At 35.2% G+C, this 57671-nt stretch carries 60 protein-coding genes (1 of these 60 only partly in view); 3 read left to right on the forward strand and 57 right to left on the reverse strand.

Features of this window, described 5'->3' with window-relative positions:
- Positions 1-96: 96 nt before the first annotated feature.
- The 6 genes from QTL86_RS08435 to QTL86_RS08460 all read right to left on the reverse strand — a co-directional run bounded on the left by QTL86_RS08435 (position 97) and on the right by QTL86_RS08460 (position 6070).
- Complete coding sequence (locus QTL86_RS08435) at positions 97-639, reverse strand: ATPase (protein ID WP_127066389.1); 543 nt, start codon at positions 637-639, stop codon at positions 97-99.
- A gap of 1 nt (position 640) precedes the next feature.
- Entirely contained in the window at positions 641-1129 is a 489-nt protein-coding gene (gene coaD, locus QTL86_RS08440) for a pantetheine-phosphate adenylyltransferase (RefSeq protein ID WP_013656808.1), read from the reverse strand.
- Complete coding sequence (rsmD, locus tag QTL86_RS08445) at positions 1122-1676, reverse strand: 16S rRNA (guanine(966)-N(2))-methyltransferase RsmD (protein WP_410496967.1); 555 nt, start codon at positions 1674-1676, stop codon at positions 1122-1124. The genes coaD and rsmD overlap by 8 nt, the downstream gene beginning before the upstream one ends.
- 206 nt (positions 1677-1882) lie before the next feature.
- Positions 1883-3946, reverse strand: coding sequence for an ATP-dependent DNA helicase RecG (gene recG, locus QTL86_RS08450; RefSeq protein ID WP_410496968.1), 2064 nt, complete (start codon positions 3944-3946; stop codon positions 1883-1885).
- A 71-nt stretch (positions 3947-4017) separates the two neighbouring features.
- The gene (locus tag QTL86_RS08455; protein ID WP_410496969.1) at positions 4018-5667 is read right to left on the reverse strand and encodes a DAK2 domain-containing protein; all 1650 of its coding nucleotides are present in this window, start codon (positions 5665-5667) and stop codon (positions 4018-4020) included.
- Positions 5668-5710: 43 nt separating this feature from the next.
- Positions 5711-6070: an Asp23/Gls24 family envelope stress response protein gene (locus tag QTL86_RS08460; RefSeq protein WP_013656804.1), complete on the reverse strand. Its 360-nt coding sequence runs from the start codon at positions 6068-6070 to the stop codon at positions 5711-5713.
- A 217-nt stretch (positions 6071-6287) separates the two neighbouring features.
- Between QTL86_RS08460 and rpmB the strand changes: the two genes are divergently transcribed.
- A complete protein-coding gene (rpmB, locus tag QTL86_RS08465; protein ID WP_013656803.1) occupies positions 6288-6473 on the forward strand; it encodes a 50S ribosomal protein L28 in 186 nt (61 codons plus the stop codon).
- 91 nt (positions 6474-6564) lie between these two features.
- On the opposite strand, the gene QTL86_RS08470 is transcribed toward rpmB, so the two are convergent.
- The 15 genes from QTL86_RS08470 to QTL86_RS08540 all read right to left on the reverse strand — a co-directional run bounded on the left by QTL86_RS08470 (position 6565) and on the right by QTL86_RS08540 (position 20767).
- The gene (locus QTL86_RS08470; protein ID WP_013656802.1) at positions 6565-7197 is read right to left on the reverse strand and encodes a thiamine diphosphokinase; all 633 of its coding nucleotides are present in this window, start codon (positions 7195-7197) and stop codon (positions 6565-6567) included.
- Between the two features lie 5 nt (positions 7198-7202).
- Entirely contained in the window at positions 7203-7865 is a 663-nt protein-coding gene (rpe, locus tag QTL86_RS08475; RefSeq protein ID WP_410496970.1) for a ribulose-phosphate 3-epimerase, read from the reverse strand.
- 1 nt (position 7866) lies between these two features.
- A complete protein-coding gene (rsgA, locus tag QTL86_RS08480) occupies positions 7867-8763 on the reverse strand; it encodes a ribosome small subunit-dependent GTPase A (protein ID WP_410496971.1) in 897 nt (298 codons plus the stop codon).
- Positions 8764-10851: a Stk1 family PASTA domain-containing Ser/Thr kinase gene (gene pknB, locus QTL86_RS08485; RefSeq protein WP_410496972.1), complete on the reverse strand. Its 2088-nt coding sequence runs from the start codon at positions 10849-10851 to the stop codon at positions 8764-8766.
- A gap of 13 nt (positions 10852-10864) precedes the next feature.
- Complete coding sequence (locus QTL86_RS08490) at positions 10865-11662, reverse strand: Stp1/IreP family PP2C-type Ser/Thr phosphatase (protein ID WP_127066385.1); 798 nt, start codon at positions 11660-11662, stop codon at positions 10865-10867.
- The gene (gene rlmN, locus QTL86_RS08495; RefSeq protein WP_410496973.1) at positions 11610-12647 is read right to left on the reverse strand and encodes a 23S rRNA (adenine(2503)-C(2))-methyltransferase RlmN; all 1038 of its coding nucleotides are present in this window, start codon (positions 12645-12647) and stop codon (positions 11610-11612) included. The genes QTL86_RS08490 and rlmN overlap by 53 nt, the downstream gene beginning before the upstream one ends.
- A 2-nt stretch (positions 12648-12649) precedes the next feature.
- Positions 12650-13987, reverse strand: a complete 1338-nt coding sequence (gene rsmB / locus QTL86_RS08500) for a 16S rRNA (cytosine(967)-C(5))-methyltransferase RsmB (protein ID WP_410496974.1) — start codon at positions 13985-13987, stop codon at positions 12650-12652.
- A 145-nt stretch (positions 13988-14132) separates the two neighbouring features.
- Complete coding sequence (locus tag QTL86_RS08505; protein WP_127066382.1) at positions 14133-14828, reverse strand: zinc metallopeptidase; 696 nt, start codon at positions 14826-14828, stop codon at positions 14133-14135.
- A gap of 18 nt (positions 14829-14846) precedes the next feature.
- On the reverse strand, positions 14847-15782 hold the full coding sequence (gene fmt / locus QTL86_RS08510; RefSeq protein WP_127066381.1) for a methionyl-tRNA formyltransferase: 936 nt from the start codon (positions 15780-15782) through the stop codon (positions 14847-14849).
- A gap of 24 nt (positions 15783-15806) precedes the next feature.
- The gene (def, locus tag QTL86_RS08515; protein ID WP_127066380.1) at positions 15807-16265 is read right to left on the reverse strand and encodes a peptide deformylase; all 459 of its coding nucleotides are present in this window, start codon (positions 16263-16265) and stop codon (positions 15807-15809) included.
- A gap of 15 nt (positions 16266-16280) precedes the next feature.
- The gene (gene priA, locus QTL86_RS08520) at positions 16281-18539 is read right to left on the reverse strand and encodes a primosomal protein N' (protein WP_410496975.1); all 2259 of its coding nucleotides are present in this window, start codon (positions 18537-18539) and stop codon (positions 16281-16283) included.
- A gap of 94 nt (positions 18540-18633) precedes the next feature.
- Positions 18634-18972, reverse strand: a complete 339-nt coding sequence (gene rpoZ, locus QTL86_RS08525) for a DNA-directed RNA polymerase subunit omega (protein ID WP_410496976.1) — start codon at positions 18970-18972, stop codon at positions 18634-18636.
- A gap of 11 nt (positions 18973-18983) precedes the next feature.
- Positions 18984-19586: a guanylate kinase gene (gene gmk / locus QTL86_RS08530; protein ID WP_127066377.1), complete on the reverse strand. Its 603-nt coding sequence runs from the start codon at positions 19584-19586 to the stop codon at positions 18984-18986.
- An 18-nt stretch (positions 19587-19604) separates the two neighbouring features.
- Entirely contained in the window at positions 19605-19850 is a 246-nt protein-coding gene (locus QTL86_RS08535) for a DUF370 domain-containing protein (RefSeq protein WP_013656789.1), read from the reverse strand.
- 8 nt (positions 19851-19858) lie between these two features.
- Positions 19859-20767 carry a YicC/YloC family endoribonuclease gene (locus QTL86_RS08540; RefSeq protein WP_083801245.1) on the reverse strand — a complete coding sequence of 303 codons (909 nt, stop codon included), beginning with the start codon at positions 20765-20767 and terminating at the stop codon, positions 19859-19861.
- A 98-nt stretch (positions 20768-20865) separates the two neighbouring features.
- Between QTL86_RS08540 and QTL86_RS08545 the strand changes: the two genes are divergently transcribed.
- On the forward strand, positions 20866-22626 hold the full coding sequence (locus tag QTL86_RS08545; RefSeq protein WP_013656787.1) for an NFACT family protein: 1761 nt from the start codon (positions 20866-20868) through the stop codon (positions 22624-22626).
- Between the two features lie 225 nt (positions 22627-22851).
- The gene (locus QTL86_RS08550) at positions 22852-24240 is read left to right on the forward strand and encodes a citrate/2-methylcitrate synthase (protein WP_127066374.1); all 1389 of its coding nucleotides are present in this window, start codon (positions 22852-22854) and stop codon (positions 24238-24240) included.
- 236 nt (positions 24241-24476) lie between these two features.
- Here the strand turns inward: QTL86_RS08550 and QTL86_RS08555 are convergent, their stop codons facing one another.
- The 36 genes from QTL86_RS08555 to QTL86_RS08730 form a co-directional block, all read right to left on the reverse strand.
- Positions 24477-28022, reverse strand: coding sequence for a cellulase family glycosylhydrolase (locus QTL86_RS08555; protein ID WP_410496977.1), 3546 nt, complete (start codon positions 28020-28022; stop codon positions 24477-24479).
- Between the two features lie 269 nt (positions 28023-28291).
- On the reverse strand, positions 28292-28600 hold the full coding sequence (locus QTL86_RS08560) for a hypothetical protein (RefSeq protein WP_410496978.1): 309 nt from the start codon (positions 28598-28600) through the stop codon (positions 28292-28294).
- Between the two features lie 214 nt (positions 28601-28814).
- Positions 28815-29381 (reverse strand): flavin reductase family protein, encoded by a 567-nt coding sequence (locus QTL86_RS08565; RefSeq protein ID WP_410496979.1) that lies wholly within the window; start codon positions 29379-29381, stop codon positions 28815-28817.
- A 199-nt stretch (positions 29382-29580) separates the two neighbouring features.
- Positions 29581-29967 (reverse strand): hypothetical protein, encoded by a 387-nt coding sequence (locus QTL86_RS08570; protein ID WP_127066370.1) that lies wholly within the window; start codon positions 29965-29967, stop codon positions 29581-29583.
- Positions 29968-30055: 88 nt separating this feature from the next.
- On the reverse strand, positions 30056-30571 hold the full coding sequence (locus QTL86_RS08575) for a GNAT family N-acetyltransferase (RefSeq protein WP_013656780.1): 516 nt from the start codon (positions 30569-30571) through the stop codon (positions 30056-30058).
- A gap of 353 nt (positions 30572-30924) precedes the next feature.
- Positions 30925-31251, reverse strand: a complete 327-nt coding sequence (locus QTL86_RS08580; RefSeq protein ID WP_410496980.1) for a site-specific integrase — start codon at positions 31249-31251, stop codon at positions 30925-30927.
- Between the two features lie 173 nt (positions 31252-31424).
- The gene (spo0A, locus tag QTL86_RS08585; protein WP_013656777.1) at positions 31425-32252 is read right to left on the reverse strand and encodes a sporulation transcription factor Spo0A; all 828 of its coding nucleotides are present in this window, start codon (positions 32250-32252) and stop codon (positions 31425-31427) included.
- A gap of 117 nt (positions 32253-32369) precedes the next feature.
- Positions 32370-33656, reverse strand: a complete 1287-nt coding sequence (gene spoIVB / locus QTL86_RS08590) for a SpoIVB peptidase (protein WP_127066367.1) — start codon at positions 33654-33656, stop codon at positions 32370-32372.
- 215 nt (positions 33657-33871) lie between these two features.
- Entirely contained in the window at positions 33872-35560 is a 1689-nt protein-coding gene (gene recN / locus QTL86_RS08595) for a DNA repair protein RecN (RefSeq protein WP_013656775.1), read from the reverse strand.
- Positions 35561-35578: 18 nt separating this feature from the next.
- Positions 35579-36031, reverse strand: coding sequence for an arginine repressor (gene argR, locus QTL86_RS08600; protein WP_041713592.1), 453 nt, complete (start codon positions 36029-36031; stop codon positions 35579-35581).
- An 8-nt stretch (positions 36032-36039) separates the two neighbouring features.
- Entirely contained in the window at positions 36040-36897 is an 858-nt protein-coding gene (locus QTL86_RS08605; protein ID WP_190283305.1) for an NAD(+)/NADH kinase, read from the reverse strand.
- Between the two features lie 13 nt (positions 36898-36910).
- A complete protein-coding gene (locus QTL86_RS08610) occupies positions 36911-37798 on the reverse strand; it encodes a TlyA family RNA methyltransferase (RefSeq protein WP_243118586.1) in 888 nt (295 codons plus the stop codon).
- Positions 37799-37822: 24 nt separating this feature from the next.
- Positions 37823-39685, reverse strand: coding sequence for a 1-deoxy-D-xylulose-5-phosphate synthase (gene dxs, locus QTL86_RS08615; RefSeq protein WP_127066365.1), 1863 nt, complete (start codon positions 39683-39685; stop codon positions 37823-37825).
- Between the two features lie 105 nt (positions 39686-39790).
- A complete protein-coding gene (locus QTL86_RS08620; protein ID WP_013656770.1) occupies positions 39791-40366 on the reverse strand; it encodes a hypothetical protein in 576 nt (191 codons plus the stop codon).
- A 719-nt stretch (positions 40367-41085) separates the two neighbouring features.
- The gene (locus QTL86_RS08625; protein ID WP_013656769.1) at positions 41086-41532 is read right to left on the reverse strand and encodes a divergent PAP2 family protein; all 447 of its coding nucleotides are present in this window, start codon (positions 41530-41532) and stop codon (positions 41086-41088) included.
- A gap of 10 nt (positions 41533-41542) precedes the next feature.
- Positions 41543-42418: a polyprenyl synthetase family protein gene (locus QTL86_RS08630; RefSeq protein WP_013656768.1), complete on the reverse strand. Its 876-nt coding sequence runs from the start codon at positions 42416-42418 to the stop codon at positions 41543-41545.
- Positions 42418-42642 carry an exodeoxyribonuclease VII small subunit gene (xseB, locus tag QTL86_RS08635; protein WP_013656767.1) on the reverse strand — a complete coding sequence of 75 codons (225 nt, stop codon included), beginning with the start codon at positions 42640-42642 and terminating at the stop codon, positions 42418-42420. Before xseB ends, QTL86_RS08630 begins: the two co-directional genes overlap by 1 nt.
- Positions 42614-43843, reverse strand: coding sequence for an exodeoxyribonuclease VII large subunit (gene xseA / locus QTL86_RS08640; protein WP_013656766.1), 1230 nt, complete (start codon positions 43841-43843; stop codon positions 42614-42616). The genes xseB and xseA overlap by 29 nt, the downstream gene beginning before the upstream one ends.
- A 3-nt stretch (positions 43844-43846) precedes the next feature.
- A complete protein-coding gene (nusB, locus tag QTL86_RS08645; RefSeq protein WP_013656765.1) occupies positions 43847-44266 on the reverse strand; it encodes a transcription antitermination factor NusB in 420 nt (139 codons plus the stop codon).
- A gap of 59 nt (positions 44267-44325) precedes the next feature.
- Positions 44326-44709 carry an Asp23/Gls24 family envelope stress response protein gene (locus QTL86_RS08650; protein WP_013656764.1) on the reverse strand — a complete coding sequence of 128 codons (384 nt, stop codon included), beginning with the start codon at positions 44707-44709 and terminating at the stop codon, positions 44326-44328.
- 195 nt (positions 44710-44904) lie between these two features.
- Positions 44905-45663, reverse strand: coding sequence for a SpoIIIAH-like family protein (locus QTL86_RS08655; RefSeq protein WP_190283304.1), 759 nt, complete (start codon positions 45661-45663; stop codon positions 44905-44907).
- A 10-nt stretch (positions 45664-45673) separates the two neighbouring features.
- Positions 45674-46228 (reverse strand): hypothetical protein, encoded by a 555-nt coding sequence (locus QTL86_RS08660; RefSeq protein ID WP_127066362.1) that lies wholly within the window; start codon positions 46226-46228, stop codon positions 45674-45676.
- A gap of 12 nt (positions 46229-46240) precedes the next feature.
- Positions 46241-46795: a stage III sporulation protein AF gene (locus QTL86_RS08665; protein WP_127066361.1), complete on the reverse strand. Its 555-nt coding sequence runs from the start codon at positions 46793-46795 to the stop codon at positions 46241-46243.
- 10 nt (positions 46796-46805) lie between these two features.
- Positions 46806-47975 (reverse strand): stage III sporulation protein AE, encoded by a 1170-nt coding sequence (locus QTL86_RS08670; protein ID WP_013656760.1) that lies wholly within the window; start codon positions 47973-47975, stop codon positions 46806-46808.
- Positions 47976-47992: 17 nt separating this feature from the next.
- Entirely contained in the window at positions 47993-48385 is a 393-nt protein-coding gene (gene spoIIIAD, locus QTL86_RS08675) for a stage III sporulation protein AD (protein ID WP_013656759.1), read from the reverse strand.
- 12 nt (positions 48386-48397) lie between these two features.
- Positions 48398-48592: a stage III sporulation AC/AD family protein gene (locus QTL86_RS08680; RefSeq protein ID WP_013656758.1), complete on the reverse strand. Its 195-nt coding sequence runs from the start codon at positions 48590-48592 to the stop codon at positions 48398-48400.
- 10 nt (positions 48593-48602) lie between these two features.
- The gene (locus tag QTL86_RS08685; protein WP_127066359.1) at positions 48603-49121 is read right to left on the reverse strand and encodes a stage III sporulation protein AB; all 519 of its coding nucleotides are present in this window, start codon (positions 49119-49121) and stop codon (positions 48603-48605) included.
- 10 nt (positions 49122-49131) lie between these two features.
- Entirely contained in the window at positions 49132-50076 is a 945-nt protein-coding gene (spoIIIAA, locus tag QTL86_RS08690) for a stage III sporulation protein AA (protein ID WP_127066358.1), read from the reverse strand.
- A gap of 128 nt (positions 50077-50204) precedes the next feature.
- The gene (gene efp / locus QTL86_RS08695; protein WP_013656755.1) at positions 50205-50762 is read right to left on the reverse strand and encodes an elongation factor P; all 558 of its coding nucleotides are present in this window, start codon (positions 50760-50762) and stop codon (positions 50205-50207) included.
- Between the two features lie 73 nt (positions 50763-50835).
- Complete coding sequence (locus tag QTL86_RS08700) at positions 50836-51918, reverse strand: M24 family metallopeptidase (protein WP_410496981.1); 1083 nt, start codon at positions 51916-51918, stop codon at positions 50836-50838.
- Between the two features lie 54 nt (positions 51919-51972).
- Positions 51973-52509, reverse strand: coding sequence for a shikimate kinase (locus QTL86_RS08705; RefSeq protein WP_127066356.1), 537 nt, complete (start codon positions 52507-52509; stop codon positions 51973-51975).
- A 42-nt stretch (positions 52510-52551) separates the two neighbouring features.
- Positions 52552-52962: a type IV pilin protein gene (locus QTL86_RS08710; protein ID WP_127066355.1), complete on the reverse strand. Its 411-nt coding sequence runs from the start codon at positions 52960-52962 to the stop codon at positions 52552-52554.
- A 21-nt stretch (positions 52963-52983) separates the two neighbouring features.
- Entirely contained in the window at positions 52984-53418 is a 435-nt protein-coding gene (locus QTL86_RS08715) for a Tfp pilus assembly protein FimT/FimU (protein WP_127066354.1), read from the reverse strand.
- 55 nt (positions 53419-53473) lie between these two features.
- Positions 53474-53986 carry a YqeG family HAD IIIA-type phosphatase gene (locus QTL86_RS08720; RefSeq protein ID WP_127066353.1) on the reverse strand — a complete coding sequence of 171 codons (513 nt, stop codon included), beginning with the start codon at positions 53984-53986 and terminating at the stop codon, positions 53474-53476.
- Between the two features lie 43 nt (positions 53987-54029).
- Positions 54030-55508 (reverse strand): hypothetical protein, encoded by a 1479-nt coding sequence (locus tag QTL86_RS08725; RefSeq protein ID WP_127066352.1) that lies wholly within the window; start codon positions 55506-55508, stop codon positions 54030-54032.
- Positions 55509-55531: 23 nt separating this feature from the next.
- Positions 55532-57671, reverse strand: the 3' portion of a protein-coding gene (locus QTL86_RS08730) for a hypothetical protein (protein WP_127066351.1). Its footprint extends 548 nt past the window's final position; only the last 2140 of its 2688 coding nucleotides appear in the window; the start codon falls outside the window, past its right edge; the stop codon is at positions 55532-55534.

Here is a 57671-nt window from a genome sequence, read left to right on the forward strand (position 1 = left end):
CGTAGCTTCTTATCAATCCTTATTTTATTATTATGTGATGAAATCAAAAAAAAATAACACCATAGGTGCTATTTTTCTCATTTTATTTTAAGCGCATTATTCTGCTTCTTTATCTAATTGAATACCCATTTCTTTAAGTTCTTGTCTATTATCATATACTTGACGAAGCATATCTGTAATATAAGCTTCAAAATTTTGTACCTCGTCATGAACAGCTTCTAATGTATTTTTGAGATGTTGTTCCATATCACGACAAGTATCTTGTGCATATTCAATAGACCCTCTATGAATTTGTTTTGCATCCTCTTTTGCAGTTTCTACAATAGAAGTTGCACGCTCTCTTGCGAACTGAGTAATTTCATTTCTTTCAATCATCGCTTGTGCTTGTTCTCTAGCTTCTTCTACAATAAGGTGTGCTTCTTTTTGTGCTTCTGAAAGAATTTTATTCCTTTCTTCTACAATCCACACTGATTGTTGTACTTCTGTAGGCAGTTTTAATCTAATCTCTCTTACTAGCTCAATCATAGCATCCTTATCAATGGAAATCTTTCCAGATAAAAAGCTGGTTTTGCCTTCATCAATTAAGTCTTCTAGTTGGTCTAATAAAAGTGCGATTTCACCACATCTTGCATTTTCCACTTTATCTACCCCTCATCTTATTTATTTTTAACTTATCGGCTACAGCTGGTGGTACAAAAGCTTCATATTCGCCACCAAAACAAACAATTTCTCTTACAGCAGTGGAACTCATATAAGCATGCTCTGGTGCTGTCATTAAAAAGACTGTTTCTAGACCCTTTAATAAGCTACTATTTATTTGTGCCATATTCATCTCTTGCTCAAAATCTGAGCCATTGCGAAGTCCCCTAATAATCACTCTAGCTTGTTTTTGATGAGCAAAATCTACTAATAAACCTGAAAAGCTATCAATTTTTACATTTTCTAAATGTTTAGTCGCTTCCTTCATAACAGCTATTCGCTCTTCAACAGATAATAGTCCTGTACCTTTTTTAGGATTAAGGAGTACTGCCACAATGAGTTCATCTACTATTTTAGCTGCTCTTGTAATAATATCTAGATGTCCATTAGTCATTGGATCAAAACTTCCTGGATAAATCCCTCTATTCACTGCCCATATCCCTTCTTATAAAACTAAGTGTAGTTGTTTTATACTGCTTTTCTTTCCATAATACCAAATTTTGAGGTAACTTTACAATAGTCTTTGTACTTCTTTCGAGAATAATGTAGCCGTCTTCCTTTAAAAATTTCTTTTTAGCTAATATTTCTAGAACAGTTTGTATATTTTCCAAGGCATACGGTGGATCCATAAAGATAATATCAAATTGTTCTCCTTCTAATCTTTTTAATGCTTCAAATACATCAGACGCCACTACTTTAGCTTCGGCCTTTAAACGCGCCTTTTCTAAATTCTGTTCGATACAGGCTAAAGCTTTAGTATCTTTTTCTACAAGAACAGCTCGTTTACCACCACGGCTTAAGGCCTCTATGGCCATGGCACCGCTGCCACTAAATAAATCTAAGAACTCACACTCTGGTATATCAAAAGCAATCATATTAAATAAAGTTTCTTTAATTCTATCTGTTGTAGGTCTTGTATTCATCCCCTCTGGTGCTTCAAGATGTGTGCCTCTACAACGCCCACTTATTACTCTCACAATGTATCCTCCTTTTTAAGGCAATTAATAGTAAAAAATAAAGAATGGAGAATTGTTAATTAAAACATTTCTCAGGATTAGTACTTATTATTTTTATGTCAAAATTTCTCACTAGTCTTTCTAATGGCTCATTCTTAATTGCTTTTTAGTTTTTCACTATTCATTATTACTTCTTTATTGCCTTTTAATTCTTCATTGCTCTTCAATTATAAAGCATTATGCAATGATTGTTCGTTTAACCTTGCTTGAATCTCCTGCAGCAATTGATTATTCTGGGTTTCGCCTAAATTTGGATCTATTGCTAATAGATTTTTCACACACCCTTGTACTTCACCTAGCACTTTAGCATCCGTATAAAGATTGGCAATTTTCATTTCTGGAAGGCCATGTTGCTTCGTCCCAAAAAATTCTCCTGGTCCTCTAAGTTTAAGATCCGTTTCTGCAATAACAAAGCCATCTGTACTCTCTTCCATAATTTTGAGCCTTTTTTTCGTCACTTTATTTTTTGAATCACTTACTAAAACGCAATAAGATTGATGTTTGCCACGACCTACCCGTCCACGTAATTGGTGCAGTTGAGCAAGTCCAAACCTTTCTGCATTTTCAATTAAGATAATCGTTGCATTTGGCACATTAACCCCTACTTCAATAACGGTAGTAGACACAAGAATTTTAGTCTCTGCTCTTGCAAACTGTGCCATAATCTCATTTTTTTCTTTTGGCTTCATCTTACCATGTAAATAAGCTATAGGAATATGAGGAAACACCTGTGTTTTTAAATACTCTGTATACTCTATTACATTTTTAAGCTCACTAGTCTTTTCACTTTCTTCTACCATAGGACAAATAATATAACATTGTCTACCTGCTTCGATTTGCTTTTCTATAAAGCGATAAATCCGTGGATGATAAGCTGAATCTACAGCATTCGTACGAATAGGTTGCCTTCCTGGTGGCAACTCATCAATAATGGAGATATCCATATCCCCATATAAAATAAGTGCTAAAGTCCTAGGAATAGGTGTAGCTGTCATAACCATTACATCTGGCAAATGACCTTTCTCTGTTAATTTTAAACGCTGCCTTACTCCAAAACGATGTTGTTCATCGGTAATCACTAATCCTAGGTTTGGTATTTCCACATTATCTTCAATCAAGGCATGGGTTCCCACTACAATCTGGATTTCATTGGTTTTAATAGCCGCTAACAATTCTCTTTTTTGTTTAGCTGTGGTAGAGCCTGTTAAAAGACCAACTTGTATACCAAATGGCTCCATAATTCCTTTGATGAATTCATAGTGCTGCACAACTAATACCTCAGTCGGAGCCATAAGTGCACCTTGGAAGCCATCTTTAACAACTAAAAATAAACTGATGGCTGCAATAACCGTTTTCCCTGAGCCTACATCTCCTTGTACTAAACGATTCATTGCATAAGGACTTTTCATATCGCCTACAATCTCACGCATCACCCTTTTCTGTGCACCAGTCAGCTCAAATGGTAAAGAAGCCATAAAAGCTTTTAATTCTGATGTTACATCATGAGCAATTCCCATGAGCTTAGTGGCAAAGTCCGCTTTTAATTGATATAAGGAAAGCTGCAGCATAAAAAGCTCCTCAAATACAAGGCGTTTTCTTGCTTCAAAAAAATGCTCTGAATCCTTTGGAAAGTGAATCCCCCTTAAGGCTTCCTCTTTACTTACAAGATGATATTGCTTAATAATGCGTTCTGGAAGAGGATCTTTGACTTCTGGTAGCACCTCATTTAAACAGTGTTCTATTAAACCCCTAATCACTTTTTGTGATAACTTCTGCGTTGTAGGATAAATAGGGGTAATTTTAGCTACTGTCCCTAATTTTGAGGGATCAGCTACCTTTTGATATTCAGGAGAATCCATTTCTAATTGACCATACTTATGTTTGATTTTCCCATAAAGTAAATATTTTTCACCCATAACAAAGTTGTTACGCATATAAGCTTGTCCAAAAAAAGTAACCATAATGCTACTTGTCTCATCTTTCACTCGAAAACTGACTAAAATCTTATTCCCTTTCTTAGCAATTTGTGGCTTACTACATACCGTTACCAGCACATTTTGCGGTTCATCTAATTCACATGCAGCAAGAGGCGTAATTTGTCTACGGTCCTCATATTCTCTAGGATAGTGTTCTATCATATCCTTCAAGGTATAAATCCCTAATTTTCTAAGTTTATCTCCTACTTTGTCTCCTACCCCTTTAAGTTCATTAATGGAATCACTTAAAAGCACCCTTCCTCCTCCTTTCCACATAAAAAAGGCAAATCCACACACATTGTATGGAATTGCCTATGAGTTTATGCTTATTCTGCAGAAATCATAAAGTAATATACAGGTTGGTTCCCATGGTAAAGTTCAACGTCTGCATCTTCAAAAATAGCTTCTGCATCTTTTTGATAATCTTTAGCCACTTCTTCTGTGATTTCTTCGCCGTAATACACAGTAATAACTTCAGCATCTTCTTTCATTTTTTTAAGCAATTCATTGAAAGTTACTTTTAAATCTTTGTGATGTACTACAATACGTCCTTCTAACATCCCTAGGTATTCACCATCTATAATATTTTCACCTTCTAAAGTTGTATCTCTTACAGCAATGGTAATCTGAGCTGTCTGTACACCTGATACAGCTTCCTTCATATCTTCCATTAACTCTTCAACATCTCCATCATGGCCATCCTTGGCAATCATAGCTGCAATACCTTGAGGCATAGTTGTTGTTGGTAGTACAAAAACTTTTGTTTCTTCATCTATAGCTGCTGCTTGCTCTGCAGCTAAAATAATATTTTTATTATTAGGTAGCACAACTACTTTTTCAGCATGACATGCTTTAACCGCTTTTAAAATATCTTCTGTACTAGGATTCATGGTTTGACCACCCTCAATCACTTGGTCAACCCCTAAGCTTTTCATAATTTCTGCAATACCACTACCTGCAGCAATAGAAACAAAACCTAGGTCTTTCTTAGGTTCGCTACTTGCTTCTTCACCTTCATTAAAAATAGAAGAATGTTGCTCTCTCATATTCTCAATTTTTAAGTTATGAAGTGCACCAAATTCAAGTGCTTTTTGAAGAGCTAGTCCCGGATTATCTGTGTGTACATGTACCTTTACATATTCCTCATCCGATACGACTACAATACTATCACCAATACTTTCAAGGTACGCTTTAAAACTTTCTTCTTCATATTTAGAACCTTGGTTTTTAGTTGCAATAAATTCTGTACAATAACCAAAGGTAATATCTTCTGTATTAAAATTCTTAAGTGCCGCAAATGCTGCTTCGTTTGGCGCTACTGTCGGTTTTTTAATTTCAATTTGAAGGTTTTCAATAATAACACGGGCTGCACCTTCTAATATGCATAGTAATCCTTGTCCACCTGCATCTACAACACCAGCTTCTTTTAAAACTGGAAGCATATCTGGTGTTTTATTAAGTGTTTCATAACCATGTTGAAGCACACTTTCAATAAACACATTCATATCTGCTGTTTCAAGGCTCATCTCAAGAGCTTTAATTGCAATCTCTCTTGCTACAGTTAAGATTGTTCCTTCTTTAGGTTTCATAACTGCTTTATAAGCTGTATCTACTCCTTTTTGGAAAGCATTAGCAAGTACTACAGTATCAATTTCTTCTCCATTCTCTGTAGCTTCCGTAATACTTTTTGAAAAGCCTCTAATAAGCTGAGATAAAATAACACCTGAGTTTCCTCTAGCTCCTCTTAAAGAACCTGTTGCTGCTGCCTTAGCAATAGAGCTATAATCTACTTTAGTAGCAGCTTCTACTTCCTTTGCAGCCGCTAAGATTGTTAATGACATATTAGTTCCTGTATCACCATCTGGCACTGGAAAGACATTCATTTCATTAACCATCTGCTTCTTTTCATCTAGTAGCTGAGCTCCTGCAATAAACATTGCTTGAAGCTGAGCTGCATCTATTTTTCTAACTTCCACTTTATATGCCTCCTCAAACCCATCAAGGTTCTTATACAAACTATTATTCTTTATCTACTCTTACACCCTCAATGAAGATACGAATACTTTCGACTTCAATACCAAGTGCATCTTTTACTTTGTATTTTACTGTACTCATTAGGTTATCTGCTACAGCAGAAATCTTAGTACCGTATTCGACTATAACATGAAAGTCAATATTGGCTTTATTTTCATTTAAACGCACGGCTATCCCTTTAGTTAAGCTTTCACCCTTTAATAGATGTACAATGCCGTCTTTTACGTTTCTAGCGGCCATGCCAACAACGCCATAACACTCCATAGCTGTTACACCACTAATCTGTGCAATAACTTCTTCGTTGATTATTATATGACCATATTCATTTGAAAAATTACTTGGCATAAATAGACCTCCTCATCTAGTCCATACTCATTTCAATTTAATTAAATTTTTTATCATTATATCACATCATTGTCAAATAAAAAAGCCTTTATACATCCAAATCATCGGAAAGTGAATTTTTCCAAAAAATTAAACGTCCTACTACTTGCAATATGTCCTATTATCTGTTACAATAACCCTTGTTATGTCACGGATTTAAGACAAGGAGGTGTTCAAATTGGCAAAATGCGAAATTTGTTCAAAAGACGTACATTTTGGTATTAAAGTGAGCCACTCTCATAGAAGATCTAACAAAATGTGGAAGTCTAATGTTAGAAAAGTTAGAGTTAACCAAAACGGAGCTGTTAAAACTATGAATGTTTGTACACGTTGCTTACGTTCAAACTTAGTAGCACGTGCGTAGTTACAAGCTTGCTATAAATAAAGCGATTACCTTTCGGTAATCGCTTTTATTTTTATCATATTTCTAAAATCTATTCTCTATGACTTAAATTTTAATCATTTGCTTTAATGACTATCAAAACACCTTTTTTCATTGTTACTTCTGCTACCTGACCTAGTAAATAGTTGCTAATTCCAAGACTTGTCCCTATAGGTATAGTAGCATTGTGAAGCGCATAGGCCAGTCCTGTTGTTGTCACCCCTTCTACATCACCCGCAAAAGGAATAAGACTTACCAAATCTCCTTTTTCCCCTTTAATGATGCACTGATGCATCGCTAAAGATACACTATTATTGGGATTTAACAAACGTCCACTTATTCCTCTTTTTAATAGAGGGTATAAAAGATGAATATTAGCTAGGCTATGATCTAATCTACTTCCTAACCCACCATATATATCCACTTCTTTTGCACCCATTTCAATAGCTTGCTGAACTGCAATTTCTGTATCTGTTTCATCTTTTTCGGGTTTAAAACGCAACACACGAATGCCCTGACTCTCAAAATAAGTTAAGTCCTCTTCACTTCCACTGTCAAAATCTCCGACTATTAAATCTGGTGTGATCCCTAATGCTCTAGCATGACATATACCACGATCTGCACAAATAACTCGGTCATAGTGGCTTTCCTCTTGACAAAAACTATAGTCTCCATATTCTCCATTTGTTAAAATAAGTACTTTCATAGGGCTTAGCAGCTTTCAAAAAGTTTTACAAAAGCCTTTGCATTTGCCGTAGCTGCTTTACCATCAAATACAGATGAACCAGCCACCAGTACATTAGCACCTGCTTTAATAATTGCCTCTGCATTATCCATTGTTACACCACCATCTACCTCAATAAGTAAATCCAAGCGATTATGTTTTTGTGCTAGAGCTTTAACTTGCATCAATTTCTCTAGTGAATAAGGAATAAATTTTTGACCACCAAAGCCTGGGTTAACGGACATAATCAGCACTAAATCAATATCCTCTATGATGGGTTCTAATAAACTTACAGGTGTTCCTGGATTAAGTGAAATCCCAGCTTTCATTCCTAAATCACGAATACGTTGAACAACTCTATGAATATGATGAGTTGCTTCAAGATGAACTGTTAATATATCTGCACCTGCCACCTTAAAATCTTCTAAATAACGTTCTGGTGCCTCAATCATTAAATGGACATCCATTACTCCCTTAATATGAGGGCGAATACTTTTAGCTACAGGTGCACCTAATGAAATATTAGGAACGAAAGCACCATCCATAACATCCACATGGATATAAGTAGCGCCTCCCTCTTGTACACTCTCTATCTCCTTCTGCAAATTAGCAAAATCCGCTGCAAGTATTGAAGGACTCAAATGAATCACATTACCATCTCCTTATCTCTTTTAATTGTTTGTAGTACGCTGCATATGCTTCATAGCGCTCCTCATATATTTCTCCCTTTTCTAAAGCTTTAATGACCTCACATCCCGGTTCATGTAAATGGGTACATCCTCTAAACTTACATGAGCCTAAGAAAGCATCAAACTCTGGAAAATAGTATTGAAGCTGATCCGCTTCCATACCCTCTAATTGTAATGAAGTAAATCCTGGTGTATCTAGTACAAAGCCACCTTCACTTAATGGGATAAGCTCTACATGTCTTGTGGTATGTTTACCTCTTTTTATCTTATCACTTACCTCTCCTGTTTCTAATTTCAAATTCTCTTCTATAGTATTAATAAGTGTAGATTTTCCAACACCTGATGGTCCTGCGAAAACAGTTGTTTTATTCTGTAGCTTAGGCATCAGAAGTTCTGTGTTAATTTTCATTTTCGCTGATAAACAAATCACTTCATAGCCTATTTTAGTGTAGCGTTCTACAAGCTCAGCATATTCATTTTCATTACCTTCGTCTATTTTATTCAGTAATATATAAGGGACGATGTCTTCTTTTTCAATGTGTAGCAAAAAGCGATCCAAAAGATCTATGTGAAGCTGAGGATAACTCACTGAAAATACTACCATGGCCTGTTCTACATTAGCCACGGCTGGTCTAATTAAACTGTTTTTTCGCTCTAGAATTTCTTCTATAGTTCCCTCTAAATAACGATCATTTGAATTTTCTTCCTTTTTCAAGCTAATAAGCACATTATCTCCTATGACGGGGATAATGTTTTTATTTCTGAATTTACCTCTTGCTTTACATTCATAGATAGTCTTATTAGCTTCTACATAGTAAAAGCCTGCTATACCTTTAATAATCGTACCTTCTAGTCTCATTTACTGCACCTCATTAAAATCAATCGGGTCTTCATATTTAGGCTCACCATCAATCGTTACAGATAGGATACCTTTACCTGAACCTTTTAAAGAAAGCTGTATAGGAAATTGATCCTTTGTCACAACACCATCGAAAACCGGATCTGAACCACTAGCTAAAGTAAGCACTGCTACCACATGATAACTTTCCTTATCCTCCTCTATTTGTACAGGAAGTGACAATGCATATGTTTTTGTTACCTCTGTTGGTGCTGTAGGCTGATTGGGATCAGTAGTTGGTGTTGGTTCTGGGCTTGGTGTTGGTTCTGGAGATGGTTCAGGCGTAGCTGGACCTGTACTTACGATAACATTGATACTGCTGCCTTCTTCAACTTCTGTACCTACAGGTAGGGCTTGATCAATAATTAGTCCTTCTGCTACAGTCTCACTACTTTGTGTTTTTTCATTACCTAATTTAAGATTCGACTGTGATAAAATACTTCTTGCTTCCTCCGGTGTTCTTCCTTTAACATCTGGAACAGTTGTCATTTGAATCTTCTTGTCTGGACCTGAACTAACGTACAAAACAATAGGATCTCCTGATGCAACCATACTACCACCCACTGGTGTTTGACTAATAACTTTGCCAATTTCAACGATTTCATCTGCTTGTGGTCTAATGTCTACCGCACTAATATCTAAGCCTAACTCTTTTATTTTAGCTAGTACATCTCTTTGGTCTTCTCCTGTAAAATCAAGTAATTCTACAGTTTCACCTTCTGGTAGAGCTTGATTATCATCTGGAGCTAACTCTACTTCTACTATAGACTTTTTCTTAGCTTTTTCACCTGATGATGGCTTTTGATTAATAACCACTCCTACTTCATCACTACCTACTGCAATTTTAATTTGTAGATTACGCTCTTTAAGAAGCTGTGTTGCTTCTTCAAGAGTCTTTCCTTCTAAATCTGGTACAGAAACCATATTCATATTTTTGCCTAAAGAAGGAATCCAAAAAATACATGCTAAGGAAATAGCCACTACCAGAGCTAATGTGGCGAAAACACCACCTGCTCCCACTAGTATTTTATATAACTTTGAAACCTCTTCATCCTCTTCTTCATCTTGCAAAAAACTGGTTTCTTCTTCGTAAATACTAGACTCTTTTTCAGAAGGCTCTTGGTCTGCCTCTACCTCTTTGCTTTGCTCTCTTAACAGCTGGGTATCCGCTGGTGACAACAAAATAGTTTTTTCTGTAATTTCTACGCCTTTAATTTCATAGTTAGGATTTTGTAATATTCCTTTCATGTCATAAAGCATCTCATCTGCATTTTGATAACGATCCATTTGACCTTTGCTTGTTGCTTTTAAAATAAGTTGCTCCAAATTTTTAGGAATAGCCTTATTGAATTCTGATGGTCTAGGAATTTCTTCGTTAATGTGCTTGAGCGCTATAGAAATATGTGAATCTGCTTCAAAAGGCAGCTTCTTAGTAGCTAATTCAAAAAGGACAATACCACAAGAATAAAGATCACTACTCTCATTAACATACTTACCTTTAGCTTGTTCAGGTGAAAAATAATGAACAGAACCAATGGCATTACCGGTGGCAACAATAGTAGATGAATCTACAGCTTTAGCTATTCCAAAATCTGTTACCTTTAATACACCTTCATTGGTTAATAAAATATTCTGTGGTTTAATATCACGATGAATAATTTTCTTGCTATGGGCATGCTTTAACGCTGATACCATTTGCACGCCTAACTCTAATACGGTTTTAGCTGGAAATGGTCCTTTTTCCGCAATGACTTCTTTTAACGTTTTCCCTTCAACATATTCCATAACAATATAATGTAAATCCTTATCACTACCTACATCATAGATACCTACAATATTAGGATGTGAAAGGCTAGCTGCTGAAAGTGCTTCTTTTCTAAATTTCGCTACAAACTCTTCATCTTGTACGAACTCTTCTCTTAACTCTTTAATAGCGACATAGCGTTGTAATCTATTGTCCTTTGCTTTATAAACAATAGACATTCCACCTGCACCAATTTTTTCAATGATTTCATAACGTTCTCCCAATAGGGTCCCTGGCGTTAACATGTTTTTTCACCTCTTATTTTTTCACAATAATTACTGCTATATTATCCATTCCGCCTTTTGCGTTTGCTTTTTCTATGAGTGAATCAACGATTTCTTCCGCTTCCCCGCTACTGCGACGTACACACTCATGAATTTCCTCGTTTGATAACATAGATGTTAATCCATCTGAACAAAGTAACATATACTGAACTTTACTTAGATCAAACATCACTGTATCAATTTTGACTTTTGCATATGTACCAACTGCGCGAGTAATGATGTGTCGTTGTGGATGTGCCCTTGTCTCATTTTCAGAAATATAACCTTGCTCTAACATTTCTTGTACTAAAGAATGATCTGTTGTGGCTTGAAAAATACTACCTTCATTCATTAAATAAAGTCTTGTGTCACCTACATGAGCTAAATAGACAATATCTTCTATGACAGTTGCTACCGTCATTGTTGTTCCCATGCCATTATAGGCTTCATCTTGCTTTGACTTTTCATAAATAACATGATTAGCATTTCTTATTCCTAGTTTCAGTAAAATAGTTACATCTTCTCGGGTCTTTATATCAATATGCTTATGTGCTTCTAAATACTCACAAAAAGATGAAATAGCTAATCCACTTGCAATACTTCCTGCTTTGTGTCCACCCATTCCATCTGCCACAATATATAAATTAGGCAGAATACCAATAGGTGAATTAGAAACGAAGATGGCATCTTCGTTTCGCACTCTTTTTCTACCAATGTCTACCTTGCCAATAGCTTGCATGCTATTCACCTCGCTTTTTAAGATACCTACGTCGTAGTTGTCCACAAGCTGCATCTATATCAGCGCCTAATGTTCTACGTAATGTTGTAGGCACACTGTACTGCTCTAAAACACCTTTAAACCTTTCAATACTTGAAGCTTTACTACTTTTATAACTTCTTTCATCTATTTGATTAACAGGAATGAGATTAACGTGACAAAGCATCCCTTTTAAAAGGCCACCTAAACGTCTGGCATCTTCTTCCTTATCATTTTCGCCTTCAATTAATGCGTATTCAAATGTAACTCTTCGGTTGGTTTTTTCAATGAAATAGTGACAAGCTGCCAATACCTCTTCTAAGCTGTATTTTCTAGCAATAGGCATGATTGCTTGGCGCCTCTCATCTGTTGTGGCATGAAGAGAAAGTGCCAAATTAATTTGAAGTTTCTCTTCTGCTAAGGCTTTTATTTCTGGTACAAGACCACAGGTGGATACAGTGATATGACGTTGCCCAATATTTTGTCCTGATGGATGATTAATAAGCTCCACAAATCTTAAGGTTACCCCTAATTCTTCTAAGGGTTCTCCACTTCCCATAATAACAATATTGGATACGCGTTCATTTGTATCTTTGGAAATGGCATAAATTTGTCCTACCATCTCTGCTGGTAAAAGATTTCTAACACGTCCTTCTACAGTAGATGCACAAAACTTGCATCCCATACGACATCCTACCTGAGAAGAAATACATACGGAATTACCATGTTTATAACGCATTAAAACACTTTCTATTATATGTGAATCTGATAACTCAAACAAGTATTTTATTGTCCCATCTATTTCTGAACAAAGCTTTTCTACGATTCTAAGGGGCTGGATAGGATAATTTCCCTTGAGTTTATCTCTAAGCTTCAATGGTAAATTATTCATTTCATCATAATCCCAAACCATCTTTTTGTGGAACCACTCAAAAAGCTGCTTTGCCCTAAATTTACTTTCTCCATAAGCCAGTATTATTTCTTCTAACTCTGCTATGGTATGATTTAAAATTTCATTCATACTTAAACTCCTTTTTTAAAACTAGCAATGAAAAAGCCATCTGTCCCAGCCATATGAGGTAAAATTTGAATCATACCTTTTTCTTTAATGGCTTTCTTTAGCGGGTTAGGTATAGTATCTACTATATTTTCTAATTCTAAACCTAACGCTTTGATATAGCTTACCATTCCTTCATTTTCTTCATGAGAAATAGTACACGTACTATAAACCAATCGCCCTCCTGGCTTGAGATAGCTTATAGCTGCCAAAGCTAACTTTTTCTGTAAGGCTACAATCTCAAGCAGCCCTTCTTTTGATTTATGTGTTCTTATATCTGGTTTACGCTTCATAATACCTAACCCAGAGCATGGTGCATCTAATAAGACTTTATCGAAAGCTTCCACGTAACATTCATTCTTTAGTGTACCGTCTTGCAAAGTTGGCTCAATAATGGTTATCCCCATACGCTTGGCATTCTTCTTGATTAATTCTAACTTATGTGGATGGATATCACAACTTACAATACGCCCTTCATTCGCCATAAGCTCTGCCATATGAATGGATTTACCTCCTGGGGCGCTACACATATCCAAGATGCAATCACCCTTTTGGGGCGCCATAACATGTGCTACAAGCATAGCACTTTCATCTTGTACTGTCCATTCGCCTTTTTTAAAAGAGGGACTATTTTGAAGGTTATCTACGCCTTTAAGATAAAAGGCTTCCTCTAAAAAAGCGCCTTCTTTTAACTGAATGCCCTCTACTTTAAGGGTCTCTTCAAATTCTAGCTTATTTGTTTTTAGCGTATTATAACGTACACATACCTCAGCTCTCTCATTAAGTGCTTCACAAATAGATTTTACCTCTTCCTCTTTATAAACCTTAAGCCAATCTTCTATCATCCATTCTGGAATGGCATAATGAATACTCATTGCCAATACTAAATTTTTTGTTTCATCTGGATAAGTAATTTGTTCTCTTTGACGATCTATATTTCTAAGAAGACCATTCACAAATCCTGATAGGTTTTGGAACTTTCTTTTTTTAACAATCTTTACTGCTTCATTAATAATTGCCGAAGTAGGTACTTTATCGAGATATAACATTTGATACAAACTCATACGCATTACATTTCTAATGAGGGGTTTCATCCGATGCACAGGTGTTTTTGAAAACTGATTAAGAATATAATCTAGCTTAATCTGGTACTTTAGTGTTCCATAAACGACTTCTGTGACAAAGCCTTTATCCTTTGCATCTATATCTTGAAGGGCACGTTTCAACACTAGCTGTGCATAACTAGCTTCTTTTTCTATTTCTATTAATAAGTCTACGATTTGCTCGCGTACCGTTTTATTCATACCTAAAACCTCTCTTTTACTTATGCTTATTATTTCATACTATAATGTACCACTAATTCTAACATTTAACCATCCTTTTAGCAAAAAGTGGTCATCAACCCAAAAAGAGAGTGCCTCCTCCTTCGAGTTAAAGCACTCCCCATTTTTAATCATTATTGCGGTTACTAATCATAATTAAACGAATCAAAGATAAAATAGATGCCATGGCTGCTGCCACATAGGTTAATGCTGCTGCATCTAATACTTTTTTTGCACCCACTAATTCCTCTGGTGCCAGAATGCCACTTGATTCTAACGTAGCTAATGCCCTCTTAGAAGCATTAAATTCTACCGGTAATGTAACAATGGCAAATACTGTCGTAATAGCAAACAACCAAATACCTATATCTACTAAGAATGGCATACTTCCAAAGAATAAACCAATAAATACCAGTGGCATAGATATACGACTCGCAAAATTAGCAACTGGATAAATAGTATGTCTAAAGCGTAAAAAAGCATAATCGTTAGCATCTTGAATAGCATGACCTGCTTCATGGGCAGCTACCCCTAATGCAGCTATGGAATCCATGCTATAAACACTTTCAGAAAGTGCCAATGTCTTGTTAACAGGATCATAAAAATCTGTCATTGATCCACGTACAGGTTGAATAGAAATATTAATATTGTTCATTGCTAAAATACGTCTTGCTGCTTCTTCTCCTGTATATCCTGAAAGGGTCCGCTTTCTAGAATAAACATTAAAAGTATTTTGTACCTTTAAACTAGCATAAAGGGGTATAATCATCATAGCTAAAGTAATCCATAAAATTTGAGAATTACCTCCATAACTGTAGAGCATACGCTTCACTCCTTCAACTTATATACCTAGTATCACCCCTATATCAAGCGTATTCCCCTTAATATATTCGGAAACTGGCATACGTTTTTTATTAGGCATTTGAATTTCCTGAATGCATAGGCTTCCATCTAAAGTTTTAACAAAAATCCCCTCTTTACTTACTTCTAAAATGGTCCCTGGCGCACCTTCTCCTTGTTTCAGCGTTTTCACTGCTTTCCAGATTTTCATTACCTCACCTTTATAGTAAGTATAACCACCTGGCCAAGGATTAAGTCCTCTAACTAAGGCATCGATGCTACTTGTAGAAGCTTGCCATTTAATCTCACCTAAACTTTTTTGAATAAGTGCCGCATAAGTAGCTTCACTTTCTTCTTGCCTTTGTCTTTCTTTACCACCGGCAATAATCATAGGCATAGCTTCTTTAAGAGCCTCTGCTCCTACTATTTTCATTTTATCATGAAGTGAAGCATAAGTATCTGCTTCATCAATCACTATCTCTTTCTTAAGCAGCATATCCCCTGTATCCATGCCTTTATCCATGTACATAATCGTAACACCTGTGATTGGCTCTTCGTTAATAATAGACCATTGAATAGGTGCAGCTCCTCTATACTTAGGAAGTAATGAGCCATGAATATTAATACAACCATATTTAGGGATATTTAATATACTTTCAGGTAAAATCTGTCCAAATGCTACTACTACAATAACATCCGGATTTAAAGATTGTATGTGGTTGTAAAATGCTTCATCCCCTCTTATCTTCTCTGGTTGCAAAACTGATAGCCCATGTGCAAGAGCTACTTCTTTTACAGGTGGCATGCTTTCCTTCTTTCCTCTACCCTTTGGCTTATCAGGTTGTGTCACTACAGCACTCACCGTATATTTTTCATCAATTAACATTTCTAAAGTTGGTACTGCAAAATCTGGTGTACCCATAAATACAACGTTCATAACCTTTTCCTCTTTTCCTACCTGTTACTCTACTTCGAATAAATCGCCTTCTACTAAGTCAACGAATAATTTGCCCTCTAAATGATCAAATTCATGAAGCATTGCTCTTGCCATAAATTCTTTTCCTTCTATCTCAAACACATTCCCATTTCGATCTTGCGCACGCATTTTTACATAGTTAGGGCGTCTTACTGTTCCGTATCTTTTAGGTACACTTAAACATCCTTCTTCCCCTAATTGTTCGCCTTCAACTGCAAGAATTTCAGGGTTAACAAACTCTACTGGACCTTCTCCAATATCTACAATAAAGGCTCGTTTAAGTAGGCCTACTTGAGGTGCTGCAATGCCTACACCTTCAGCAAGATACATTGTTTCTTTCATATCATCTAATAAGGTCCATAAACTTTCATCAAAACTTTTTACAGGTTTTGATATCTTTCTTAAAACTTCTTCTTTTTCTGTTCTAATTGTTCTAATTGCCATAATTGCCTCCTTAATTTATAACATGGCCAGTGGGTCTACATCCCATTGTATTTTCGTGCCACTTACTTTTTCTTTATTATAAAACTTTTCTAAGCAAAATTTACCGTAAATTAATAATTTTTCTCTTTCTTCTCCTATAATAAGTAATCGCCACCGATATTCATCACCTATTTTGCTAATAACGGCGCTAGTAGGTCCAATCACCCTAAAGTGACTTTGTCCTTTTTGACTGTAATAACGATAATATTGACTTAGGAGTTGAACAGTACGAATGACTTCCCCTTCATCTAGACCTGAGACTAATAGTGAGAAAATATGGGTATAGGGTGGATATCCTAACATCTCTCTATTAGCTAATTCCTGCTCATAAAAAGCTTCTTGGGCATTGTTTCTAATCACTTCCATCACTAAATGATTTGGATTATAGGTTTGAATAACAACACGTCCTTTTTCTTTTCCTCTCCCTGCTCTTCCCATAGCTTGAGTAAGGAGTTGATAAGTACGCTCATTACTTCTAAAATCTTGCATAAAAAGAGATAAATCAGCTGATAAAACTCCTACTAGCGTAACCGCAGGAAAATCATGCCCTTTAGCAATCATTTGTGTGCCAATAAGTAATCTTACTTCCTTTTTTCTAAAAGCAGATAAGATTTTTTGATGTCCTTCTTTACCTGTGGTAGTGTCCATATCCATCCTAGCCACACCATAATTTCCAAAGCACTCCTTTAAGTAAGCTTCTACCTTCTCTGTGCCACTTCCCATAAAACGAATATATTTACTTCCACATTCAGGACAAACCTCCGGTACATCACTGGTTTTACCACAATAGTGACATTGCAATATCTGCTGGGAAGCATGATAGGTCATAGATACATCACAATGATCACATTTAATCACATGTCCACAACTTCTACAATTAATAAAAGTAGAATAGCCTCTTCTATTAAGTAATAACATAACTTGACCATCAGCTTCAAGTGCATCCTTAATGGCTTCAAATAAAGTATGACTTAACACCGAATTATTTCCTTTTTGTATCTCTAGGCGCATATCTACAATATCCACCTCAGGTAACACGGCTTCACCTATTCGCTTATTCAAAGTAAGCAAACTATATTCACCACTTCGTGCTGCAGCATAACTTTCGATACTAGGTGTAGCAGTAGCCAGTAAAACTTGCCCCTTATTTTGCATCATGCGTTTCTTTGCAATATCGATGGCATGATATTTAGGCGTTGTTTCAGATTTATAGCTACTCTCATGTGCCTCATCCACTACAATAAGTTTAAGATTATCAAGAGGCATAAATACAGCACTTCTAGGTCCTATTATAATAGATACCTCATTATTTTTAGCTCTCATGTAAAGTCTTTGACGTTCTTTGGCACTCATTCTACTATGGCTTAATGCAACTCGGTTACCAAAGCGTTCTTTAAATCGAAATAAGGTTTGGTCTGTTAATGCAATCTCCGGTACCAACACTAAAGCAGTTCCTCCATGCATAAGAACCTCTCTAATAGCATGTAAGAAAACTTCCGTCTTCCCACTTCCTGTAACACCTTCTAGTAAAATGGTACGATATACATTTGCTTCATTTAAAGCCTTTAAATATTGCACTGCTTGCTCTTGTTGATCATTTAAAGTTTTAAAACGCATTTCACAAATAGGATCTGGACGATAAACAACTTTTTCTTCCTCTATATAAATACATCCATTTTTTTCTAGTGTTTTTAAAGAAGAAGCGCTTACCTCAGGTAAAGCCAATAACTCCTTTTGATTGATGTCAGTATGCTCTCTTAAGTAATCAATTAACCATTTTTGCTTTGCAAAAGTTTGCTTATGAGCATTGGCATTACAATAAGCTTTAAGTTTAATACGATCCTCTACAAGTCTTACCTTCTTTTCACTCATTTCCTCTACTGCAATAGGCTCTTCTTTTAAACCTGGTGGCAAAACAACATCTATTGCGGCTGCATAGCTCGTTGCATAATAATCTACAATAAAGCTTATGAGTTCTAACTGCTTATTATCTAAAATCGGTTTTTCGTCAATTAGAACCACTACTTTTTTTAGACGATACCCTGTTTCTTGAACCTCATTCATAAGCTTAACCACATAACCTAGTTGTAAGTGATTATATCTACCAAAAGGTACTTTTACACGTTGCCCTACTTGGATGCGTGAACTTATTTCAGGTGCTACCTCATAAGTAAAAGGACGGTCGATCTCATTCACTGTTGCAAACTGAATAATAATTTGTGCATAGCAAGGCATCTTCTTTCACTTCTTCCTCTATCAATAGTTGTTCTTTCATCTATACTTAAGAAGTCTGCCAACAATTGTTGACAGACTTCTTAAGTCTTTTTCCTTAGTTACTTTCTTCTACTTCTTCTGTCTCTTCTACTGGTGGATGAAATTCTCTCATACGCATTTTGCCTTCATAAATTTCATCAACTGCAATAGAAATAGGTTTCTTAGATTTTAACATTTCATTAAGTCTAGCAGCTTCTTTAATCTTTTCTGGGTCAATGATTCTTTCACCTGTTTTGTCTGCTTCTTTAGTGGCTGCTGCTTGCTCATTAATCACATCAATAATATTTCTAGCTCTTTTTGAAGCAGCAATAACAATAGAATAACGACTTGTAAGCTTTGAAGTACCTTCTTTATTAAGCTTTTGCATGATTTGGGTATAAGATGGTTGTAACATTTTAAATCCTCCTAGTTATGAATAATTTCTTCTATTTCTGCTGCGTAATGACAGCTTCTTAACTTTTCCGCACCTACAATACGATTAATGTCTTCTATAGCCTCAACCAAACGGTCATTTACTACAATATAATCATACGTTGTATAAAGCGCAAGTTCTTCTTTGGCACGTTTTAATCTTTGATCAATTATATTTCTTTCCTCTGTTCCTCTTCCAACTAAACGACTTTCAAGTTCTGCTAATGAAGGTGGAATAACAAAGATAAAAATAGCATCAGGGTAAATTTCCTTAATTTGCTGTGCTCCCTGTACTTCTATTTCTAGTATAACATCTTTTCCTTTTTTTACACTTTCCTCAATAAAAGCCTTAGGTGTACCATAATAGTTATCACAAAAACAAGCATATTCTAAAAGCTCATCTTGTGCAATCATTTTTTCAAACGCTTCTTTTGTCTTAAAGAAATAGTGTACACCTTCTTCTTCCCCTTGTCTAGGCTGACGTGTTGTAGCGGAAATAGAAAGTAAAAATTGCTCATTTTTAATCAGTTCCTTTACAATTGTCCCTTTTCCTGACCCTGATGGTCCTGATAAAACGATTTTTAATCCTTCTTTCATTGCCGTACTCCTTTTTCTTTATTCTTTAGGACTTCCCAATCTACTTGCCATGGTCTCTGGTTGAAGAGCCGACAAGATGACCTGATGATTATCTGTAATAATCACTCCTCTTGTTTTGCGCCCTTGGGTCGCATCTATAAGCTGTGACTCTTCTCTTGCTTTTGTAATTAATCTTTTAATAGGTGCTGACTCAGCTGTAACAATCGCTACAATACGCTCAACTGCTACAATGTTTCCATAACCGATATTAATAAATTGACTCATCTTGTCACCTACTCTAAATTCTGAACTTGTTCTCTCATTTTCTCGATTTCAGTTTTAAGCGCTACTACTACCTTTGTAATCTCATAATCATTAGCTTTTGAGCCAATAGTATTAGCTTCCCTATTCATTTCCTGCATAAGGAAATCAAGCTTACGTCCTACAATGCCGCCTTCTTTTAAAATACTTTCTAATTGACCGAAGTGACTACCCAATCGTGTTACTTCTTCGTCAATAGCACATTTATCCGCAAAAACAGCTACTTCCATTGCCAAACGACTTTCATCTATGTTCATGCCATCACCTAAAAGCTGTTCTAACCTGCTTTGTAAACGTTGACGATAACACTCAACTACCAAAGGGCTACGCTGATTGATTTCAGCTAAAAGTACTTTTAAACCTTCATTTTTACATAAAATATCTTGCTGAAGTACAGTCCCTTCCTTACCTCTCATTTCAAGAAATGTTTGAAGCGCGCCTTTAAGTGCTTTCTCTATCGTTTCACTTACTGCTTCTAAATTACCTGCTTGTTTTTGAATGGTTATAAGATCATTTACTCCCAGTAAATCAGAAAGTTTTAAGTCATCTTCTAGATGAAAAGTTGCACCTAACTGACGTATTCCCCCGAGGTAAGCTTGCCCTAAAGCTTCATTTACTGTTACTTCAAGATCCTCCTTAGCTGAAGAATGACACATAATACTAACTTCTATCTTACCTCTAGCTACTTCATTTTTAATGACATTACGTACATTTTCCTCTAGATGCATGAGCATACGAGGCATACGAATATTAAGGTCTAAATAACGATGGTTAACAGCGGAAATTTCAACACTTACTTTTCTTGCGTTTTCTTCTACTTCACATCTGCCATAGCCTGTCATACTATAAATCATGCATTTTCCCACTTTCTTTTTCAGCATTGTTTCTTAGACATTTGCTTTTTATTATAACACACCTTCCTTTTATTTTCAAAAAAATTATGATATACTTTCTCCTATAATTAAAGGAGGCAACAAATATGGCATTAGATGGTCTCGTTTTAGCTAATATTGTACATGAATTAAAAGATGTACTTATTGGTGGACGCATTGATAAAATATATCAAATTGAAAAAGAAGATATCCTTTTTACTATTAGAAATAATGGAAATGTTTATAAATTACTTTTAACAGCAAATAGCAACTATCCTCGCGTACATCTTTCTACCCTTGCAAAAAATCCTTCCCAAGATCCCCCTATGTTTTGTATGCTCCTACGTAAACATCTAGGTGGTGGGAGATTACTCGATATTGTTCAACCTGATTTAGAACGTATTGTAGAATTTCATATTGAGGCTACTAATGAGCTTGGAGATAAGGAAACTAAAAAACTTATTATTGAAATTATGGGGAGACACAGTAATATCATCTTGACTAAGGAAGATCATCTCATTTTGGATAGTATTAAACATATATCAAATGACAAAAGTAGTGTTAGAGAAATCCTTCCTAATCGTGTTTATCAAAGACCTCCGAGTCAAGATAAACTTAACCCACTTCATATTTCAGAAGCAAACTTTATAGAAAAACTTAAAACCAGTGATTTGCCCTTATTTAAAAGTCTTTATATGAACTTTAATGGGCTTAGTCCTATGATTTGCCATGAAATCTGTCATACAGCTGGCGTAGATGATGAAGCTTCTACACATACAACTTCACATGAGCATTACACAAAGCTTTTTACAAGCTTCGTCAATATTTTGGAACCCATTGACTCAGGGCATTTTAGACCCACCCTATATCAAAACACTTCAGAAATACCTGAAGATTTCTATTGTTTACCGGTGTCCCTTTATAAGGAGCTAGAAGCTAAAGCTTATCCTAGCATGAGTGAACTATTAGAATACTACTTCTTTGAAAAAAGTACACGATTTAATGTAGCTCAAAAAACAGCCGATATCAAAAAGCTTATTCATACTTTTATAGACCGTAGCGTTCGAAAAAAGGCTATTCAAGAAAAAGCTTTAGAAGAATGTACGCATAAAGAGCTTTATAAAATTTATGGTGAACTCCTAACAGCTTATGCGCATCAAATTCCAGCAGAAGCCGATAGCTTTACTACTTTAAATTATTATACTGAACCTTACGAAGAGATTACTATTCCTCTTGAAATAAATAAAACAGCTATTCAAAATGCTCAAGCTTATTTTAAACTCTATAATAAAGCTAAACGTACAGAAATAGCTGCTACAGAGCAACTTATTAGTATCGAAGAGGATCTTCAGTATTTAGCTTCTGTTCTGCTTTCTCTAGATTTACTAGAGACCAAAGAAGATATTGCAGAACTTAGAACAGAGCTAGTACAGATGGGCTATTTAAAAAAGAAAAAAAATACTAAGAAAGAAAATCGTTCAAAGAAAAGCTTACCTTACCTACATTTTAAATCTTCTAAAGGTCATGATATTTACGTAGGAAAAAACAACTATCAAAATGATGAGCTCACAATGAAATTTGCGAAAACAAATGATCTATGGCTTCATATTAAGGATGGCCCAGGCTCCCATGTTATCGTGAAGTACTTAGAAAGTAGCCCGATAGATGATGAAGTCATCTTAGAAGCTGCTACTTTAGCTGCTTACTATAGCAGCGGTAAAATGTCTAGTCATGTCCCTATTGACTATACATTCCGTAAAAATGTAAAAAAGGTACCTAATGCAAAGCCTGGAATGGTCATTTATACACAATTTAAAACGCTATACGTTACTCCTACAGAGGCTTTTATCAAAAAACTTTTACCTTAAAATAGTTAGCTTTATAAAAGGACTTCTTGACTCACTATCTAGAGTTAAAAAGTCCTTTTCTTCATTTTATCGACATTTCAAAGGTTTAAGATTTATTAATTATCTAATTTTATATCATTAACCATTATTTTGTATATTTTGCTGAATTATTGATTAATTGCAGTTTATATGGTAAATTAATCATATTAGTTTAATATATTGAAATATGTAGATAAAGGAAAGGTGATGCGAATGCAAGAAAACAAAGAACTTAGAGAGCAATTAAAAACTTTAACTGAAATGTGTGAAATGAGTAGTATAATTGATCCTGAATTATTTAGTAAATACTCCGTCAAAAGAGGTCTTCGCGATTTAGATGGACGTGGTGTACTTGTAGGACTTACTGAAATTGGTGAAGTACATTCCTATATCGTAGATGATAATGAGATGATTCCTGTTCCAGGTCAATTACGCTATCGCGGTATTAATGTAGAACAAATTACTAAGGGATATCTAAAAGATAAACGATTTGGTTTTGAAGAAACCACCTATCTTTTACTTTTTGGTCATCTTCCTAACGAAGAAGAACTTAAAAGTTTCGAAAGTCTCTTAGGTAGTTATCGTGATCTACCTGATAACTTCTTTAATGATATGATTCTAAAGGCCCCTACTAAGGATATTATGAATTCTTTAGCACGTAGTGTTCTAGCTCTATATAGCTACGATGATGAAGCTGACAATACCTCAACTTATAATGTTCTTAGACAATGCTTGTCTTTAATTTCACGTTTTCCAACGCTCGCTGTCTATGGCTACCAAGCATATGCCCATTCTCATCTTGGTCAAAGCCTTTACGTTCATTCACCTAAACCAGAACTAAGCACTGCAGAAAATATTCTTCATATGCTTAGACCAGATTGTAAATACACTCATCTTGAAGCTACTCTTTTAGACCTAGCCCTCATTTTACATGCTGAACATGGTGGTGGTAACAACTCATCCTTTACCACTCACTTAGTAACTTCTTCTGGAACAGACACCTATTCTGTTATGGCTGCTGCCCTTGGCTCTCTTAAAGGACCAAAACATGGTGGCGCTAATATCAAGGTTGTACATATGTTCGAGGACATGAAGACGCAAATTAAAGACTGGACAGATGACGCTGCTATTGAAGATTATCTTGGTAAATTACTTAATAAACAGGCCTTTGATAAAGCAGGTCTTATTTACGGCATTGGTCATGCTGTGTATTCTATTTCGGATCCACGTGCTATTATTCTAAAAGAATATGCAGAAAAACTAGCACATGAAAAAGGATTAGATGATGAATACCACTTCTATACTAAAATTGAAGCCTTAGCCCCTCAAGTCATTGCGCGTGAACGCAAAATGTATAAGGGCGTCAGCGCTAACGTAGATTTCTACTCCGGATTCGTTTATAATATGTTAGGCTTGCCTCTTGAACTTTACACTCCTATCTTTGCCATTGCACGTATTTCTGGCTGGAGTGCTCACCGTATCGAAGAACTTGTTAATAGAGGTAAAATTATCCGTCCTGCTTATAAAAGTGTTGCAAAGCATACGGAATATATTCCTCTCCATGAACGTTCCGATATAGAAGAAGCTGCTAAATAGTCATCTCTATCTAAAAGGGAATACTACTAACTCGTATTTAACTAGTTGGCAGTATTCCCTTTTGTTATACAATGACCTAAATATTCTACTGCTATAACATTAATAGCTCATGTTTTGAATCTAATCTTTCTCAGCTTATACCTTCTTTCTATTGACCTACTCATTATTATCCCTAAAAGTATAAAAAAGTCATGCACCTAGATAATAAGCACATGACCTTTTTATACTACCTTAGATTAATAACTAAGTTGTATCATCTCAAAGGAATGAGGTTCTGCTGACATATCAGCTACTGTTGCAGTAAAGCCAAGGCTAATCGTTTCCCCTGGTGCAATACTTGCATTGTATCCTTTATTTTTCACGCAATAACTTATTCCTTGACCTTTACTAACTTCACCATTCCACAGCTGAGTAATCTCTCCATCAAATTCAAATACCACTTGCCAATCTTCTATATTTGTACTTGATTGATTGGTTATTTTAATTTCTCCTGTCATTTGATTATCCCAACTATTCGTTTTATTAAATACTATTTCATAATGAGCTATCTCACTTATCTTTTGTGTACTTAATACATGGTATTTACTTGGCTCACTTACACTTTCTTTTCCTTCTGCTACAAAACCTATTTTTACACTTTCTCCTGCTATTAAATCCTGATTCCATCCTGAGTTTTTGATAACATAACGGTTTCCTTCATGGCTTTCAATAGTAGCATTCCATATAGTCGTTATTTCACCAGGATACTCAAAACTTATAATCCAATTATGAAGGGTTTCACTGCTTATATTGGTTAAAATCAATTCGCCATTTGATCCATCTTGCCATTTTCCATTAAAAGTTATTTCTCCTTTAATAGGGCTTTGAATAATCATTACTTTTGTCACCTTTAGTGCAGCACCTGTATCACCTACATACATCATATTAAGGCATGGTAAATCCTCATTATATTCGTTATAATTAGGCATCTGCGCACTATACGCTGCAATCATATCTTCATAGTCAAAATAAGCAACGCCATCTTTCACTTCATTAGGTGCAATCTTCACCCAGTTAGGTCCACCTGACCAACTTTGTAATATTAATTCTGGAGCATTCTGGCTTTCATAAGTCACGGCGATTTGACTATTATCTATTAAATCGCTCAACATAAAATCTGTATCAGGTTTAAAATTCAAAGCTTGTCCCCACGTCCCATTAGATGTTGCCTTTCCTTTAAAAATCACTAATGGATTAAATTCTTCATCAGTTGCTGGGTTATTATATCCTTCAAATATAGCATCTACAATCTCTGGAAATACCCATTCGAGTGTTCTTCTATTAAAAATTCCCATAGCATCATTACTATAAGCTCTCCATGCACCGTTATCCCACCAAATACATGGCACGCCATATTTAGCAGCGATACTTACATAGTCTTTAGCATGTGCCACACGAGCTTCTAGATTATCTTTATTAGTTGAGGCAAATTCACCCATTACAACAGGTATCCCCTTTTGAATAAATGTCTTATCCACTAAGCTAAATATATTTTCAAGAGCACGTTTATCTTGTGTACTCCATGTCGTTTGACTTGTTTCTGATGTATCCATAGCAAAACTATAAGGTGAATACGCATGTACTGAAACTGCTAAATGATCATCTCCCTCTGGTATTTTTATTGCTGCAATACATTTAGAATCTGAGGAAGCTGCATATCCTGGAAGCATCACTAATCTTTCTTTATTGTTACCACCACTTTTTCTAATTGTTTCTATACAAGCAGCATTATAAGCATTAACGACCTCATATGCTTCTTCATATCCTGTCCAATTATCTCCATCCCGTGGCTCGTTCATGGTCTCAAATATTAAATAATCTCCATAATCCTTGAAACGTTCTGCAATCTGCTCCCATAGTCTCTTATATCCTTCAGTGCCCTTTTCTTGATTTTCTACATTAGCAACATTCCAGCCATAACTATGATGAATATTAATAATGGCATACATATCATTTGCAAGTGCATAATTAACAACAGTTTCTACACGATCCATGAATTCAGGATCAATAGTATAGTTTTCCCCTAAACTATCATCCCAACTAATAGGAATTCTAAGGGTTTTAAAGCCTGCTTTTGCTACTGCATCAATCATTTTCTTAGTAGTTTTTGGATTTCCCCAAGCTGTTTCTCCACCTAGAGATTCTAATGTATTTCCTAAATTCCATCCCATACCCATTTCTTCTACTAACTCAGTTGCTGTTAAATTTCTCATTTCCGTAGGATGTGTATAGTCAGGATCAAATTCTGGTCCATCATCTTCTTTAACTACCTTTGCATAATCCGTTAAGGTTAGTTTTACACTCATATCTGTAATAGCATTTAAATGACTTAAAAAATCAGTATCTAAATATTCTTTCAGCACAATAAAAGTAGCATTCCCCTGAATTCCCCAAGCTACTTCTTCAGCTAAATACTTCTCACTGTAGCTAGCTGGTTCAGGATGAATAATGACATCATTATACCCCTCAGCTTTAATAATCATTTCATCAATCGTTACGCCAACTATACTGCTCTCTCCACCTTTAATGCCTGCGTCTCCAAATTGGAAACCAAATACAGCTCCTTCATTAGACAAAGTAAATATACTTGAACCATCTGCAGCTATTGGAGAAAAGTGCAATTCTTGTTCTTCATTAAACTTCAAATTCGTACTAGCCGGTGCCATCCACTCCCAATTACCACCTTGATTCTGGGCATAAAACTGACAAAACACAGTCGTTTCTTCACCTTGCTCATAACTTGGTACTGTTACTTCTCCTTCTTTTTTAAGAACAATTTTTTTTACAACAAGTGGTGAACCTGTGTCCCCAATATGTATAACATTTAAATAGGGAAAAGCTTCATTATACTGTGCATAATCTTCTGTTCCTGCAGCATAAGCAGCTAAATAATCTTTATAACTAAAATAAGCCACCCCATTTGAAACTTTTGTTGGTGCTACCTTTGCCCAACTTGCTCCACCAGACCAACTTGCAAGTATAAGCTCTGGTTCTCTTTCACCTTCATAGGTTACAGCAATTTGTGTACCTAGTACTAACTGACTTACTTTAAAGTCTGTGCCTGCATTAAGAGAAACAGCTTGTCCCCAACTACCATCAGAACTAGCTTCGCCTTCGAAAAATATGACTTCATCAGTTGGTTCTTCTATCTCCTCTGTTTGTTTCGCTGTATAACTATAGCTATTTAAGGTGACTGTTGTTTGAATAGAGGTAATAGCCTGAAGATGTGCTAAAAAATCTTCTCCTAAATAGTCTTTTAAAGCTATTGTTGTTGCATTATCTGTAATACCCCATTCTACTTCTTTCGCTAAATAACTTTCATTAAATGTTTTTGGTTCTAAATCGATCACTAAATCCTCATATCCTGTTGCTTTGATTGTAATTGTATCAATTGAAATATCTACCTTACTACTATCTCCTACCTTTAAAGCACCATCTCCAAATTGTACTCCAAAAGCTGCAGTATCTGTTGCTGAAGAAAAAATACTTTCACCTTGTTCATCAATTGTACTTAAATCCAAAGTGATTGCTTCTCCTAGTACAAGATTTTCACTAGCAGTAGACATCCATTCCCAACTACCCTCTTGATTTTGAGCATAAAACTGGAAAAATACAGAGCTCCTTTCTCCTAGGTTAAGCGCATTGAGAGTCATTGCATTACCTGACACTATACTGCACATCATTACTAAAGAAGTCAACATAGCTGTCAATTTAGTGTATAAACTTTTCTTGTGCTTTTTCATAAAATTCCTCCTATCTATTTTGAATACTATTGTAAATTCATAGCCCCTAGTATTCAATAACAGATGATTTTATTGAGGGTTTTTATGACATATCCTGCTTTTTATAGCTTTATTTGAAAATATAACTTAAATCTTAATTCTAAATCAAGAACAAACCATATCATTTTTACTCGAAACTCCTTGAACATAAAAAATCTCCTCTGATTTTGGATTTTATCCCATTCAATAAATCAGAAGAGCTAATACATCGATATATGAGGTGACTTAATTTAACATCGTTCTATATTGTCCATTACTCCACTCATGTTCATCCATTCAATATAAAAAAACACTATTTTTATAAGTGAGTCCTCAACTTTAATTACCTTACTACTAAGACAACTTGTATTTCCTTTTACTATTTCCGTAGCCTCTTTAGTAATACCTTGAAGCATACTACTTGCCACAGTATTTGCCTGCTTCTCTTCTTCCTTGGCATAAATCTCTTGAAAAACACCAACTAAACCTATTAACCCATCATTCTGTACCGCTCCTAAATAATGATATTCTTCATCATAAATCTTAACCTTATTAACCATACCCTCAGCATTCTCTGAATAGGTACTCTCTAAAATATTGGAGTCTGCTTTTAGGGTATAGTCTAGTACCTCTTTTCCTACTTCTTCTACGCAAAGCTACCTTGCTTCATGGTAATATGGTATTTCTTTTTATTCTGTTTTCCAGCTCCATCATAAGCTAACTTTATTATTTCATACATCCCTATATTACTACATAACATCTTTTGTTAAATTCCTATTTTAAATGTTGTTGCCACTCACCCATCTCTCCTAATTTTTCTCCTATTGAAAAATAATTGTAAGGTGCATAAATAGCAGGTTTTAATTTCGTTAAATCGATTTTTTTCATATCCATATTTTCATATTCTTTATCAATCTGAATATTTTCTATTTCAGCCAAAAATAGATGAGCACCGTCAAGTTCAATTACTTTGTTTACTTTACATTCATATGTCCAATGGCATTCGTTAATCACAGGAACCTCTACGTATTCTCCCCATTTATAGCCATAAGACAAATCATTTTTTTCTTTTTCTTCGCCGGTTGTAGTACCAAAATAATCAGCAATCCAAAGATTATCCTCAGTAATCATATTGGCTGAAAATTTCTTCTCACGAAGTATATTTGTCTTAGTTAGTTTACTTCCACCTATGGTCATCATTAAGTGTGGTGTTTTATCAAAAGAAAATCCTAACCAAGTAATAATGCAAAAATTAGGTGTACCATTCTCGTTTTTTGATCCTATTATGTACATTGGTTGTGGGCTAAATACCCAATCAGGTTTAATATTCATCTTTTCCATAATAAACTCCATTTAATCAAATTCAAATTTATAAGTCTATAAATATCTAATTTTCTCTTAAAAATCTCCTTAACATTTAACTGAACAAATCATGCTTTAATCCTATATTACCAATCTGCAAGTTACACACTCTACAAAGCACAGTTAAATTATCAATTCATCCTATTAACTTCAAAATTAATAAATAAATTGAAATTTACTAATGTAAAACTCGTTCCCACTCATTTGTTTCACTATTTTTCTGTAGCATCATTTGAAATTTTCCTCCAGATCGATTAAAGTAAATTGCATCACATTCCGGAAAAAGATTCATTGTAATCCTATTTCCACCAGAAGGAGTGTTTCTCCCTCTATTTGATGAATAGAAAGTCAAATACAAACAGCTTCTATCTTGCTTTGTCGAATATCTTCCAATGTATCCCATTGAACTAGCAACTCCGACTTCCATGTCTATTTGGGTTCCATCATCTGCCACTGTATACTCTCCCAAAAATACATCTGTCCTTTGGATAAAACTACTAATGACCAAATAAATTACCACCAATGCAGTAATCACTGTAAGAGATATAGTAACTTTCCTCTTCATTCAAAACCCTCCAATTTCTGATTTATCAATCCACCACACTACTATCACCAATCTGCAGTTACACACCCTACAAAATACATTAATATTATCAATTTAAATTACTCTTTTTAATTCTTACATAATATTTGTTTTCATCTTCGTGATGAATATAGCCACCATTATTTAACATTACATGTAATGATGCTGGATTATCTTTATTTACTCTTAAATAAATTTCATCTTCCGGAATAATTTTTTTCGCTACCTGTAAGGCCAAACGAAGCCCCTCTGTGCAGTATCCCTTTCCCCTATACTTATCGCTAATATAATATCCTATATGACCAGCTCCTCTTCTCAATGTCTCACATAAATAATGGCGTATGCGAAATTGACCAATAATTTCACCTTTATTCCAAAGGAATAGATAAGTCTCTGGAACGTATCCTATTGGTAGATTGTCTCCTCTTGAGTAAGCAATCATTGTTTTCAATGCCTTTTCTTTAAATTCTTCCTGCAAAATGCCACTCCATTCATTGGTAAATCCATTCTCATCTACAGGTATGTCTCGAACAAACAAGTACTCATTTTCTATATCTTCAAAGTTTGCCTCTTTCAAATACAACATTCTCAATCACTCCTATAAATTCTAGCAAATTTTCACTAGTAATGCCCTTCCACTTACACCAACATCTCTCACAATAAGGATGTTCTTTTACTATTCTATTTCTTAATTTCTGCCAAACGTATGATGAGTAAAATTTACGTTTCTCAGGTGAAATATTTGTGTTAAATTTAATGCCATTTCTACAAGTACGCGTTTTGTTATATTCAATTGTCTTACCACATTTACTGTATATTTTTTTCATATGTATCCTTATTCTAAATATTATAACAAGTATATTTAATATTTCCAATATTTTTATATTTACCCATAAAAATTACTCCCAACATTTCTGTTAAGGACTCATCTTGGGAGTGTTAATGACTTACATCTATATCTTGTAAATTCATTTCATTTGAAAAATAAACCATTCTATCTTTTCTACCTTTTGTATTTTGTGCTGGAAGGAAGCTAACTCTTTTCACTAAATCAATGTCCTCCGTTTTAATAAAAAGACATTCTGAAATTCTCATTCCTGTATCCATTAATAGATTAGTTATTACATAATCTCTATATTCTACATACTTGGATAAATCAAATAACCTTAAGCTCTGCTCATAGGACTTAATGGTTTTTACTGATAGCCCCTTTGTTTTACAATATACTAAATAGTCTTCAATCTGAAAGAAAAACTCATTAAACATGCAAAAATCCTCCTAATTTATGGCAATCGTTCTAACCAATAAATTAAAAGGATTTATAGCTTTTATCTTAAGAAATTTATAGGGGTAAAACCCCAAAAATCAGCAAATAGTGCAATAAACATATGAAAATGTAACTATTTGCGAATCAATGCAAACCCTTGCTCCCCAAAGTTTTAACCCACCTGCATCTCTAATCTTAGCCTATCAGCGATAAGTGCAATAAATTCGCTATTAGTGGGTTTGCCTTTGCCGTTGTTTACTGTATAACCAAAGAGTTTATCAATGGTATCCATTTTACCACGGCTCCATGCTACTTCGATTGCATGACGAATCGCACGTTCTACACGACTTGGTGTCGTATTGTATTGTTTTGCAATATTAGGATATAGTTGCTTGGTAATAGAATTAAGAATTTCCATATCATTAATAACCATAATGATAGCATCTCTTAAATATTGATAGCCTTTAATATGTGCTGGTACACCAATTTCATGAATAACGCTGGTTACCTCTGTTTCTAGACTATGTGCTGTTGGCATGCCTTTTGATTTTGGAAGAAGCTGTCTTGAAGATGTTAATGTTGAAGTACTGTTTTTGCTAGCATTGCTACTAGATAATGCCATATTCTTAAGTTGACGAATACGATTAACTAAAGTCTCCATATCAAAAGGTTTAACAATATAATACTCTGCACCTAGAGCAAGTGCCCTCTCTGTAATTTTATCTTGTCCTACTGCTGAAAGCATGACAAATAATGGTCTTTTCTCAAGCTGCATAGAATCAACACGTTCTAATACACCAATTCCATCCAAATATGGCATAATAACATCTAAGATAACAATATCTGGTACCACCTCTTGAATCAACTTACAAGCTTCTTCTCCGTTGCCTGCTACATTTACAACTTCCATATCTTCTTGTCTATTGATAAATTCCATTAAGATATCAGAAAAATCTTTGTTGTCATCTGCTATCAATATTTTCATTTTTTGATCGAACAAAAGAAATCCCCCCAAACAATTATTTTTTTAATCTTGCGACTAAATGTATTATATTAAATATTTCCAAAAATTGCAATACCATTTTTTGTAATTTTTATTTTTATTTTACATATATTTCTATCTTTTTTCATTATTAAGCATATTCTCAATAAAAATTCCATAGCCTCTTGTAGGGTCTTGAATAAATACATGAGTCACTGCACCGATTAACTTTCCATCTTGTAAAATAGGACTTCCACTCATTCCTTGAACAATACCACTTGTTAGCTTTAAGAGCTCTTCATCTACAATCTTAATAACCATGCTTTTAGATGGCTCATTGCTGTATTTAGAAACCTTCTGAACTTCTACTTCATATTCTTTGACACCTGTGCCAGTTAAGTCAACTAAGATACTTGCTCTTCCTTCATGTACTTCATCTTGAAAAGCAATAGGTATAGCCTCACACACTTGCTTATTAAGCAGATTTTGTTTAACCTTACCATAAATCCCTAATGCACTATTTTGATCAATCTGGCCAATGATACTTTCTTTTTCATAGTCAATTACACCACTAATCTCTCCTGGTGTTCCCTTTTGTCCTTTTTTAATATGAGTAATCGATGCTTCCATCACTTCTCCATTTTTAACAGGAATTAAACGGTGCGTATCTGCATCTGTTATGCCATGTCCTAAAGCGCCAAAAGCACCAGTTTTAGGATGGATATACGTAATGGTTCCTATTCCTTGAGTACTATCTTTAATCCAAAGTCCAATTTTATATGTTTCTTCTGATTCTGAATAAATTGGCTCTATCTCAACCTCTTTCTCCGCTCCTTTTCTCATTAATTTCAGTTGTACTGGTCCTTCTTTATTCTCTTCTATATAATTTCTTAAATCCTCCTTTGTTTCTAACGCCTTTCCATTACAAGCTACAATTAAATCTCCTGTCTCAATAACACCTTTACAAGGTGAAACTTGCTCACCCTTAGCTTCAAATTCTCCTACACCTAATACTAAAATACCTGCTGTATTGACCTTAATGCCTACCACTTGACCACAAGGAATAAGCTCCTCATAGGGAATTGCTTCTACAGCTACAGTCTTAAGTGGAATGATTCCCAAAAAAGAGAGGGTAACATCTGCTCGTCCCTCATTCATCATAGTGACATATAACGGCTTATTTAAATCTACTGCTCCTCTTTCAACTAATCCATTTTTCGTATCTTTTATGATTAAACTGCCACCTTGCATAATATTGGCTTTTAAAGGAACATCGAAATTGAAAAGATGTTCTTCTCCTGCTATCATTCGAATTTCAGAGGGTAAATAAAAATAGGAGACAATTAAAGGTGTGCTTAACAAAAGGATTATCCCAGCTAAGACACCTATCCATAATATCGTTTTTCTCTTTTTATGTTTCATTTTTCCACTTCCTATGTTTTTTCGCTCTTACTCATAAAATATCCTTTTTTCAGGTCATTTATACAGTTAAACTATTTTTCATAGAAATTTGTTTTGAAAATGTAAAGCAAAAGTAGGATGTACAAAAATCCTAAAAGATTTTTATACATCCTACTTATTAGCTCCATCTAATCTATCTATTCATTTAATACTATCTATTTTGAAAGTTAAGCATTTTAAGCCAAATGCTCTTTATAAAGCGTGGCACGTGTTTTAATCTCTACTGCACTCTTAAGTGTACTTTCTGTTACAATGCCACCCATTAATCTACATAATTCCTCATGTATAGCAGTTTCCTTAAGTTCTTCTAAATGAGTAGTTGTACTAGCTTCTGATACCTGTTTTTCAATAAGAAAATGAATATCTCCCATAGCTGCAATCTGTGGTAAATGCGTAATACAAAGCACCTGTCTTGCTTTAGCAATAACAGCTAACTTTTCTGCTACTTTCTGAGCTGCAACTCCACTAATACCTGTATCAATTTCATCAAAAATAACGGTATTAATTGTATCTCCTAATACAAGTACTGTTTTAATCGCCAACATTACCCTAGAAATCTCTCCTCCTGATGCAATCTTAGATAAAGGATGTAAATCCTCACCTAGGTTCGTTCGGATTAAAAATTCAACATCATTTTGACCATAACTATTAAAGGTATCAAGATCATTAATAGCGACTTCAAATTTAGCATACGGCATTTGAAGATCATGAAGATGATTATCTATGGCGACTTCTATCTTACTTGCTATAGTACGCCTTTCCTTAGAAAGCTCTGCTCCTAGACGCTTTAATTCTTTTTCTAAAGAAGCTAATTCTTTTTCTAGGTTCTCTTTATTATGTTCACCAGCTTCTAATTCAGCTAATTCCTTTTCACATTCTGCTTTGTAAGCTAAAATCTCTTCAACAGAACTACCATATTTTTGTTTTAAACGATAAATTAAATCTAATCTATTTTGAGTTTCTAATAAAAGCTCTGGAGAATACTCTACTTGATCTGCAAAGCGTCTCATCTGATAAGTCGCATCTTGAAGTTCTGCCTGAATAGATAGAAATTGATCATATAGGGTTTTAATTTCTGTTGTAATATCACTAATATCTTGAAGTGCGTGAATAGCTTGTCCTAACAGTAAAGTAGCACTCGTTTCAGTCTCTCCATCTAAAAAATCATAAGATTTTTGACATTGCATCATAATTTTTTCGGCATGAGATAAAATGTCATATTGCTCTTTTAGATTTTCCTCTTCATCTTTTTTTAGCTTAGCACTTCCTATTTCATTAATTTGAAAAGACAGCATATCTTTTAATTGTAGTTTTTTACGATCATTATCTCCTATTTTTTGAATATCTGCTTTTACACTTTGCCAACGTTCGTAACATCTTCTATAAGCTTCCTTTTTTTGTGAAAAATCTTTCTCACCAAAGCTGTCTAAAAGACGAATATGACTAGCAATATCTAAAAGAGATTGGGGTTCATGCTGACCATGGACATCTATAAGTAAACTAGAAAGTTCCTTAACCATTTGTCTTGTTGCTACACTACCATTCACTTTATAAATCGTACGTCCAGACTGATAAATCACACGTTCTAATATAATTTCATTCGCTTCAACAGAAATTTCATGTTGTTTTAAGTATTCTATACCCATGCCTATTTGGTCTTCAAAACAAAGAGTAACACTTGCCATGTCTTCCCCTTTTCTGATGATCTGCTTTGAGCTACGATTGCCAATTGCAAATTGAATTGAATCGATAAGCATAGACTTTCCAGCGCCTGTTTCTCCTGTAAAGATATTTAGTTTAGGATCAAGATTAAGCTCTACTTCTTCTATAAGCGCTATGTTAGTGGCTTTTATATAAGTTAACATATTCGATTCCTCCTTGACTTAAGAATTCAGAATCTCTTTAAATTGATCAATAACAGCTTTGATATGATCTTCATGTTTTACTACACAAAAAATCGTATCATCTCCTGCTAATGTTCCTATAATTTCTTCCATATTAAAGGCATCTACAGCTGCTGCAACAGCATTGCCCATACCTACCAAGGTACGAATAACAATGGTATTACCTGCATAGTCAATACTCACAAAAGCATCTTTAAAAACACGAATCACTTTTTCTGATACTTGTTGCTCTACATTAGAAAGCGCTACATATTTTTGTCCACCTGCTTTTGTCGCCACTTTTGTTAATTTTAGTTCTCTAATATCTCTTGAAACAGTAGCTTGTGTAATATTAAAACCTTCATTTTTCAAAGCTTCTGCTAAATCCTCTTGTGTCTCAATTTCCGACTTCTGAATTAAGCTTAAAATTTTTGACTGTCTTTGTTCTTTCATTCCCATACCTATCTTCTCCTCTCTACGATTTTCTCTCGTAATATATCAAAAAATTTACGTTCAGACAATTTGATGAGCTTAGTGACTTGTGTTGCTCTTTCAATGTGCACCACATGTTGCGGTGTTAAGTACATTTTCAGCCTACCATCGATGCTAAGTGCCATATCCTTCGCTTCCTCTAATGTTGCAATCTGAATTGTATCATGATCCGAAAGAATAATAGATTTAGCATATAGGGTATGTGGACAGATAGGGGTTACCACATAAGTATTAGCATGAGGTACTAGAATTGGTCCCCCAGCAGAAAGATTATAAGCAGTAGAGCCTGTAGGTGATGATACAATCATACCGTCAGCAGGATAAATATCACACAATTCGTTATTAATACGAATTTCAAACTCCACTAAACGCGCAAAACTTCCTCTTGTTACATTAATATCGTTTAAAGCATGAAAAACATATTTTTCATCCTCTGGGCTTATAATAGTTGCTTTAAGCATCATACGCTCTTCTATTTCGTAAACCCCTTCTAAGAGCTTTTGCAATGACACTTCTATTTCTTGCGGTTCTATGTCTGCTAAAAATCCAAGACGTCCTAGGTTTACCCCTACAATAGGTATGTCTTTTATACTGGCAGCTTCTGCTACGCTTAAAATAGTACCATCTCCACCAATAACAATTAAGCTATCACAAATTTCATAAAGCTCCTTTTCACTTACAGCAATTGTATGTGCTTGTATATGCTCTGCTATATCCGGTGTTGTATATGCTGATAAATTATTTTTATTAAACCATGTTGCAATACGCTCCGTTACTTTTAAATCAGTATCCTTTAACCTATTAGGAATAATGCCTATATGCTTCATCCTATCCCCCCATTTATAAGCATTCATGCGATGCTTGTACTGTCTTCTTAATAATCCCTTCCTGATCTATTAATAAATCTTCACCTTGCTTTTTTAGGTGAATGAGATATTCGATATTACCTTCCGGTCCCTTAATAGGTGAAAAATCAAGACCTCTTATACCAAACCCAAGACTTTTACTATAGTTCCATACATGATGAATGACTTCTTCATGTACTTTAGCTTTTCGAACAACACCATGCTTTTCTACCTGTTCTCTGCCTGCTTCAAACTGAGGTTTTATGAGTGCCACAATTTCTGCTTCATCTTGCAATAAAGCTGTAATAGGTTCCAAAACTTTCGTTAATGAAATAAAGGAAACATCAATTGAACAAAAATCCACTTTTTCCTCTAAGCGCTCTCTAGTGAGATAACGAATATTCGTTTTCTCCATGCAAATGACTCTAGGGTCTTGTCTAAGCTTCCATGCAAACTGACCATAACCCACATCTACAGAATACACCTTTACAGCACCATTTTGTAACATACAATCTGTAAAGCCTCCTGTAGAAGCACCTACATCCATACATACTTTGCCTTCTAGAAGAAGATTAAAGCTTGTCATGGCCTTTTCTAACTTAAATCCACCTCGGCTCACGTATTTCATCTTTTCTCTCACTTCTATAGTACTGCTACGTTTAACTTTAAGACCAGGTTTATCTTCTCTTTGACCATTAACAAAAACGACACCTGCCATGATATAAGCTTTAGCACGTTCTCTTGACTCAGCTAGTTGTCTTTCTGCAATAAGTACATCTAATCTTTCCTTACTGTCTAAAAGCTTTTGGTCAATGACTACCTCTACAGTCTCAGCACTTAATGCTTCTTCTAGTGCTTTTTGTTCTCTTTCTTTTCCTTCCATCTATCTGCTCTCTTTCCCTTGTCATCATTTTAAATCATTTAAAATACGCTCACTAATTCCTTTGGCATCTAACTTTTCTCTTTCAAACAAAGCACTAACCTTACCATGAGGTACTAAACCACTTTCATGTGCAAAGCAGTGTCCCTTCATAGCTTTACTTGATAAAGCAAGTGTTGCAAATACTTTTTCACCAAAACCACCTTGTATTATACCATCTTCAAGTGTAAAGAGATAGTCATAGTCTTCAGCTAAAGCAACTATTTCTTCTTTTGGAAGTGGCTGAATGCAAGGTGCTTCTATAACTGCCAGCTCTACTCCTTGCATACTTAGTAGCTCTTTTACTTGTAAAGCGACTTCTACCATACGCCCTACAGCTAAGATAGCCATATTATTGCCTGCTTTTAAAGTTTTAAAACCAGTTGACGTATAATCATTAAAATACACTTGTTCTATGCAATTGCCACCTCTTGGATAACGAATAGCAACTGGCCCTTTAACATTTAAAGCGTATTTCATAGCTGCTGCCATTTCTCCTGGTGCCTTAGGCGCCAAAATAGTCATATTGGGCATACTGCTTAAAAATGCCATATCATAAAGACCATGATGCGTAGGTCCATCTTCACCTACTAATCCAGCTCTATCTACAGCAAAAATAACCGGTAAATTTTGAAGACAAACATCATGAAGAATTTGGTCATAAGCGCGCTGTAAAAATGAGGAGTACACAGCTACTACTGGCTTGTAACCTTCTGTTGCTAACCCTGCCGCAAAGGTGACAGCATGTTGCTCCGCAATACCCACGTCAAAGAAACGCTTTGGGTAAACCTTTGCAAAAGGTAATAAGCCTGTTCCCTCTGGCATAGCCGCTGTGATACCCACTAGCTTTTCTTCTTGATGTGCTAAATCCACCATAGCCTCACCAAAAGCTTCTGAAAATGTATAGTCTCCTGTTTTGCTAGCACCTTCACCGGTAGCAATACAAAACGGACCTACCCCATGATAGTGGCTAGGTTTACGTTCAGCAGCCAAATAACCTTTTCCTTTTTTTGTTTTCACATGAATCAGTAATGGCCCTTTCATTGCTTTTGCATTTTCAAATAAATCTATAAGTTCAGGTAACTTTTGCCCATCAACTGGACCAATATAAGTAAAACCTAATTGCTCAAATAGTGTATTTTGCATGACAAAGCTTTTCACACTTTCTTTAGTACGCTTAATAGTACTTACCATATGCTCACCTACTAAAGGTACCTTATGAAGAACATCTTCTACATCTTCTTTTGCCTTTAAATAGTCTTGACTTGAACGTAATTTATTAAGATACTTGCCAATTCCTCCCACATTTTTAGAAATGGACATTTCATTATCATTTAAAATGACAATTAAATTTGTATTTCCTCTACCTGCATTATTAAGTGCTTCAAAAGCCATCCCCCCTGTTAAAGCACCATCTCCAATAACAGCAACAACTTTATAATCCTCACCTTTTAAATCTCTGGCTTTGGCCATACCTAACGCTGCTGAAATAGAAGTTGAACTATGTCCTGTTTCAAATACGTCATGTGGACTTTCAACACGTTTTGGAAAGCCACTCATGCCATCTAATTGACGTAAAGTCCTAAAACCTTTTCTTCTTCCTGTTAAAAGCTTATGTACATAAGCTTGATGTCCTACATCCCAAATCAACTTATCTTTAGGAGATTCAAATACATAGTGAAGTGCAATAGTAAGTTCTACCACTCCTAAATTAGAGGCTAAATGTCCTCCTGTTTGAGAAAGTGATTGAATTAAAAAGCTTCGTATATCTTGAGCTAATTCTCCTAATTCATCTGTATTTAATTTTTTTACATCTTCTGGACTATGAATAGTCTTTAATGTGTCTAACATTCATTTTGCCTCTTTCTTTACGAAATCCTATCTGATTTTTTTTCATTAAATATACCCATTAAGCTTGTTTATTTAATAAAAAAGACAATCCAAGCAGATTGCCATTTACTTCTTTGTTCTTTTAAATAACTGTTTTGTATAGTACATTACAACGCCAGTATAATACACAATATATCTAGCTCTTGCAATAGCAAATCCTTTACCTAATGCTTTTCCCCCAACAGTAAGTGCTGCTACAAAGCCACTCATGGCAATAGATAACAAAATGGATTTAATGCCAAAACCTTTTTCAATTGCTAGTACAATAGCTGTTGCTGTACTGCCGGAAATAATACCAGCTATATCACCAATGACATCATTGAATAGATTGGCTACCATAGGTGCATTACGAATTAAAGTAATACTTTCTTTGGCTCCTTTTACTTTAGAAGCTGCCATAGAATGAAAGGTCGTTTCATCTACTGCTACTACAGCATTACCAATTCCATCAAAAAAAATGCCAATAATAATAATCCCTATGAGCATCAAAAATGCTATTAAAAGAGGTACGTCTGCTAATAAAACCTCAAATATATAACTAAACAACATCGCAATAGTAAATGTCATACCAATGATAAGTGCTAAAGTCTTTTTGCTTTGCTGACGTACTTTTACCATTTTAAATTTAATCTTCTTAGGCATTAAAACTGCTCCTTCATGGTCGACTCATCACCCACTTCTCAAAAATTGAGATGATAGTGTTTGTAAATTTTGTGGCATATAGTCTAGCAGGTTTTCCCAAGTCTCTACTCTTTTGTCGCCAAATGAGCGATTTCCCTTTAAAAAGACTTCTAAGCCTAGGGCTTAGCGCCAGATCGCCTTAAAAACCACACTGTAATCCAAACACTACCTTTTACAAACGGTCTAGGAGTTTTCCTCAAACAATCTATAATGTTCCTATCCTCTTTTGCGAATCAGGTTTCTATCCACAATCTAGGAAAGTTCTTCGGCCAAAGAACCCCCTAGTAAATGGATGTCCCCCTTCCTTCACTCAAGGAAGGCTACTCTGCCCACAGCTAACACCGCATGGCAGGTTTCATCCTAAGTCATACATTATCCCCATAGGGATAAGCACAAGCATAGGTCTCCACGGTAAGCGGGTCAACGCCCATATGCCCTTATGGATCGCCCACAAACCTTAACCCCCAGTATCAGCCCACAACGGGGCGTTACAAGCCAACACCAGGAACTTCATCGATATGCCCTTAAACGGATTTTTAGGCCCGTCTTCAAAACACAACAGATTGACTAGAATACCGCATCTCATTTTTTGAAAAGCGCGTCATCAGTCGCTTTCACTCATTATAACAACGTATACTTTATTTTTCAATCTTATTTCCATTTCATTTCCAAAGCATATTTTACATAAACGATAAAATGGCTATAACAAAACCTAATACGCCACCTGCTACTACTTGAAGCGGCGTATGTCCTAATATTTCTTTTAAACGTTCTTCTGGATTTAAATCTGGATTTTCAAGTACTTCGATAATTTGATTAATAACAGCTGCTTGTTTGCCGGCTTCTAAACGTACGTTTGCTGCATCATACATAACCACAAAGCTAACCACAGCTGCAATAGCGAAGTACGTGCTATCATATCCCCATACTTGTCCTGCACTTATGGCCAAACTCATCACAAAAGCACTATGAGAACTAGGCATTCCGCCTGAAGCCCAAAGCTTACTCCAGTCTAAACGATGTTCTTGTAATAAAGTAATAATAACCTTAAATAGCTGTGCAATAAACCAACTTACAATAGCCACCCACAAAATTTTGTTCTGCAAAAGCTGTTCAATAGGATTCATGTATCCACCCTCAATTTCTTCTCATTATAAGTTGCTGTGCTAAATCCTTTAGTAATTGGGTATCTCCATCTATTTGATCTAGAAGTCCAATTGCTTTTGTGGTTAACTCTTCTGCAATCTCATAACACTTTTCTATGGTATAAAAATTCAAGTACGTATTTTTGTGATTTTTTTCATCACTATTAATAGGTTTACCAAGTTCCTCTATTGTAGAAGTTTGATCTAAGATATCATCTACAATTTGAAAAACTTTACCTATGTATTTACCATACGCCTCTAACAAACTCACTTCTCTAGGTGAACCTCCTCCTAAAATAGCCCCCATTTTTGTGGCAGCCGAAATCAGTGCACCTGTCTTATTTAAATGAATAAGATCTAAAGTGTCTTGATCAATAGCTTTATTCTCACTTTCCATATCTAGGATTTGTCCACCTATCATTCCTGCTGAACCACTAGCCATACTCAGCACATGAATAGCACGTACCTTTTCCATACTATCACTTTTTAGTGCATCTTCTAGCATCAAGCAAAATGCGTCATTTAAAAGCGCATCCCCAGCTAAAATAGCTGTAGCTTCTCCAAATACTTTATGGTTCGTAAGCTTGCCCCTGCGATAGTCATCATCATCCATTGCAGGTAAATCATCATGAATGAGTGAATACGTATGAATCATTTCTATCCCACAAAGATAAGCATCTATTTCTGCTTTGCCACCGACAGCTTCATATGCTAATTGCATTAAGACTGGTCTAATGCGTTTTCCTCCTGCTAATAAACTATAGTTCATAGCTTTATATAGGTTTTCAAAAGGACCAGCTATGGTCGGAAAAACATGTTCAAGCTTTTCACTTACTTGTTTTGCATAATCAGAAAAAGTCTTTGCCATTAGTCTTCCCCCTCTTCAAGCTTTTTATAATGTGCTTCTTCATACACATATATTTCTTGCTCCGCTTTTTTGAGGACATCCATACAATAAGCAGCTAAATCCATACCTTTTTTATATTCTGCAATACTTTCTTCCAAAGTAATCTCGCCATTTTCTAAACGCTTAACACTTTCTTCTAACTCAGAGATTGCTTTTTCAAAGTTTTTTTCTGCTTTTCTTGCCATTTGAGTTCTCCTTTTCACACACTTTTGCCATAAATGTGCCATCTGTCACTGTAATACTTAATTCATCACCCTCACTAATGTCTGCTACCGATTTAACCAGCTGATTATCCTTCATAGCTAAACTATAACCTCTTTTTAGGGTATTAAGAGGTGATAATTGATCAAGTTTATGAATGGCTAATTCATAACGCCTTTCACTTTTTGTCAGATGATCCTTATAGGCGCCACGTAATTGATTACAATAATCTTCTACTTCTTGCATCCTTACTTTATAAAAGGTGTCTTTTTTTGCGTAAACTGGACGGCTTAATAAGTAGGTTAATTGATTTCTTGCTGCTTTTGTTCGTTCCTCCATTCGCTTTTTTAATGAACGCTCGTAGCTGCCAAGCAATTCTAGAAGTTCACTTTTAGAAGGAACCACCATTTCTGCCGCAGCAGAAGGTGTGGCAGCTCTTTTGTCACTTACAAAATCTGAAATAGTAAAATCTATCTCATGACCTACAGCCGAAACAATAGGGATTTTTGACTCAAAAATAGCTCTTGCCACAGCTTCTTCATTAAATGCCCATAAGTCTTCTATGGAACCACCACCACGGCCAAGTATAATAACATCTACTCTTTTTTCCTCATTTGCTAACCTAATAGCTGCCACAATTTCAGGAACAGCTAATTCACCTTGTACATGGGTAGGATAAATGGTTAATGGAATGCTGGGATTTCTTCTTTTTGCAACTTGCATAATATCTTTTACCGCTGCACCTGTTAAAGAAGTAATGACACCTACATGCTTAGGAAACGTAGGGATAGACTTTTTATAGGTGTCATCAAAAAGGCCTTCTTGCATCAGCTGTGCTTTTAGGCGCTCAAAACGCTCATACAGTAGTCCCTTTCCTTGCTTTTCCACATCCTGCACATAAGCTTGATAAGCTCCCGTTTTTTCATAGATGGTAATGCGTACCCTGGCATAGATTTTCATACCTTCTTCTAGTCTAAAGGTTAAACGTCTTACATCCCGCTCAAACATAACAGCATTAATGCTTGCTTTAGGATCCTTAATTGTAAAATACACATGGCCAGACTGATGGTATTTGCAATTAGAGATTTCACCTTGTATCCAAATATCATTTAACATGTAGTCTTCCTCAATAAGCCTACTTACATATTGATTCACTTCCCACACCGATACAATTTTTCTCTTCATTATTTACGCCTCATTTGCCTGAGTTACACTTCCTAGAACACCATTAATAAATTTAGGTGACTTATCCGTACTATAAATCTTTGCAATCTCTACTGCTTCATTAACAGCTACCTTAACAGGTACATCTGTATATTGCAGCTCAAAAATAGCTAAACGCAAAATACTAAGGTCAACTTTAGCAATTCGAGCCATTGACCAATTTTTAGCTGCTCCCGCAATAAGCGCATCTATTTCTTTAACGTGTTCATAAACACCAAAATAGGTGTCCTCAATAAACTTTACAATGGCTTTATTAGCACTTTTTTCTTTGCTGTCCATCGCATTTAACTGGTCGTATAAAATACGCTCTCTCTCCTCTTCTGGATGAAAAGTTCCCTCATATAGCATTTGCATAATGAGCTCTCTTGCATTACGTCTAGTCATTTTGTCCTCCTTATGAATAAAGCTAACCTCCGAGTGGAAGTCAGCTAACGTTACATGTTTTATGCTTCTTGTCCTTTGTCAAATTGTACGCCTACAACATGAACATTAACAGAAGCTACATTTAATCCAGTCATTGTTTCTACTGAATTTTTAACTTTTTGTTGTACTTCTAAACATAGTTTTTGAATTTTTGCGCCATATTTTACAATCACCGCAATATCAATGAAAACTTCTTCTTCGCCTACTTCTATTTTAACACCTTTGGGTTTTTTCTTACTACTAATAGCTTGTTGTACAAACTCTGCTTTAGTAGGAGCCGTAGCTTCAACACCATCTACCTCTAAAGTTGCGATTTCTGCGATTACTGCAATAACATCATCAGCAATTTGAACTTGATCCATATCATGAGTGGTTTCTAACCCAATAATTTTTTGCTCGTCCATATTTAAATACCTCCTATAGGTTATCATCTATCTTATGGTCTTATTATATACAAAAATGCCATAGCTTGCAATTTTATTTTATTTCTTCAGTAACAAATAGGAAAATATAGGAAAAGGCACTTGTTTCTTATTAACAAGTGCCTTTTTATAGTATGCTATTTTTCAAATTTGTCAACTAGATAAAGTAATGATGCATTATTTTTTAGCAATCCCATTCAGTGGTGTAATATTGATTTTACCTACACTATAACCTGTTTTGCGGTTAACAATTTCTTCAATTTGTGCAATATCTGTATCAGAAAGTTCTGCTTTATTAACCACTACATCCACAGTATCATCATCAATTCTTACATATACTTCTTGGAATCCTTTAGCACGAAGAAGTGCTTCTGCACTACTTTCCTTTTCAATTCTCTCTTGAATTTGTAAGAGATTAGCCGCTGCTTTTGATTTACTATCTTGGTCAAGATTTTCATTAGCTACATATTGACTCAACTGTTCAATTTGGGCAGCACGGCTTTGTTCTCTTAAAAGTTTTTCTTCCGCAAAATAATTGACATCTAAATTCTTGCTAGCTGCTACATTGGCTGTATCTGTTAATTCTTCTGCTTTTTTAGTGATAGTAGCTGTGAAGCTGTCACTTGTATTGGCATCAGCTGTTGTCAGTTGTGCTTCTTCACTTGGAACAGCAATTTCTTCTGTATGAGCTACTGGTTGTTTATTCTCAACTGTTTGATCATTAGTTGCTACTACTTGACTATTAGTACTTGCGGTTTCATCATAACCAGAGAATAAATCTGTTTCCTCTGCTGTGTTATCTCCTGTAATACTACTATCAGCTACATAATTGCCATCTTTCACATTAGGTGCCTGCTGCGTATTAAGATAAGCTGCAATTGCAATCATAAAAACTAGGACAGTAATAATAACTTGATTTCTTTTTAAATTAAACATATGAATCCTCCTATTTTCTTTTTTCAACTGAGATTTTATGTACTGGAACATCTAAGAGTGAGGCAACAGCATTTGTAACACTTTCTTTTACCCCACTATCACCTGCTCCTTGCGCTAATATAAGTACGCCTTTTATAACAGGTGCATTTTGTTTAACGATATAAGGCGTATTGTTATTTTGAAGCACAACTTGACGAGAGGTGTTATTAGTGTCACTTACCCTTGTGCCTCCTGCCTGATCTTTTTCCTCCGTGCGCTGCACATTAGTAGTTGTATCCTCGGCTAAGACTTTTTCTTCATTAGAAACAATGGTAACCATCACATTAACTTCACCAACCCCCTCCATCTTTGATAATATGCTTGCAAGCTTTTTTTCTAATGCATCTTCATAGCTTTGACTTTCCTTAATTGTTGTTTGCCTGACTACTGTTTGCGTTTGACTTCCCTTGGAGCTTCCCATAGGCCAAAAGGTAATCCCTAGTACCAGTAAAACGAGCCCTATGATGAGCCACATATACTTGCTGTTTTTACCTTCTTTTGCCCACTTTGCAAATTTCTCTGACATGCTTTCCCTCCTTTAATTCTTTTGTACTGTAATATGTATATTACAGACTTGTACATTATAGAAGTCGCTGAGACAAGTTTTTATTTTATTTTTTAAATTTTCTTCATCACCATCTAAGGTATCGCTTTTGTTTCCAATATGAATCGTTCCAATATGTATCTTTCCACTTCTATTTTTCCCCACTGTTAAAGTAATCTCCTCTAATTCATTACCTTCATAACTTAAGCTAATAGCCTGAACTTTCACATCAAACTCTTTTTCTACTGTACTTCTAATGCCTTCCTCGTAATAACGCTTAAGCACTTGTTGCTGACTTTCAAGTTGATTGTTATATTCTAATAAAGCAGTTTCTCCTCCACTTAGTCGTGCCTCGTAATATTTAACATAGTCATCATAACTGTTATGTCCTCCTTTTACTAAACCTATAATCGGCTGCAACATGGTATAAATTAAAATACAGCCTAGTATCAATTTAATATATTTACGATACGCTGAGTCTGGAAAAATCATTTCTATAATAATGACAAAAAGCATCATCCAAATAAGCATTTGTAAATAGCCTCTCATTGTTTTCCTCCTACGTTACATTTAACCCTACGCTCATACAGATTGCTAAACTACATACACACAAAAGAGCTACAATTCCTACAGCACTCATAATAAACTCACAGCCTTTGCCTAATTTATGTGCAATACTGGCCATCTTCTTATCTCCAATAGGTTCAATAAGTGCACCTGCTATCTGATAAACAACAACATATGAGAAGATCTTAATAAGTGGAACACTTACTAAGAGAAGCAGCCATATAATAACACCTGCAGAAAATGTATTTTTGATAAGTCCTGAGCAACTCATTAAAAAATCTGCTGCGCCCCCTACGGCATTTCCTACTACTGGAATAAAAGCTGTAGAAAACTTCAATGCAGCTTTTTTCACCGTAACATCTGCATACGGCAGCGTCATACGATAAATACTTAAAATACTTACACTTAAAACGAGTAGTCCTCTTAAAGTCCACTTGATACCTTTATAAAAAAGTTTAATAAACTGATCTACTTTAAATTCTTCACTCATGCTGCTCACTATTTCTAAGACTATTACCCAAATAATACAAGGTAGTACAATAACACGAATCACATAAGTCGTTAAACTTAAAGCAGTAATAATAACGGGTGCCATAGCTGCTGCTGAAACCGCATAACCTGTAGTCGTCATAAAAGCAAGTAATGTCGGAATGCATATATACATCAGCTTTAACACTTGATCTATTGTCTGCTGTGCTAGCTGAATCATCACTACAAAGCTTTGAACAACACTGAGTAAAATAGCCATATAGCATACAAAAAAGCCTATTTTCATAGTATCCTTAGATTGAAAAGAACTACTCAAGGTCTGAAGAAGATTACACAAAAGCACAATGAGAATAAACCTTGCACCTAGTTGAAGAAATAAAGCAATCTCTCCCAAAAACAGATTACCCATTTGTTTTAAAATATAGTTTATGGATAAGTCTGCCTTACCACTTACCAAGTTCGTTACTTCTTGTTTTAAACTAAATTGTTTTAATTGAGGTGCCTCTGCTTTCAGCTCACTTTCTAATTGTTCGATAGCATTCCAGTCAAATAAGTTAATACCATAATGAAGTACTTCCTCTTCATTGATTTCTTCTGCCTTTAAAGTAATGCCGAAGATGATAAAGGCGATCAGTACAATACATACTTTAAGCAAGATTTTCTTTGGTCTCATTTTCCTCCCCCTCGCTTTTAAATCAAATCTGTAATCAATTCTATTAGAGCTAGAATAACGGGAGAAGCAATGACAAAAATCATTACTTTTCCTGCTAATTGAACTTTACTGCCGATAGCTTTTTCTCCTGCATCCTCACAAAGCTGTGCTCCAAATTCAGCTAAATAGGCAATGCCAACTACTTTAAGTACAATATTAAGATAGGTATTATCCATATTCATTTTATTCGCTAAATCTCGTACCACCATAAATACACTGTCTAGCTGACTCACAATAAATATCATCAGTATGGTTACCGCAGCTATGCGAATTAAATTACCATACATTTTACTGTAGCCATCATAATAACTTACTAATCCAATGAGTAACGTAGCTGTTAGTCCAAAAGCAACTAATTTAAGGATGTCCATCATCACTCCTCCTTAGCGCGCAAAGGTTTGTACCACTTGAAAAAATTGCTGAATGTATTGCATCACAATAAATAGACCCATAATGACACCTACTACAGATATAGGAAATTTCCACTCTTTTGCATCTGCTTTATCAAGTAGAATATTAATCACTGTGATACAAATGCCTAGTCCTGCTAATTTAAAAATAATAGTAAAATCTATCATTTGCTTCCTCCTATAATAAAAAGATACTTAAACCAAGTCCTACTAAAACGCCTAAAGATCTATTGAGCTTGCTTGTTTTTTGATACTTTTCTTTAGCTTCTTTTGTACTTTGTCGTAATTGTTCTAAAACCATCTCAATATTTCGCTTCTCCATATTTTTGTCTAAATACCCACAAGCTCCCCCAAAACTATACAGTAATTTATAATCCTCAGCTTGTAAGTGAAATGCTTGCTTTTGGGCATTAATAGCGTTTTCCCACATTTCTTCTACTCTTACACTCTCTTTATCTTCTAAACTTTTTGCAAAGCTTATCATGACCGCGTCTATGCTTTTGTTGTTTGTTCTCTTCCCTACTATTAAGCACGCCTCTTTTAAAGGAGTAAGCCTGTAGTCAATTTCAGCTTTTAAAAGTTCAAACAAATAGATAAATTTTCCAAGCTCTTCTATACGCTTTTTTTGATCCTCATCTAACCAAATGCCGCCTAATATACATCCTATTAATACAAGACCAATAGCTAATAGTTTCATTACACTCCTCCTATCCCAGTAGACTAATACCCCTTATGCCATCTCTAATAGTCTCTATGGTACAAGGCCCTTGTTTATGTGATAAAACAATGAGACGTTCAAATAGCCCCTTCTCTAAGAGTTCTTTCAGAACAGGTCTCCTTAAGCAGTCCTCTATATTTTTACCATGCACAGTGCATAACAGGCTCACACCTGCATTTAAAATCTCTTCTAATGCTGTACAATCATCAGCTTTACCAATTTCATCTACAGCTATTACCTGTGGTGCCATTGACCTAAGAAGCATTCGCATGCCTTCCACCTTTGGACAACCATCTAAGACATCTGTTCTACTTCCCATCCTATTTTGAGGTACGCCTTGATAACAAGCTGCAATTTCTGATCTCTCATCTACAACCCCTACCGTATAAGGTCCATAGCCACAAAAACCTTCACTTAAATAACGAATCATATCTCTAAGAAGTGTTGTTTTTCCACAACCTGGTGGGGAAATAATGAGTGTATGATACACCTTGTCCCTACTTAAAATATAAGGCATTACTTTTTGGCTACACCCTATCACTTCATGGGCAATACGAATATTCATACCACTTATGTATTTGAGGGTTTTTATATGACTCTGCTCCAGTACAGCTTTACCTACCAGTCCAACACGATGTCCTCCCTCTAAAGTAATAAACCCTTGCCTTACTTCATCCTCCAAAGCATAAAGAGAAAAATCACTCATGCAATGTAAAACATCTGTTATATCCTGAGGTAATAAGGCTAAACTCTCTCTAACATGACATAGTCCCTCCTCATTAATTCCCCATTCTTCCCCATTCATTTTAAGTAGAATAGGACCCCCTGCTCTTAATCTAATTTCTTGTAAAGACTCATAGCTGGTTTTACTTAGTTTTTGCATGGGTAATTTAATGCTTCTTGGTAAAACTTTTAATAAGTTTTCCTCGTTCATATGATTCCTCCTTTGTATATGGATTAATTTAATATATTCAAAAGAAGGACGAGTTAGAACCTAAAAATGGCACAAAAAAATGCTCCTCTTAGGACTTTGCCTAGAGAAGCATTTTGCAAGGTTAGAGATTATGCTCTACCTGTATATTCACCTGTACGTGTATCAATTCTAATAACTTCACCTTGTTCGATGAATAATGGTACCATTACTTTTGCACCTGTTTCAAGAATAGCAGGTTTTGTAGCACCTTGTGCTGTATCACCTTTAATACCTGGTTCTGATTCAACGATTTGAAGCTCTACTGAAAGTGGAGGCTCAATAGCAAATACTGATCCTTGGTGAGAAGCTACTTTTACCATTTCGTTTTCTTTAACAAATTTTAAGCTATCACCAACTGTTGAAGCGTTAACAGCGATTTGATCATATGTGTTAACATCCATGAAGTGGAATAACTCACCATCTGAATAAAGATATTGCATATCCTTACGTTCAATATGCGCTTTAGGTACCTTTTCACTTGGACGGAAAGTTCTTTCTACTACCCCACCAGTTTTGATATTTTTTATTTTACAACGAACGAAAGCCGCACCTTTACCTGGTTTTACATGTTGGAATTCAATAATTTGATAAATGTTACCTTCGAATTCGATTGTAACACCATTTCTAAAATCACCTGCTGAAATCATTACATTTCCTCCTAATTATCTTTTCTCATATAGTGTAAACTAGATTTTTAAAATTTTCAACGATTTTTTTGTTTTACTTAATGATAATAAGGTCTTTTGGCGAATGGGTGAAGTTTTCTATGCCACTTTCTGTCACCACAATCATATCCTCAATACGTACCCCTCCAAAACCAGGAAGATAAATCCCTGGCTCCACAGTCATCACCATTCCTGGCTTAATCTCTGTTTGATCAAGCACTGAAAATCTTGGATTCTCGTGAATCTCAATACCAACAGAGTGTCCTAGCCCATGTCCAAAGTAATCGCCATAACCAGCCTCTTTAATAATATTTCTAGCAATAGCATCCACTTCGCAGCCTTTCATTCCTACACGAATCCCTTCAAGTGCTGCTTTTTGCGCACGTAGTACTATTTCATAAATCTTAAGATGTTTTTCGCTCGCTTCTCCTATGACAATAGTACGTGTCATATCTGAACAATACCCTTCATAGATACATCCAAAATCCATGACTACAAAGTCACCAACTTGAAGCTTTTCTTCTCCAGGATGAGCGTGTGGCAGGGATGATTTAGCACCCGCTGCTACAATAGAAGCAAAAGATAAACCAGAAGCACCATGTCTTCTCATGCTTTGTTCTAGTTGAAGTGTCACTTCATTTTCTGTAAGTCCCTCTTTCCAACGCGCTTCGATAAAAGGGATAACTTCTTTAAAAGCCATGTCTCCAATAGCTTCAGCTTTTCTAAGCTTCTCTAGTTCTTCTTCATCTTTAATTTGCCTTAAGTTCTCTACACTTTTAGTAGTAGGAATCCATTCAAAAGCAGTGTGCTGACTAAGCTCTAAGTAGCTACTATATGTCACATGTTGGGCTTCAAAGCCTATGCGCTTAACACCCTCTTCTTTTGCAATGGCTACTGTTGTGGCTAAAAGACCTTTTTGTCCTTGATCAATGCAGGTGAAATCAGGTGCTTCTTTAGCTACTTGTTCTAGATATCTAAAGTCTGTTACGAGCACCATTTTGCTAAAAGAAATGTAAAGCATCGCATTTGAACCCGTAAATCCACTTAAATACTTACGATTTGCTTCACTTCCTATAAGAACGGCATCTAATTTTTCTTTCTTCATGTACTCACGTAATTGTTCTATTCTCTTATTCATGCTGTCATCTTCCTTTTCTTTTTATGTACTTATTTTTAGATTTTAATGAAAAAATCATGCATCCTTTTTGCTACCAAATTCACACAAACCTTCTTTGTCTTTAAGTATTTCTAAAATAGTGCTTACCACTTCTTCAATACTTTTGCCTTCGCAGCTTATAGTATATTTAGCAGCTGCTTCGTATAAAGCCTGCCTCTTCATATAACGTTCCTTAACTTCTTCATAGCTAGAAACTAAGGGCCTGCTTTTATCATCTGCAATACGCTCATATAAAGTATCATATTCATGGTATAAATAAAAGGTATTTTGCGTTTTAAGAACAGTTCTATTTTCTGAATTCACAATAATGCCACCACCGGTGGAAATAATACCTACTTCTTCATCAAGTGCCTTCTTTAAATAAGTTTCTTCTAAATTTCTAAAATAAGCCTCACCTTTACTAGCAAACATAGAGGCTATCATTTCCCCACAAGCCTCCTCAATATAGGCATCTAAGTCAATCCATGAGTAGTGAAGTGCTTTTGCCAAGGCTCCTCCTACTGTTGTTTTACCGCTTCCCATAAATCCGATTAAACAAATTGCTTTTGTCATCTCCCACCTCTTGTCATCTAATATATGCTATTTTCCTCTCATTTAATGCGTTAACCATGCTAACTGTTCTGTTTGGCCTAGAAATAAATGATATTGATTGACACTCACTTTGAGCTTTACTTGGTTTTGAGTCACATCAAAAATCATTTGAGCCCCTGACGTACCTACCTCTAAATTTCCTCCTGAAACATAACTGGCATCGATATAATTGTGCAAAACTAATTCACTCATAATAGTTTGTGGGGTATTTCCTGGCCATTTAGCAAATTCCGCATGATAACGGTCGATTTGTCTTTGAATTGCTTTGACTGAACTGATATCTGTGGTTATTCTAGCTTTTTCAGTTGTCTTAGTAAACTGCGGAACTAAGATAGCACCAATAATCCCCATGATCGCTACTACAATAATGAGTTCTACCATTGTAAAACCTGATTGAGCTTTGAACTTGTTCATTATTCACCCCACTATATATCCTCATAAACTTTTATATTTAACGGCTACTTTTCCTGTGGCGATATAAACTGTTATGTCTGCTCGTTGCTTAATATCTTTGTTAATTAAAGTAATAGTTCCTGTCTTAGATGAAGCCATAGAGCCTCTAAAAATTAAATGTTTTCCTGTAATATTATCAGGAATCTTTATTCCCTTGCTTAAACGAATGGTATAAATAGGTTTGTTTACCCCTTGCCTTACTAATACACGATTAGAAAAACAGTAAAGATTGTATTGTTGTCCTGTCTTTACAGCGGCTTGCCTTACATAAATAAGGGCATTCTCTACTTCCCCCACAGCTAACTTAAACTGTATATTTTGAAACCATTTTACACCACCCATGATACTTCCTATGGTAATGCCTATGACGGCTATTATCACTACTAACTCCACTAAAACATAGCCTTTTTGTTTCATAAACTGCCCTCCCTCTTAAAAATAAAGATTTTTAAAAGGATTGACAAAGGCTTCTTTAGTTATTCACTTTTTGCAAATGCTTTTGATAACTTTTAATGATTTTTTTCTCTAGTCCACGCTTTACCTTGGTCTTCCATTCATCTTTCTCACTTACTGGTTGCACTAAAATCGTTTTAATACCAGCTTTATTACCACCATATACATCAGTAAAAACTTGATCTCCTACAATAATGGCTTCTTTCTTTTGACAGTTCATTAATGTAAGGGCCTTTTTAAAGTTTTTAGTTAGGGGCTTTTGAGATTTATGAAGAGCAAATACCTTAAGCTTTTCATTAAATTTTACCACTCGATCTTCAGTATTATTAGATACTAAAGTAATTTTAAATCCTTCTTTTCTTATCTGATCAAATAAAGCTATAATTTCTTCATTAGGTTCGGCTTCATCATATGGAACTAGGGTATTATCTATATCAAAGATAATACCCTTAACTCCTTCACTTTTAAGTTGTTTTAAATTTAAATCATATATTGATGGCACATAAACCGTTGGATATAATTTCTTTATCATCTATTGCCTCTCTACTGCTATATTATTGTCAAGTTCACTTATGCTAGTTGGTTGTATTGCTAGTTGTTTCATTATTGTCCTCTAAAGCTTTTTTAGCAGCTGCACTTTCATTAGCGATCAGGATTGGACTCTTCTCCTGTTCTTTTGCTGCCTTTACCAGATCATGAATATTCATTTCAGCATCTTGAGCTGCTTTTATTAATTCATCCTTATCAACTTGTAATTCTTCAGCTACTTTTGCAATGTCTGCATCTGACATTCCTAAGATATATTCAACATCATTACTTTTTTGGATTTGCATAAATTGTAATGTTTCAATTTTATCATTTTCCATACCAACATAATACTTATAATTATAATATACTACTTCATTATTTTTTAGTAAAGTCTCAGTAGGAATAGTTATAACAAATCGTGGTTGATTTTTGGTGCTAAATACACTCGGTGTAATGGTAATGGCACCCATATTGGGTTTTAAAGAACTTATTTCATCTTTATAAGGACTAATTTCCCTATGGAACGCAACTTTATAGCTCTCTTTATCAACTGTAAACACTTGCTCTAATCCTAAGTAATCCCAAAACTTAATATATGCATCCGCATTGGTATTGTATGCAACCTTATAATAATCATAGGTACTTTCAGGTTGTTGCATCAATATGGTAGCTAATTGAGTTAATATCTCTCCTTGCTTTTTGGTAGGTTCACTTTCAAATGCTACTCTAGTGATATGCTGTGTATCTATTAGCTTATTTTTATCATCAGTTGACATTCCCCAGCTCGTTGCATTAGTAACACTAGCCACTTTAAAAATCTCACTGTCATTTACTGTTATCCAAAAATCTTGCTCCAATTTTATAGCATCTGGCTTTTCACTAAAGATATAACGCTGATTTTCTAACCCTTTTATGTCAATACCATCTAATGTAGTATTTGTAGCAACCACACCTTCGCCTTTTTTAATCAAATACCCTTCTTTTTCTCCCCAACTATAGTCCTTCACAAAAGTATCTACTGGGTAACAATTATTAACTGTGGTAACAGCAACTTCATATACTGTTTGTTCGCCTAAAGGTCTTGTTGACTTGATTTGAATATTTTCTACTTCGGCTTTGCCACTTACAATATAATCATTTATAAGTACCCACTTTGGCAAATCTACTTCTGACTTGATATACTGTGTATTCAGTTTATTTTTCACACCATCTGTTAGGTATTTTCCTAGCTTTTGCTTTAACAAAGGTTGATAAAACTTTTGTAAGTTATCCCAATATCCTTCATCTGTAGTTGCTCTACTTTGATTTAAAATAAGCAGCTCTTCTTCAGTAAAAGAAAAATAATCCTTAAAAAAGCCCTCAAAATCCGTTTCTGTAAACTTATGAACCTCTTCCTGTTTATCTATATCTGTAGTTTCATTTGCAACAATATCTTCAGGTATTTCTACAGTTTTCTCTGCCTTATTACCGCATCCTACACTCAACATTAGTAATACGGCAAGGCTTATGCTCATCCATCTTTTCATTGTTTACTCCCCTTTCCTATCTACTATTGTGCCTTTTTAAGTGATTGTATTGCTACTTGTATTCCCTCCGTATCTATCTCTAAAATAGATTCATTCGTATAAGCTAACATAGGCTTTGTAAAGCCTGTTTGTGTGCCCATTATATCAGGAAGTACTGTTTCACTATAGTCCACCAACTTAAGTGCTGTTAAAATCTGACGATACAGTTCATGATTTTTCACTGTAAGTGAGAAGAGCACATTAGGATTATGAGTGATTGTTACTTGTCCTGATTGGATTATTAATCCTGCATGTTTACCCGTAAAAATAGTACTTCTATCATACTTAGCCACCTCTAAAGGATCTGTTATAGCCGCTGGTTTGGGTTCTGTTTTGGGCGCTGACTCAGGTCCACCAATAATTATTGCCCCATCAATGGTTATTCCACCTTTTATTTCCACAGCCCCTTTGCTAATTATGATTCCCGTGAACTTATTCTTTGCTGCGTTGGTTGTATCTATAATCAGTTTTCCTTCTCCCTTATTTACAATAATAGTTTCATATGGTTCAGGCGTACCTGATTCTTCAACATCAACATAAAATTTTGATACATCTATAGTACGTTCCTCCGGTGTTAATGTTGATGTTAATGTTAATACTGATATAGGGGTTTGATATGACCAAGCATTACTTGTGGCTGTAATCTTTGATAAATCTACAGTGTCTGCGAATGTACTTTTATTAAGATTATTACCAGAAAAACTCTTATATAATATCGCTCTTTGTAAAGTCATATAACCTCGTAAGCCTTGGTAATTTCCAAGTGGTACAGCTTGTAAATTTTTAAAATAGCCATTTTCACCACCAGCTAAGTAATCAGCTGGTCTTTTAATTATTTTTTGTACCTCATCAGTATAAGTTGTATCAACAGATGACATAAAATCCTTGAAATGTATTGGTGCAGGATTTGTTATATCATAATCACTAGGAACTAGCCCTATATACATGAATCTTCTGGCTTGATTTTCGTCACTAAAGCCATTTTTACTGATTTGACCAGTTTTATTAGTAACAGTCACTCCACCATTATCATCTTTTCCAGATACTCTTCCAATAGCATAGGTCTTACTAAAATTTGTTTGAATCTTATCATTAGCAATTAATTGATGAAGTGGGGATGTAGACAAAAGATACGTGCTATTTTTAGGTATTTGCACGGTATGACCAGTAGCACTATCCTCTGTTCCTTTTGTAGTATCATCACTAGGATTGAGCCATACAGTTTGTGCTTCATCTCCTGTTACATACCCTTCCCAGGATGCAACACCATTAAAGGGTTCACCTATACTCTCCCAAAGCTTCATAGGAATTTTATCGGCTGCTAGTGTAATATAGGGTTGACCTACTACATACATTTCATCTGCATCAATGATACAATTTTTTCCTTGTGCAAAAATACCACTGCTTTGATTAGGGTCAATATTGGTTGCAGGATCTGTACCTGCATTAACGCCAAAAATGCTTTGATCAACTGTAATCTTACAGCCATCTACCCATCTATCAATCATCACATCATTATCCACCATGACATTGCGCTTAACTTTAATATTAGCTTCTTTTACTTGATTAGCTCCATTAAATGGTGATTGATTGCTACTGGTTTCATAGTAATCATCTATAATGCCAACGGTGTACGCAATTATATCTTTGCCCACCTCTATGTAGGTCTTATTCGTACTAGCACCATAAGAGCCTCCCCAGCCATTCGTAGCTAACACATTATTAGTACAATATAGATTATTAGTGATGTATATCTCGCCTCCATTTACAGCTAATACACCGCCATTTTGATCTACTTCCGGGTATGCTGTCACCCCTTTACTATTAGTAAAGCCTGCAATACTTTGTTTACCACTTACTCGAACATCTCCACTAGAAACTGTTAAATTGCCATCTCCTGTTACAAACACATCTGAAAAACATAAAATAGAGCTATTTAATATTTCTGGCACATATTGTTTTCCATCATCTGCTGTTTTCCATTCGTATTTTTCATGAATTTGATTTTTAAGGGTAGTAGGCAGCTTTACTTCTATTATTGCCTCTACTTTTTGAGTATCATAAGTTGCACCATTACTGGTTGTAGCTGTAGCTATGATTCTTAGCTTATTATTGGTTAGCAAA

Origin of the sequence: Cellulosilyticum sp. ST5 (genome assembly GCF_046529625.1) — a bacterium.
GTDB classification, from domain to species: domain Bacteria; phylum Bacillota; class Clostridia; order Lachnospirales; family Cellulosilyticaceae; genus Cellulosilyticum; species Cellulosilyticum lentocellum.

Bases quoted from the DNA above. Each gene is read 5' to 3' on its own strand.
- QTL86_RS08505 (WP_127066382.1), bottom strand. From the start codon at position 14,828: ATGCTCTACAGTTATGGAGGTAATTCTCAAATTTTATGGATTACTTTA.
- spoIIIAA (WP_127066358.1), bottom strand. From the start codon at position 50,076: ATGAACGAGGAAAACTTATTAAAAGTTTTACCAAGAAGCATTAAATTA.
- rlmN (WP_410496973.1), bottom strand. From the start codon at position 12,647: ATGAATGAAATTTTAAATCATACCATAGCAGAGTTAGAAGAAATAATA.
- def (WP_127066380.1), bottom strand. From the start codon at position 16,265: ATGGCAATTAGAACAATTAGAACAGAAAAAGAAGAAGTTTTAAGAAAG.
- QTL86_RS08710 (WP_127066355.1), bottom strand. From the start codon at position 52,962: ATGAACAAGTTCAAAGCTCAATCAGGTTTTACAATGGTAGAACTCATT.
- rsmB (WP_410496974.1), bottom strand. From the start codon at position 13,987: ATGAATAAAACGGTACGCGAGCAAATCGTAGACTTATTAATAGAAATA.
- QTL86_RS08460 (WP_013656804.1), bottom strand. From the start codon at position 6,070: ATGCCAAGTAATTTTTCAAATGAATATGGTCATATAATAATCAACGAA.
- xseA (WP_013656766.1), bottom strand. From the start codon at position 43,843: ATGAAGAGAAAAATTGTATCGGTGTGGGAAGTGAATCAATATGTAAGT.
- QTL86_RS08540 (WP_083801245.1), bottom strand. From the start codon at position 20,767: ATGCTGAAAAAGAAAGTGGGAAAATGCATGATTTATAGTATGACAGGC.
- QTL86_RS08550 (WP_127066374.1), top strand. From the start codon at position 22,852: ATGCGAATGCAAGAAAACAAAGAACTTAGAGAGCAATTAAAAACTTTA.
- QTL86_RS08700 (WP_410496981.1), bottom strand. From the start codon at position 51,918: ATGAATAAGAGAATAGAACAATTACGTGAGTACATGAAGAAAGAAAAA.
- gmk (WP_127066377.1), bottom strand. From the start codon at position 19,586: ATGAAAGAAGGATTAAAAATCGTTTTATCAGGACCATCAGGGTCAGGA.
- nusB (WP_013656765.1), bottom strand. From the start codon at position 44,266: ATGACTAGACGTAATGCAAGAGAGCTCATTATGCAAATGCTATATGAG.
- QTL86_RS08655 (WP_190283304.1), bottom strand. From the start codon at position 45,663: ATGTTTAATTTAAAAAGAAATCAAGTTATTATTACTGTCCTAGTTTTT.
- QTL86_RS08575 (WP_013656780.1), bottom strand. From the start codon at position 30,571: ATGTTGTATTTGAAAGAGGCAAACTTTGAAGATATAGAAAATGAGTAC.
- QTL86_RS08685 (WP_127066359.1), bottom strand. From the start codon at position 49,121: ATGAAACTATTAGCTATTGGTCTTGTATTAATAGGATGTATATTAGGC.
- rpoZ (WP_410496976.1), bottom strand. From the start codon at position 18,972: ATGTTACAACCATCTTATACCCAAATCATGCAAAAGCTTAATAAAGAA.
- QTL86_RS08470 (WP_013656802.1), bottom strand. From the start codon at position 7,197: ATGAAAGTACTTATTTTAACAAATGGAGAATATGGAGACTATAGTTTT.
- QTL86_RS08560 (WP_410496978.1), bottom strand. From the start codon at position 28,600: ATGGTTAATAAGGTTAAGATTTATGATGAAGAATATCATTATTTAGGA.
- priA (WP_410496975.1), bottom strand. From the start codon at position 18,539: ATGCCTTGCTATGCACAAATTATTATTCAGTTTGCAACAGTGAATGAG.
- QTL86_RS08630 (WP_013656768.1), bottom strand. From the start codon at position 42,418: ATGGCAAAGACTTTTTCTGATTATGCAAAACAAGTAAGTGAAAAGCTT.
- dxs (WP_127066365.1), bottom strand. From the start codon at position 39,685: ATGTTAGACACATTAAAGACTATTCATAGTCCAGAAGATGTAAAAAAA.
- spoIVB (WP_127066367.1), bottom strand. From the start codon at position 33,656: ATGAAACATAAAAAGAGAAAAACGATATTATGGATAGGTGTCTTAGCT.
- QTL86_RS08650 (WP_013656764.1), bottom strand. From the start codon at position 44,709: ATGGACGAGCAAAAAATTATTGGGTTAGAAACCACTCATGATATGGAT.
- QTL86_RS08715 (WP_127066354.1), bottom strand. From the start codon at position 53,418: ATGAAACAAAAAGGCTATGTTTTAGTGGAGTTAGTAGTGATAATAGCC.
- QTL86_RS08670 (WP_013656760.1), bottom strand. From the start codon at position 47,975: ATGAGACCAAAGAAAATCTTGCTTAAAGTATGTATTGTACTGATCGCC.
- QTL86_RS08605 (WP_190283305.1), bottom strand. From the start codon at position 36,897: ATGAAGCATATAGGCATTATTCCTAATAGGTTAAAGGATACTGATTTA.
- QTL86_RS08665 (WP_127066361.1), bottom strand. From the start codon at position 46,795: ATGAGAGGCTATTTACAAATGCTTATTTGGATGATGCTTTTTGTCATT.
- QTL86_RS08660 (WP_127066362.1), bottom strand. From the start codon at position 46,228: ATGTCAGAGAAATTTGCAAAGTGGGCAAAAGAAGGTAAAAACAGCAAG.
- QTL86_RS08535 (WP_013656789.1), bottom strand. From the start codon at position 19,850: ATGAGTCAATTTATTAATATCGGTTATGGAAACATTGTAGCAGTTGAG.
- QTL86_RS08680 (WP_013656758.1), bottom strand. From the start codon at position 48,592: ATGATAGATTTTACTATTATTTTTAAATTAGCAGGACTAGGCATTTGT.
- xseB (WP_013656767.1), bottom strand. From the start codon at position 42,642: ATGGCAAGAAAAGCAGAAAAAAACTTTGAAAAAGCAATCTCTGAGTTA.
- fmt (WP_127066381.1), bottom strand. From the start codon at position 15,782: ATGAACGTTGTATTTATGGGTACACCAGATTTTGCAGTACCAACTTTA.
- pknB (WP_410496972.1), bottom strand. From the start codon at position 10,851: ATGTTAACGCCAGGGACCCTATTGGGAGAACGTTATGAAATCATTGAA.
- efp (WP_013656755.1), bottom strand. From the start codon at position 50,762: ATGATTTCAGCAGGTGATTTTAGAAATGGTGTTACAATCGAATTCGAA.
- QTL86_RS08490 (WP_127066385.1), bottom strand. From the start codon at position 11,662: ATGCAGCTTGTGGACAACTACGACGTAGGTATCTTAAAAAGCGAGGTG.
- QTL86_RS08610 (WP_243118586.1), bottom strand. From the start codon at position 37,798: ATGGAAGGAAAAGAAAGAGAACAAAAAGCACTAGAAGAAGCATTAAGT.
- QTL86_RS08545 (WP_013656787.1), top strand. From the start codon at position 20,866: ATGGCATTAGATGGTCTCGTTTTAGCTAATATTGTACATGAATTAAAA.
- QTL86_RS08725 (WP_127066352.1), bottom strand. From the start codon at position 55,508: ATGAAAAGATGGATGAGCATAAGCCTTGCCGTATTACTAATGTTGAGT.
- argR (WP_041713592.1), bottom strand. From the start codon at position 36,031: ATGAAAGAACAAAGACAGTCAAAAATTTTAAGCTTAATTCAGAAGTCG.
- QTL86_RS08625 (WP_013656769.1), bottom strand. From the start codon at position 41,532: ATGAATCCTATTGAACAGCTTTTGCAGAACAAAATTTTGTGGGTGGCT.
- QTL86_RS08720 (WP_127066353.1), bottom strand. From the start codon at position 53,986: ATGATAAAGAAATTATATCCAACGGTTTATGTGCCATCAATATATGAT.
- recN (WP_013656775.1), bottom strand. From the start codon at position 35,560: ATGTTAACTTATATAAAAGCCACTAACATAGCGCTTATAGAAGAAGTA.
- rsgA (WP_410496971.1), bottom strand. From the start codon at position 8,763: ATGAGACTAGAAGGTACGATTATTAAAGGTATAGCAGGCTTTTACTAT.
- QTL86_RS08620 (WP_013656770.1), bottom strand. From the start codon at position 40,366: ATGCCTAAGAAGATTAAATTTAAAATGGTAAAAGTACGTCAGCAAAGC.
- QTL86_RS08570 (WP_127066370.1), bottom strand. From the start codon at position 29,967: ATGAAGAGGAAAGTTACTATATCTCTTACAGTGATTACTGCATTGGTG.
- QTL86_RS08580 (WP_410496980.1), bottom strand. From the start codon at position 31,251: ATGTTTAATGAGTTTTTCTTTCAGATTGAAGACTATTTAGTATATTGT.
- QTL86_RS08555 (WP_410496977.1), bottom strand. From the start codon at position 28,022: ATGAAAAAGCACAAGAAAAGTTTATACACTAAATTGACAGCTATGTTG.
- QTL86_RS08705 (WP_127066356.1), bottom strand. From the start codon at position 52,509: ATGACAAAAGCAATTTGTTTAATCGGATTTATGGGAAGCGGTAAAACA.
- QTL86_RS08565 (WP_410496979.1), bottom strand. From the start codon at position 29,381: ATGGAAAAGATGAATATTAAACCTGATTGGGTATTTAGCCCACAACCA.
- spoIIIAD (WP_013656759.1), bottom strand. From the start codon at position 48,385: ATGGACATCCTTAAATTAGTTGCTTTTGGACTAACAGCTACGTTACTC.